The sequence below is a fragment of the uncultured Reyranella sp. genome (assembly GCF_945957355.1).
GTDB lineage: Bacteria > Pseudomonadota > Alphaproteobacteria > Reyranellales > Reyranellaceae > Reyranella.
Genome location: NZ_CAMFKM010000003.1, coordinates 382,095 through 436,845, shown reverse-complemented (window position 1 = coordinate 436,845; position 54,751 = coordinate 382,095). Strand labels below are relative to the sequence as shown.

General features: G+C 66.7%; 58 protein-coding genes and 1 tRNA gene (1 of these 59 running past the window's edge). 17 read left to right on the top strand and 42 right to left on the bottom strand.

Annotated elements, in window-relative coordinates; all coding sequences use genetic code 11:
• The first annotated feature begins 107 nt into the window (after positions 1-107).
• The 3 genes from Q0Q48_RS07850 (at position 108) to Q0Q48_RS07840 (ending at position 3,452) form a co-directional block, all read left to right on the top strand.
• Entirely contained in the window at positions 108-1,442 is a 1,335-nt protein-coding gene (locus tag Q0Q48_RS07850; RefSeq protein ID WP_295136325.1) for a Rieske 2Fe-2S domain-containing protein, read from the top strand.
• The gene (locus Q0Q48_RS07845; protein WP_295136348.1) at positions 1,442-2,776 is read left to right on the top strand and encodes a Rieske 2Fe-2S domain-containing protein; all 1,335 of its coding nucleotides are present in this window, start codon (positions 1,442-1,444) and stop codon (positions 2,774-2,776) included. The genes Q0Q48_RS07850 and Q0Q48_RS07845 overlap by 1 nt, the downstream gene beginning before the upstream one ends.
• A gap of 67 nt (positions 2,777-2,843) precedes the next feature.
• On the top strand, positions 2,844-3,452 hold the full coding sequence (locus Q0Q48_RS07840) for a glutathione S-transferase family protein (RefSeq protein WP_295136323.1): 609 nt from the start codon (positions 2,844-2,846) through the stop codon (positions 3,450-3,452).
• A gap of 6 nt (positions 3,453-3,458) precedes the next feature.
• Here Q0Q48_RS07840 and Q0Q48_RS07835 read toward each other — a convergent pair whose 3' ends face one another.
• On the bottom strand, positions 3,459-4,715 hold the full coding sequence (locus Q0Q48_RS07835) for an MFS transporter (protein WP_295136321.1): 1,257 nt from the start codon (positions 4,713-4,715) through the stop codon (positions 3,459-3,461).
• 108 nt (positions 4,716-4,823) lie between these two features.
• Between Q0Q48_RS07835 and Q0Q48_RS07830 the strand changes: the two genes are divergently transcribed.
• Positions 4,824-4,900, top strand: a tRNA-Pro gene (locus tag Q0Q48_RS07830).
• Between the two features lie 911 nt (positions 4,901-5,811).
• On the opposite strand, the gene Q0Q48_RS07825 is transcribed toward Q0Q48_RS07830, so the two are convergent.
• A complete protein-coding gene (locus Q0Q48_RS07825; RefSeq protein WP_295136319.1) occupies positions 5,812-7,683 on the bottom strand; it encodes a nitrilase-related carbon-nitrogen hydrolase in 1,872 nt (623 codons plus the stop codon).
• Between the two features lie 147 nt (positions 7,684-7,830).
• On the opposite strand from Q0Q48_RS07825, the gene Q0Q48_RS07820 reads away from it, so the two are divergent.
• A complete protein-coding gene (locus Q0Q48_RS07820; protein WP_295136317.1) occupies positions 7,831-9,042 on the top strand; it encodes a TCR/Tet family MFS transporter in 1,212 nt (403 codons plus the stop codon).
• Here Q0Q48_RS07820 and Q0Q48_RS07815 read toward each other — a convergent pair.
• From Q0Q48_RS07815 to Q0Q48_RS07780, 8 genes are all read right to left on the bottom strand, one after another.
• Entirely contained in the window at positions 9,002-9,316 is a 315-nt protein-coding gene (locus tag Q0Q48_RS07815) for a hypothetical protein (RefSeq protein WP_295136315.1), read from the bottom strand. The genes Q0Q48_RS07820 and Q0Q48_RS07815 overlap by 41 nt on opposite strands.
• 186 nt (positions 9,317-9,502) lie before the next feature.
• Positions 9,503-10,030: a MerR family transcriptional regulator gene (locus tag Q0Q48_RS07810; RefSeq protein ID WP_295136313.1), complete on the bottom strand. Its 528-nt coding sequence runs from the start codon at positions 10,028-10,030 to the stop codon at positions 9,503-9,505.
• A 23-nt stretch (positions 10,031-10,053) separates the two neighbouring features.
• On the bottom strand, positions 10,054-10,365 hold the full coding sequence (locus Q0Q48_RS07805) for an integration host factor subunit alpha (protein ID WP_295136311.1): 312 nt from the start codon (positions 10,363-10,365) through the stop codon (positions 10,054-10,056).
• A gap of 123 nt (positions 10,366-10,488) precedes the next feature.
• Positions 10,489-11,460 carry a beta-ketoacyl-ACP synthase III gene (locus Q0Q48_RS07800; RefSeq protein WP_295136309.1) on the bottom strand — a complete coding sequence of 324 codons (972 nt, stop codon included), beginning with the start codon at positions 11,458-11,460 and terminating at the stop codon, positions 10,489-10,491.
• Positions 11,457-12,533 (bottom strand): phosphate acyltransferase PlsX, encoded by a 1,077-nt coding sequence (gene plsX / locus Q0Q48_RS07795; RefSeq protein ID WP_295136307.1) that lies wholly within the window; start codon positions 12,531-12,533, stop codon positions 11,457-11,459. Before plsX ends, Q0Q48_RS07800 begins: the two co-directional genes overlap by 4 nt.
• Before the next feature lie 52 nt (positions 12,534-12,585).
• A complete protein-coding gene (rpmF, locus tag Q0Q48_RS07790; RefSeq protein ID WP_295136305.1) occupies positions 12,586-12,780 on the bottom strand; it encodes a 50S ribosomal protein L32 in 195 nt (64 codons plus the stop codon).
• Positions 12,781-12,908: 128 nt separating this feature from the next.
• On the bottom strand, positions 12,909-13,448 hold the full coding sequence (locus Q0Q48_RS07785) for a DUF177 domain-containing protein (protein WP_295136303.1): 540 nt from the start codon (positions 13,446-13,448) through the stop codon (positions 12,909-12,911).
• A gap of 54 nt (positions 13,449-13,502) precedes the next feature.
• Entirely contained in the window at positions 13,503-14,030 is a 528-nt protein-coding gene (locus tag Q0Q48_RS07780; protein WP_295136301.1) for a ubiquinol-cytochrome C chaperone family protein, read from the bottom strand.
• A gap of 68 nt (positions 14,031-14,098) precedes the next feature.
• Between Q0Q48_RS07780 and bamE the strand changes: the two genes are divergently transcribed.
• A complete protein-coding gene (bamE, locus tag Q0Q48_RS07775) occupies positions 14,099-14,587 on the top strand; it encodes an outer membrane protein assembly factor BamE (RefSeq protein WP_295136299.1) in 489 nt (162 codons plus the stop codon).
• A 99-nt stretch (positions 14,588-14,686) separates the two neighbouring features.
• On the opposite strand, the gene Q0Q48_RS07770 is transcribed toward bamE, so the two are convergent.
• From Q0Q48_RS07770 to Q0Q48_RS07710, 13 genes are all read right to left on the bottom strand, one after another.
• Positions 14,687-16,792 carry a sodium-translocating pyrophosphatase gene (locus Q0Q48_RS07770; RefSeq protein WP_295136298.1) on the bottom strand — a complete coding sequence of 702 codons (2,106 nt, stop codon included), beginning with the start codon at positions 16,790-16,792 and terminating at the stop codon, positions 14,687-14,689.
• 151 nt (positions 16,793-16,943) lie between these two features.
• A complete protein-coding gene (locus tag Q0Q48_RS07765) occupies positions 16,944-18,149 on the bottom strand; it encodes an MFS transporter (protein WP_295136296.1) in 1,206 nt (401 codons plus the stop codon).
• 104 nt (positions 18,150-18,253) lie between these two features.
• A complete protein-coding gene (thiL, locus tag Q0Q48_RS07760) occupies positions 18,254-19,240 on the bottom strand; it encodes a thiamine-phosphate kinase (protein ID WP_295136294.1) in 987 nt (328 codons plus the stop codon).
• Between the two features lie 6 nt (positions 19,241-19,246).
• The gene (gene nusB, locus Q0Q48_RS07755; protein ID WP_295136292.1) at positions 19,247-19,717 is read right to left on the bottom strand and encodes a transcription antitermination factor NusB; all 471 of its coding nucleotides are present in this window, start codon (positions 19,715-19,717) and stop codon (positions 19,247-19,249) included.
• Positions 19,714-20,202 (bottom strand): 6,7-dimethyl-8-ribityllumazine synthase, encoded by a 489-nt coding sequence (locus Q0Q48_RS07750; RefSeq protein WP_295136290.1) that lies wholly within the window; start codon positions 20,200-20,202, stop codon positions 19,714-19,716. Before Q0Q48_RS07750 ends, nusB begins: the two co-directional genes overlap by 4 nt.
• A gap of 2 nt (positions 20,203-20,204) precedes the next feature.
• Positions 20,205-21,356 (bottom strand): 3,4-dihydroxy-2-butanone-4-phosphate synthase, encoded by a 1,152-nt coding sequence (ribB, locus tag Q0Q48_RS07745; RefSeq protein WP_295136288.1) that lies wholly within the window; start codon positions 21,354-21,356, stop codon positions 20,205-20,207.
• Complete coding sequence (locus Q0Q48_RS07740; protein WP_295136286.1) at positions 21,353-21,955, bottom strand: riboflavin synthase; 603 nt, start codon at positions 21,953-21,955, stop codon at positions 21,353-21,355. The genes ribB and Q0Q48_RS07740 overlap by 4 nt, the downstream gene beginning before the upstream one ends.
• Positions 21,956-21,964: 9 nt before the next feature.
• Positions 21,965-23,056, bottom strand: coding sequence for a bifunctional diaminohydroxyphosphoribosylaminopyrimidine deaminase/5-amino-6-(5-phosphoribosylamino)uracil reductase RibD (gene ribD / locus Q0Q48_RS07735; protein ID WP_295136284.1), 1,092 nt, complete (start codon positions 23,054-23,056; stop codon positions 21,965-21,967).
• Positions 23,057-23,061: 5 nt separating this feature from the next.
• Entirely contained in the window at positions 23,062-23,529 is a 468-nt protein-coding gene (gene nrdR / locus Q0Q48_RS07730) for a transcriptional regulator NrdR (RefSeq protein WP_295136282.1), read from the bottom strand.
• Positions 23,530-23,563: 34 nt separating this feature from the next.
• On the bottom strand, positions 23,564-24,871 hold the full coding sequence (gene glyA / locus Q0Q48_RS07725; RefSeq protein ID WP_295136280.1) for a serine hydroxymethyltransferase: 1,308 nt from the start codon (positions 24,869-24,871) through the stop codon (positions 23,564-23,566).
• A gap of 5 nt (positions 24,872-24,876) precedes the next feature.
• Positions 24,877-25,317, bottom strand: a complete 441-nt coding sequence (rpiB, locus tag Q0Q48_RS07720) for a ribose 5-phosphate isomerase B (protein WP_295136278.1) — start codon at positions 25,315-25,317, stop codon at positions 24,877-24,879.
• 110 nt (positions 25,318-25,427) lie between these two features.
• Positions 25,428-26,597 (bottom strand): MFS transporter, encoded by a 1,170-nt coding sequence (locus Q0Q48_RS07715; protein WP_295136276.1) that lies wholly within the window; start codon positions 26,595-26,597, stop codon positions 25,428-25,430.
• Positions 26,594-27,331 carry a GNAT family N-acetyltransferase gene (locus Q0Q48_RS07710; RefSeq protein ID WP_295136274.1) on the bottom strand — a complete coding sequence of 246 codons (738 nt, stop codon included), beginning with the start codon at positions 27,329-27,331 and terminating at the stop codon, positions 26,594-26,596. The genes Q0Q48_RS07715 and Q0Q48_RS07710 overlap by 4 nt, the downstream gene beginning before the upstream one ends.
• On the opposite strand from Q0Q48_RS07710, the gene Q0Q48_RS07705 reads away from it, so the two are divergent.
• Positions 27,330-27,908 (top strand): Ada metal-binding domain-containing protein, encoded by a 579-nt coding sequence (locus Q0Q48_RS07705; protein WP_295136272.1) that lies wholly within the window; start codon positions 27,330-27,332, stop codon positions 27,906-27,908. The genes Q0Q48_RS07710 and Q0Q48_RS07705 overlap by 2 nt on opposite strands.
• Before the next feature lie 33 nt (positions 27,909-27,941).
• Here Q0Q48_RS07705 and Q0Q48_RS07700 read toward each other — a convergent pair whose 3' ends face one another.
• Genes Q0Q48_RS07700 through Q0Q48_RS07675 form a run of 6 tightly spaced genes read right to left on the bottom strand, consistent with a single transcriptional unit; the run spans position 27,942 to position 33,335 of the window.
• The gene (locus tag Q0Q48_RS07700) at positions 27,942-29,054 is read right to left on the bottom strand and encodes a branched-chain amino acid ABC transporter substrate-binding protein (RefSeq protein ID WP_295136270.1); all 1,113 of its coding nucleotides are present in this window, start codon (positions 29,052-29,054) and stop codon (positions 27,942-27,944) included.
• Between the two features lie 55 nt (positions 29,055-29,109).
• Positions 29,110-29,472 (bottom strand): DUF6867 family protein, encoded by a 363-nt coding sequence (locus Q0Q48_RS07695; protein WP_295136268.1) that lies wholly within the window; start codon positions 29,470-29,472, stop codon positions 29,110-29,112.
• Complete coding sequence (locus Q0Q48_RS07690; protein ID WP_295136266.1) at positions 29,469-30,197, bottom strand: ABC transporter ATP-binding protein; 729 nt, start codon at positions 30,195-30,197, stop codon at positions 29,469-29,471. Before Q0Q48_RS07690 ends, Q0Q48_RS07695 begins: the two co-directional genes overlap by 4 nt.
• Entirely contained in the window at positions 30,190-30,999 is an 810-nt protein-coding gene (locus Q0Q48_RS07685; protein WP_295136264.1) for an ATP-binding cassette domain-containing protein, read from the bottom strand. Before Q0Q48_RS07685 ends, Q0Q48_RS07690 begins: the two co-directional genes overlap by 8 nt.
• The gene (gene livM / locus Q0Q48_RS07680) at positions 30,996-32,417 is read right to left on the bottom strand and encodes a high-affinity branched-chain amino acid ABC transporter permease LivM (RefSeq protein ID WP_295136262.1); all 1,422 of its coding nucleotides are present in this window, start codon (positions 32,415-32,417) and stop codon (positions 30,996-30,998) included. The genes Q0Q48_RS07685 and livM overlap by 4 nt, the downstream gene beginning before the upstream one ends.
• A gap of 3 nt (positions 32,418-32,420) precedes the next feature.
• Complete coding sequence (locus Q0Q48_RS07675) at positions 32,421-33,335, bottom strand: branched-chain amino acid ABC transporter permease LivH (protein ID WP_295136260.1); 915 nt, start codon at positions 33,333-33,335, stop codon at positions 32,421-32,423.
• 187 nt (positions 33,336-33,522) lie between these two features.
• Between Q0Q48_RS07675 and Q0Q48_RS07670 the strand changes: the two genes are divergently transcribed.
• From Q0Q48_RS07670 to Q0Q48_RS07650, 5 genes are all read left to right on the top strand, one after another.
• Entirely contained in the window at positions 33,523-34,392 is an 870-nt protein-coding gene (locus Q0Q48_RS07670; protein ID WP_295136258.1) for an NAD(P)/FAD-dependent oxidoreductase, read from the top strand.
• Between the two features lie 17 nt (positions 34,393-34,409).
• Positions 34,410-34,691: a hypothetical protein gene (locus Q0Q48_RS07665; protein WP_295136256.1), complete on the top strand. Its 282-nt coding sequence runs from the start codon at positions 34,410-34,412 to the stop codon at positions 34,689-34,691.
• Between the two features lie 66 nt (positions 34,692-34,757).
• Positions 34,758-34,928 carry a hypothetical protein gene (locus Q0Q48_RS07660; protein ID WP_295136254.1) on the top strand — a complete coding sequence of 57 codons (171 nt, stop codon included), beginning with the start codon at positions 34,758-34,760 and terminating at the stop codon, positions 34,926-34,928.
• Positions 34,925-35,962 carry a hypothetical protein gene (locus Q0Q48_RS07655; protein ID WP_295136252.1) on the top strand — a complete coding sequence of 346 codons (1,038 nt, stop codon included), beginning with the start codon at positions 34,925-34,927 and terminating at the stop codon, positions 35,960-35,962. Before Q0Q48_RS07660 ends, Q0Q48_RS07655 begins: the two co-directional genes overlap by 4 nt.
• The gene (locus tag Q0Q48_RS07650; protein WP_295136250.1) at positions 35,959-36,930 is read left to right on the top strand and encodes a hypothetical protein; all 972 of its coding nucleotides are present in this window, start codon (positions 35,959-35,961) and stop codon (positions 36,928-36,930) included. Before Q0Q48_RS07655 ends, Q0Q48_RS07650 begins: the two co-directional genes overlap by 4 nt.
• Positions 36,931-36,948: 18 nt before the next feature.
• Here the strand turns inward: Q0Q48_RS07650 and Q0Q48_RS07645 are convergent, their stop codons facing one another.
• Genes Q0Q48_RS07645 through Q0Q48_RS07615 form a run of 7 tightly spaced genes read right to left on the bottom strand, consistent with a single transcriptional unit; the run spans position 36,949 to position 44,038 of the window.
• The gene (locus tag Q0Q48_RS07645) at positions 36,949-37,386 is read right to left on the bottom strand and encodes a hypothetical protein (protein ID WP_295136249.1); all 438 of its coding nucleotides are present in this window, start codon (positions 37,384-37,386) and stop codon (positions 36,949-36,951) included.
• A gap of 1 nt (position 37,387) precedes the next feature.
• Positions 37,388-38,806, bottom strand: coding sequence for an amidase (locus Q0Q48_RS07640; RefSeq protein WP_295136247.1), 1,419 nt, complete (start codon positions 38,804-38,806; stop codon positions 37,388-37,390).
• A 4-nt stretch (positions 38,807-38,810) separates the two neighbouring features.
• Positions 38,811-39,884, bottom strand: coding sequence for a dihydrodipicolinate synthase family protein (locus Q0Q48_RS07635; protein ID WP_295136245.1), 1,074 nt, complete (start codon positions 39,882-39,884; stop codon positions 38,811-38,813).
• A 9-nt stretch (positions 39,885-39,893) separates the two neighbouring features.
• Entirely contained in the window at positions 39,894-40,763 is an 870-nt protein-coding gene (locus Q0Q48_RS07630; RefSeq protein WP_295136243.1) for a GNAT family N-acetyltransferase, read from the bottom strand.
• Positions 40,750-41,781 (bottom strand): NAD(P)-dependent oxidoreductase, encoded by a 1,032-nt coding sequence (locus Q0Q48_RS07625; protein WP_295136241.1) that lies wholly within the window; start codon positions 41,779-41,781, stop codon positions 40,750-40,752. The genes Q0Q48_RS07630 and Q0Q48_RS07625 overlap by 14 nt, the downstream gene beginning before the upstream one ends.
• Positions 41,778-43,223 (bottom strand): mandelate racemase, encoded by a 1,446-nt coding sequence (locus tag Q0Q48_RS07620; protein WP_295136240.1) that lies wholly within the window; start codon positions 43,221-43,223, stop codon positions 41,778-41,780. The genes Q0Q48_RS07625 and Q0Q48_RS07620 overlap by 4 nt, the downstream gene beginning before the upstream one ends.
• Positions 43,220-44,038 (bottom strand): sugar phosphate isomerase/epimerase family protein, encoded by an 819-nt coding sequence (locus Q0Q48_RS07615; protein ID WP_295136238.1) that lies wholly within the window; start codon positions 44,036-44,038, stop codon positions 43,220-43,222. The genes Q0Q48_RS07620 and Q0Q48_RS07615 overlap by 4 nt, the downstream gene beginning before the upstream one ends.
• 108 nt (positions 44,039-44,146) lie before the next feature.
• Here Q0Q48_RS07615 and Q0Q48_RS07610 point away from each other — a divergent pair, with 108 nt between their 5' ends.
• Genes Q0Q48_RS07610 through Q0Q48_RS07590 form a run of 5 tightly spaced genes read left to right on the top strand, consistent with a single transcriptional unit; the run spans position 44,147 to position 48,795 of the window.
• On the top strand, positions 44,147-44,914 hold the full coding sequence (locus Q0Q48_RS07610) for an ABC transporter permease (RefSeq protein WP_295136236.1): 768 nt from the start codon (positions 44,147-44,149) through the stop codon (positions 44,912-44,914).
• A 28-nt stretch (positions 44,915-44,942) separates the two neighbouring features.
• Positions 44,943-45,929: an ABC transporter substrate-binding protein gene (locus Q0Q48_RS07605; RefSeq protein ID WP_295136234.1), complete on the top strand. Its 987-nt coding sequence runs from the start codon at positions 44,943-44,945 to the stop codon at positions 45,927-45,929.
• An 18-nt stretch (positions 45,930-45,947) separates the two neighbouring features.
• A complete protein-coding gene (locus Q0Q48_RS07600) occupies positions 45,948-46,748 on the top strand; it encodes an ABC transporter ATP-binding protein (RefSeq protein WP_295136232.1) in 801 nt (266 codons plus the stop codon).
• A gap of 57 nt (positions 46,749-46,805) precedes the next feature.
• A complete protein-coding gene (locus Q0Q48_RS07595; RefSeq protein ID WP_295136230.1) occupies positions 46,806-48,041 on the top strand; it encodes an acyl-CoA dehydrogenase in 1,236 nt (411 codons plus the stop codon).
• A 7-nt stretch (positions 48,042-48,048) separates the two neighbouring features.
• Positions 48,049-48,795: a sulfite exporter TauE/SafE family protein gene (locus Q0Q48_RS07590; RefSeq protein WP_295136228.1), complete on the top strand. Its 747-nt coding sequence runs from the start codon at positions 48,049-48,051 to the stop codon at positions 48,793-48,795.
• A gap of 16 nt (positions 48,796-48,811) precedes the next feature.
• Here the strand turns inward: Q0Q48_RS07590 and Q0Q48_RS07585 are convergent, their stop codons facing one another.
• The 6 genes in view from Q0Q48_RS07585 to Q0Q48_RS07560 are tightly spaced (at most 13 nt apart) and all read right to left on the bottom strand, a layout consistent with a single transcriptional unit that may run on beyond the window.
• Complete coding sequence (locus tag Q0Q48_RS07585) at positions 48,812-51,046, bottom strand: N,N-dimethylformamidase beta subunit family domain-containing protein (protein WP_295136226.1); 2,235 nt, start codon at positions 51,044-51,046, stop codon at positions 48,812-48,814.
• Positions 51,043-51,402, bottom strand: a complete 360-nt coding sequence (locus tag Q0Q48_RS07580) for a hypothetical protein (RefSeq protein ID WP_295136224.1) — start codon at positions 51,400-51,402, stop codon at positions 51,043-51,045. Before Q0Q48_RS07580 ends, Q0Q48_RS07585 begins: the two co-directional genes overlap by 4 nt.
• A 7-nt stretch (positions 51,403-51,409) precedes the next feature.
• Positions 51,410-52,456 (bottom strand): extracellular solute-binding protein, encoded by a 1,047-nt coding sequence (locus Q0Q48_RS07575; protein WP_295136222.1) that lies wholly within the window; start codon positions 52,454-52,456, stop codon positions 51,410-51,412.
• A gap of 13 nt (positions 52,457-52,469) precedes the next feature.
• Positions 52,470-53,300 carry an ABC transporter permease gene (locus tag Q0Q48_RS07570; RefSeq protein ID WP_295136220.1) on the bottom strand — a complete coding sequence of 277 codons (831 nt, stop codon included), beginning with the start codon at positions 53,298-53,300 and terminating at the stop codon, positions 52,470-52,472.
• The gene (locus tag Q0Q48_RS07565) at positions 53,297-54,166 is read right to left on the bottom strand and encodes an ABC transporter permease (RefSeq protein WP_295136218.1); all 870 of its coding nucleotides are present in this window, start codon (positions 54,164-54,166) and stop codon (positions 53,297-53,299) included. The genes Q0Q48_RS07570 and Q0Q48_RS07565 overlap by 4 nt, the downstream gene beginning before the upstream one ends.
• A protein-coding gene (locus Q0Q48_RS07560) for an ABC transporter ATP-binding protein (RefSeq protein ID WP_295136216.1) crosses the window boundary here: on the bottom strand, positions 54,163-54,751 show its 3' portion. Its footprint extends 497 nt past the window's final position; the window shows 589 of its 1,086 coding nt (coding positions 498-1,086); the start codon falls outside the window, past its right edge; its stop codon occupies positions 54,163-54,165. The genes Q0Q48_RS07565 and Q0Q48_RS07560 overlap by 4 nt, the downstream gene beginning before the upstream one ends.

The window sequence follows — 54,751 nt, the reverse complement described above, 5'->3', positions numbered from 1 at the left end:
TGCAGACATCATCGCCGATCTGGATCAGGCTCTGGCCAAGGCGACAAGCCAATGAGCCATCGCGCCGGGCAGTGCCCGGAGCGGCAGCCAAGAAGAAGAGGAAGGAAATGCTCAGCAAGGCGGACAACGAGTTCCTGACCCGTGCCGGCAAGGGCACGCCCATGGGCGAGATGCTGCGGCGCTTCTGGATGCCCGCGCTGCTTTCCGAGGAATTGGCCGAGCGCGACGGACCGCCGAAGAAGATTCGCATCCTGGGCGAGGATCTCCTCGCCTTCCGGCAGACCGACGGACGGGTCGGCATCGTCGAGCCGCACTGTCCGCATCGCGGCGCCAACCTCTATTACGGCCGCAACGAGAATTGCGGGCTGCGCTGCTCCTTCCACGGCTGGAAGTTCGACGTCGACGGCAACTGCGTCGACCTCCCGACCTCGCCGCCGGAATCCGCGTACAAGGACACGATCAAGCTCCTCGCCTATCCGACCCGCGAATGGGCCGACATGATCTGGGTCTACATGGGCCCGCGCGAGACGATGCCCGAACTGCCGCAGCTCGAGCTGGGGCTGGTCCCCGCCGCCTCTCGCTTCGTCACCAAGAAGTGGCAGGACTGCAACTGGGTCCAAAGTCTCGAAGGAGCGATCGACACATCGCACTTCTCTTTCCTGCACAAGGTCCTGGCGACCGACGACGAGGCGGCGCGCCGCGCCATGAGCCGCGCCGCCCTGGCCGACCAGGCCAAGCCGGACGATCGCGTGCGCTGGGTGCAGAACGATCCGCGGCCAAAGTTCAGCGTGTTGGGCCATGATACCGGCCTGGTGATCGCCGGCGGCCGCAAGACCGACGGGCCCGACCTCTACTGGCGCATCGCGCAGTTCCTGATGCCCAACCACGCCTACACGCCGGCCGCCTTCCCCGGCGAGATCTACTACGGGCAGTCGTGGGTGCCGGTCGATGACGTGAACTGCTGGATCTACACCTACTGCTGGCAGCCCGACCGGCCGCTCAGCAATTCCGAGCGGGCCAAGTTCCGCGGCGGCTTCAACGTCCATTCCGAAGTCGACGCCGACTACAAGCCGCTGCGCAACCGGGACAACGACTATCTGCGCGACCGCAGCGTCCAGCTCAGCGAGAACTTCACCGGCATCACCGGCGTCTCCGAACAGGACGCCGCCATCCAGGACAGCCAGGGCCCGATCCAGGATCGAACGAAGGAGCGTCTCGGGCCGACCGACATCGGCATCGTCGAGTTCCGCAAGCTTGTGATGGGCACGGCGCGACGCCTCGCCTCGGGCGAAGCGCCGGCCGCGGCCCACAAGGCGCATCGCTATGCCGTGCGCTCGGGTGGGTGGATCGCCGCGCCGGACAAGGACCTCGCCACGGTCATGGCCGAGCGCTTCGGCCACGATCGCGGTTATGTCGGCAACCTGTATGGATTGGGTGAGTGATGCTCGCTGCCGACAACGCGTTCCTGACGCAGAGCGGTCCTGGCACGCCAATGGGCGACCTGATGCGCCGCTTCTGGATGCCCGCCCTCCTCTCCGAGGAACTTCCCGAGCGCGACGGGCCGCCGAAGAAGATCCGCATCCTGGGGGAGGACCTGCTGGCCTTCCGACAGACCGACGGACGGGTCGGCATCGTCGAGCCGCACTGTCCGCATCGCGGCGCCAACCTCTATTACGGCCGCAACGAGGAGTGCGGCATCCGCTGCGCCTTCCACGGCTGGAAGTTCGACATCGACGGCAACTGCGTCGACCTGCCCACCTCGCCACCCGAGTCCACCTACAAGGACACGATCAAGCTCCTGTCCTACCCGGTACGCGAATGGGCCGACATGATCTGGGTCTACATGGGCCCGCGCGAGCACATGCCGGAACTGCCGCAGCTCGAGCTCGGCCTCGTGCCCGCCGGCCATCGCTTCGTCTCCAAGAAATGGCAGGACTGCAACTGGGTGCAGAGTCTCGAAGGCGCCATCGATACCGCGCACTTCTCCTTCCTGCACGCCATCCCGACCAAGGATGAAGCGACCCGCCTCGACATCCTGCGCAAGACCTCGGCGATCGGCCAGGAAGGCGGCCTCGCCGACCGCAGCCGCTGGGTGACCGACGATCCGCGGCCGAAATTCAGGGTCCAGGGCCACGATGCCGGGCTGGTCATCGCCGCCGGCCGCAAGACCGACACGACCGACCTCTACTGGCGCATTGCCCAGTACCTCGCGCCCAACCATGCGCTGGTGCCGGTCGCCTTCCCGGGCGAGGTCTATCACGGGCAGACCTGGGTGCCGGTCGATGACACGAGCTGCTGGATCTACACCTACAGCTGGGTGCCCGACCGGCCGCTCACCAATGCCGAGCGCGCCAAGTACGCCTCCGGCCTCAGCCTTCATGCCGAGATCGACGAGAATTACGTTCCGAAGCGCAACATGCGCAACGACTACATGATCGATCGCGAGCTGCAGAAGACGCTGAGCTACACCGGCATCAGCGGCGTGTCCGACCAGGATGCCGCCATCCAGGACAGCCAGGGTGCGATTCAGGACCGCACCCGCGAGCATCTCGGTCCCACGGATGTCGGCATCGCCGAGTTCCGCAAGCTGTTGATGGCGGCGGCCCGCGCGCTGCAGCAGGGCCAACCGCCGCGCGCGGCCGCCGCGTCGCGCCACTATGCCGTGCGTGCGGGCGGATGGATCGCCGCGGCGGACAAGGATCTCGTGACGGTGATGACCGAACGCTTCGGCCACCGCGATGGCTATGTCGGCCACGAATACGGGCTGGCGGAATAGAGCGTTAGACCGCCATGATGCGCTGGATTATCGTCGCCGCCGATATCGGGCTTGGGGAGACAGCTAGGTGACCATCAAGATTTACGGACCGACGGCCTCGCGCGCGGCGCGCGCCCTCTGGATCGCGCATGAACTCGGCATTCCGTACGAGCACATCGCCGTCGAGATGAAGGATCTCAAGAATCCCGACTATCTGAAGGTCAATCCGAACGGCAAGGTGCCGGCCCTCGTCGACGGCGACTTCAAGCTCTTCGAGTCGATGGCGATCAACCTCTACCTCGCCGCCAAGCACGGCAAGGACGGCTTCCTGCCGGCCAGCCTCGAGGATCAGGCCCTGTGCAACCAGTGGAGCTTCTGGGGCATGACCGAGCTCGAGAAGCCGCTGCTGACGATCCTGATCGACATGTTCATGACCGCCCCCGACAAGCGCAAGCCGGAGGCCGTCGCCGAGGCGCAGAAGGCGTTGCCGAAGCCGCTGGCAGTGCTCAACGGCGCGCTCGAGGGACGCGACTACCTGCTGGGCTCGACCTTCACCGTCGCCGACCTGAACCTGGCCTCGATCATGAGCTGGGCCAAGCCGATCAAGGTCGACTTCAGCCAGGTCCCCAACGTCAGTGCGTGGCTAGACCGCTGCCTGTCGCGCCCCTCCTACAAGGCGGCCCGCGGCGCGAAGTAGCCGCTCCTACTCCGCGGGCGCGACCTGGGGCGCCGGCAACGACGTATCGCGCTCGCTGCCGGGTAGCAGCAGCGCCACCAGGGTGATCACGACCGAGACGACGGCGAGGCCGAGGAACAGAAGTTCGAGGCCTCCGGTCGTCTCGCGCACCCAGGCGATCAGCAGGATCGCGAGCGGCCCGGCCCCGAAGGCCACGACGAACTTCGCACCGAAACCGAGACCGTGATAGCGGCTGGGCGTGTAGCGCGCGATCAGGATGTTCTCGATCGGGCCCGCCGCCGAGCTCAGCACCGCCGAGCCGATGGCACCCAGCAGCGCCACGTAGCCGTTGCCCATGGCCAGCGCCAGCATGGCGATCACCTGCAGCGCCGAGGCCACGACATAGGTCGCCTTTAGCGGATAGCGGTCGACGATGCGCCGGCCCATCGCATACTGGGCGACACCCGAAACCACGTAGATCATCGAGGTGGCCAGGCCGACCCACAGCACGATCTGCGTGGCGACGCCCCACGAAGCGAGCCCGTCGCGCAACGCCGAGATTTCGGGTGCCAGCTTCACCTCGAAGACCATCGCCGCGCCGAACATCACCGCCTGCCAGATGACGCCTTCCAGCGCCATGGTGACCGAGAGCACCGAGAAGACGCGCCAGAAGTCGCGGCGACCGACCTGCGTGCCCTTGGCCTGCGGCATCGGCCGGTCGCCGACCTTGCCCTGGCGGATCTGCGCCCACAGGACGGCGCCGACGGCGAGACAGACGATGCCGGGAACGATGAAGGCGGCGCGCCACGAGGCCAGCGTGATCAGCACGCCGGGCACGATGCCGTAGAGCGCCAGCCCGGCGCTGCCCCACAGCCCGTTCACGCCCATCGCGTGCCCCTGCTCCTTCGCCGTGCGGATCACCCAGCCGATGCCGACCGAATGGTAGAAGGCGCCGAAGGTGCCGATGCCGCAGAGGGCCAGCGACAGCGCCAGCGTGTCGCCGGTCGGCACCAGGCCACAGGCGATCGACGACAGGCCGAGGCCGAGGAACATTACGACCATCATCGCGGGCGCGCCGAACCGGTCGGAGGCCCAGCCGGCCGGCAGCGACACCACGCCCAGCAGGATGGTCGCCGGCGCGTAGAGCCGCAGCAGATCCTCGGCCGGCAGGTTCCAGGAAACCGCCAGGGTCAGCACGATCACGGCATAGAAGGCCGTCATCATGTGCATCAGCGCGTGGCCGATGGAGGAGAAGAGCAGGACGCGGTTGCCGGATTCGATCATGGCGCCTGTATCCTTTGCCGTCCGTTTCGGCGCAAGCGCAGCTTGCGGCAATGCTGCCATTCGCGCTAAAGCCCCCGTGCCGCGGGCCGACCGGCCGGCGGCACCGGTCGGGGCGTAGCGCAGCCTGGTAGCGCATCAGTCTGGGGGACTGGGGGTCGCAGGTTCAAATCCTGTCGCCCCGACCATTTAAAGCCTGAAAACGTTGGATTTTCGCAAGGTGGCCGGATCGGCGCTCCCCTCGCATTGCGGTGCCAAGGGCCCCGAAGTGCAGAGTTCGGCCCCGAAATCCCTGAAAAATCCCTGAAGTGCGTTCCCGTCCGGTTCACGGTGGAAGCGCCCCCTCTTTGAAGGCACCGCCAGCTAGGCGGCTCCCGCGCATTCGCTGGTCACAGGTCGTGGAAATGCGGAGCATCCGAGGCGGAAACACTACTGATCGGGCCTTAGGCAAGATTGAGTACTTCGGAGCAGCGAGAATAAAACGCGTCCGAGATAATCTTTATCAGGCAATCTGGATGTAAAGCCCTTCCGACAATTTGCTCAGGCCGAGCCCTGAAGCCGCCGTGTTTCGGACGTGCAAAACACTCACGCCCCATGCACCATGCACCATGCCTTTAGCCACTCCGATGTGGCGCGACCTTCGCGGGGAAGCTTCCATGTGCATCAAGTCGTTCTGCGCCGCGCTCGGTGGGTTGGCGTTCGTCGTCGTTTCCACATCACCGGCCTTGTCTCAAGGCGCCATGACGCCCGGCGGAGGAGCCGTTGCGCCTCAGCCTCGCTCGGCTCTGGCAGCACCCGCCGTCGCCCCAAGCGCGCCCGCGGCTATTCCGGTCGCACCAACGATCCCGTCGGCGGCGCCGGGGATGACCCATGGGCATTCAGGGCCCTTGGGCGGCAACGGTGGCGCCGCCGGTATGGACGACGCGAACGCGGCAATGGGCGCCGGTGGAAGATTGAAATGAACGTCCGGTGAGGACTCACTAGCCAGAACGAAGAAGCCCTACCTTCAGGATCGGGCTTCTGTGCCAGCCACCCGAAAGGCGGCGGGCGCGATACAGGCTGACGAGCCTCTCGCTTACCAGCAGAGCGTTCCCAATGCCTATCTGCAGGCCAGGAGGCCCGTGCCCTTCATGCGCCACTCCTTCACGCAGTCGCTGTCGTCCTTCATCACGATCGGGATGAAGTAGAGCGACTGCTGGCCGGTGATGAGCTGCTGCTGGTTGATCCAGGTGCCCGGCGCCGGCACGCGCGTGCGGTAGCGCACGGCGTCCTCGCCCGCCTGGGCCGTGAGCGTCGGGGTCTCGACGATCGGCTCCGGGCCGTAGATGGCCGCCGCGGTCGCCTCTCCGGCGCGACGGCCGCCGCTCACCAGCCAGAGCTGGTTCTGCTTGGCCGAGGCATAGGGGAAGAAGTCGGCGCGGCCGGTCGGCGGATGGCTCACGGCGAACAGCTTGGCGTCGATCTGGACCTTGAGCGGCTCCGGGCGTCCGGCCGGCGCCGCGAGGATGTCGGTGCGCAGGGCGCCGTAAAGGCCGCCCAGTTCCGGCACGCGCAGCTCCTCGGCGAGGGCGAGGCCCACGCGGCCGAGCGGCGTGTCGACCACGACCGGCGCATCGCCGGAGCTGGCCCACGCCGCGGTCGCGGCGGAGAGATGCGTTGCGCGATAGCGGCCCAGCACCGTGCCCTCGGGACCCGCGAGCACGACGGTGTGATAGACCTTGTCGCCGTCGCGCTCGGGATAGCTGCCGACGAGGTAGCCGGCGCCGGCCTTCGCGGCGGCGCCCAGCGCCTTCTCGAAATCCCCTCCCCGCGCCTCGGCGCGGTTCCTGACCTCGGTCGCGGCAATCCCCGAGGCGAGGCCCGACAGTTCGGGCAGGACGAGGAGTTCGCCCGCGCCCGGGCGGGCCGAGGACAGGAGCGACGGCCCCTCGGGCCATTGCGCCGCCGCCAGCGACACCGAGCGCGCGGCCACGGTGGCGTTGGCGTCGGTCGGGCTGCGATGCAGCGCCAGCACCGGCGAATAGAGTTCGGGCCGGCGGCGCGCCAGTTGGGCGCCGCGCTCGGCATCGGCGTCGGCCGGCGCGATCGTCGTCGCGTAGATGCCGGCGAGGCCGGGCGGCAGGTTCTCGGGCGGCACCACGGGCGCCTGCACGAGCTTCTCGCCCTTCGGCGACCAGATGCTCGAACCGCCATTGTAGTAGAGCTTGCCGCCGGTGATCGGGTTGGTCTCGACGCCGGTGCGTGTGGCGCCGACGACCCAGACGCCGTTCTGCGCGCTCATGTACTGCACGTTCGAGACCGTCGAATGATTGCCGGTCGCCTCGGCCGGCGGCGTCCCCGGCATGACCCGATCCGATACCGAATGCCAGCCGATGATCTGCGCGCCACGCAGCGCCGCGAGGCGGGCGTACTGCCAATAGGTGTCGTCGTAGCAGATCAGCAGCGCGATGCGGCCGAGCGGCGTGTCGAAGACCTCGACGCCGGTGGTGCCGGGCGCGAAGACCTTCTGGTCCTGCGGGTTGAGGCCGTTCTTGCGATACTTGCCGATGATGCCGCCGGGTCCCATCAGCACGGCGGTGTTGTAGACGAGGCCGGTCGCCGCGTCGCGCTCGGCGATGCCGACGCTCATGTGCAGGCCGGTGCGCTGCAGGATCGGCAGCAGAGCGGCGGTCGCCTTGCCGGGGATCGTGTCGACGAAGGGCGCGAGTTGCTGCGGCCCGCTGAACAGGTAGCCGCTGACCGCCGTCTCGGGGAACACGGCATATTCGACGCCCTGCTTCGCCACCTCTTCGGCCGCCTTGGCGAGACGGGAGACATTGCCGTCGAGATCGCCCCAGGCGGGCACGAAGTCGACGGCGGCAACCTTAACCTGCTTCCGGGCACCGGCGCTTTGCGCACCCGCGGGCACGATCGCCGCCAGCACGGAGAACGCACTGACGAGCCCGACCGCCAGAGTGGACTTGAATGACATGACGCCACCTCCCCGAGACACCGGCAGACATACTGCCTCAACGCTGCAAGTTCACAATCATCCTCTTGGTCCTGCGGGTGCATAACAGGATAAAGATCGGCGCATTCTTCCGCCCTGCAAGCAATCGATCCGGCAAACGGGAAAGCAATGAACACGCGTCGTGCCCTCGCCTTCATCTTCTGTACGGTGTCGCTCGACGTGCTGGCGCTCGGGGTCATGATCCCGGTCCTGCCGACGATCGTGCTGGGCTTCATGGGCGGCGACACGGCCGGCGCCGCCGAGATGTTCGGCGTGTTCGCGACGGTCTGGGCGCTGATGCAGTTCCTGTGCTCGCCGCTGCTCGGTGCCCTGTCGGACCGCTACGGCCGCAGGCCGGTCATCCTGATCTCCTGCCTGGGTCTCGGCCTCGACTACATCTTCATGGCGCTGGCGCCCTCGCTGCTGCCGCTGCTGGTCGGCCGCATCGTCTCGGGCATCACCTCGGCCACGATCGGCACCTCGGTCGCCTACATCGCCGACGTGACGAAGCCCGAGGAGCGCGCCAAGGCGTTCGGCCTGGTCGGCATGGCATTCGGGCTGGGCTTCGTGGTCGGTCCGGCCATCGGCGGCCTGCTGGGCAGCGTCGATTCGCGCCTGCCGTTCTGGGTGTCGGCCGCCGCCTGTCTCGCCAATGCGGCGTTCGGCTGGTTCGTCCTGCCGGAATCGCTGCCACCGGAAAGGCGCATGGAATTTTCGTGGAAGCGCGCCAACTCGGTCGGCTCGCTGAAGCTGCTGGCTTCGCACCGCCAGTTGCTCGGCCTTGCCGCCGTGGACTTTCTGGGAAACTTCGCCCACCAGGTCCTGCCCGCCGTGTTCGTTCTCTACGCCGGCCATCGCTACGGCTGGGGCGAGACCACGGTGGGGCTCACCCTCGCCTTCGTGGGCATCTGCACCGCCTTCGTGCAGGGAGGGTTGATCGGACCCATCGTCAGCCGGCTCGGGGCGCGGCGAGCCCTGATCGTCGGTCTGCTGGCCGGCGCGGCCGGCATGGCGATCTATGGGCTGGCCGCCACCGGACCCTGGTTCTGGGCCGGCGTGCCGGTGATGGCCTTCTGGGGGATCGCTGGTCCGGCGTTGCAGGACATGATGACCCGCAGGGTCAGCGGCTCCGAGCAGGGCCAGCTTCAGGGCGCCACCTCGGCATCGCGCAGCATTGCCGGCCTGGTTGCGCCCGGCGTTTTCGCCGTGCTGTTCGCTTCGACGATCGACAGCGTGCCCGGTGCGGCCTTTCTGCTGGCTGGTGCGCTGCTCGCGGCAGCGGCCGTCGTGACGTGGATCGTTACCGGGGGGCGGACGCGACCTGCCGCCCCAGTTCCGTGAGCTTGCAGACGAGCCAGTCGGGCTTCAGCGGATTCTTGAACCAAGGCTGCGCCCACCCTGCCTTCAGGCATTTCTTGACGACGGCAGGATCCACATCCTGACCGTCAAGATCGAACAAGGGCAGCTTTCCGCCCGGCTGGATCAGCCCGCGACGCAGGTAAAGTAACTCATGCAGAGTAGGAAGATCACCCTCCAACCCATTGTCATTTAATGAAATTAATTCAAATGAGCACGCGTGATGGCGCGCGAAATCGCGATTAATAAGCACGGTCACGTCCCCCTTTGACGATACCGCTAAAGGCCCCTCACCAGGCACGATACGCCTACCCGGCTAAAAACCAAATAAAATCAGAGACTTGATACACTTTCTTACAAAGGCCACCTGATTTGGTGGCCCGCCGACGCCGCACCTGCAAGCCCTTGAGCATCGCCCCCCGGCAATGCCCACGGATTGAAGGGGCTAGTTCTGCGTCTTCAGCGTGCTGCGCAATTGCGTCAGCGCCTGCTCGAGGTCTTCCAGCACGGATTCGATCTCACGCCGCTTGTGGAGGTCGAGGACCGCCGCCCGCGGAGTGGTGGTGGACGGCTGAGGGCCGGTGCGCGGCAGCGGCTGGCGAGTGCCTCCCGCCATAGCCTCAGCCCGCGCCGAGACGATGCGCAGGCTCTCCAGCGCACTTTCCGCCGCGAGATCGAGGCGCTGCGCCGGCAAGCGACCGCGGCCTTCCTTGAGTAGGCGCTGGACGCCCTTGATCGTGTACCCATCTTCGTAGAGCAGCGTGCGGATCCGGCGCAGGAGGTCGATGTCTTCCGGCCGGTAGTAGCGGCGGCCCCCGCCCCGCTTCAGCGGGCGAACCTGGGTGAACTTGCTTTCCCAGAACCGCAGCACGTGCTGCGGCACATCGAGCTCGGTCGCGACCTCGCTGATCGTACGGAACGCCTGCGCCGACTTCTCGACCCGTCTTTCGACGGTCTGAACGGAAACGGCCATCTAAGATCCCCTCGTGTTCCCAACTACCCCTTGTTCTCGCCGGGCGCCCCGTTGATCAGTGTTTTCAGGACATTCGACGCTCGAAAGACGAGGACTCGCCGCGGCAGGATGGGAACTTCCTGCCCGGTCTTCGGGTTGCGGCCGACCCTTTGCCCCTTGTCGCGAACCGTGAAACTCCCAAACGAGGAGATCTTCACCGATTCGCCGCGCGCCAACGCCTCCACCACCTCGGAGAGAATCGTCTCCACGAGATCGCTGGATTCATTGCGAGACAGGCCCACTTCCTGGAACACTGACTCGCTCAGATCGGCACGCGTGATTGTCCGGCCGTCCACTCCGGTACCTCTTCTTCCCCCACTTAATCCTTACTCTAAGGTGGGAAAGCGGTCAATATCAGTAGGATAGAGGGTGGACTTGAATCGCCGCCTGTTCACGTTCCGTTGGCTACGATTCTCGCATTACCAGCGAACGAGGCTTGCTCCCCAGGACAGGCCGCCGCCGATCCCCTCCAGCAGGAGCAGGTCGCCCTTCTTAATGCGGCCGTCCTTGACCGCGACGTCGAGTGCCAGCGGGATCGACGCCGCCGACGTGTTGGCGTGCTTGTCGACGGTCACCACGACGCGCTCCGGCGGCAGGCCGAGCTTGCGACCGGTACCGTCGATGATGCGCTTGTTGGCCTGATGCGGGACCAGCCAGTCGACGTCTTTGGCCTCGAGCCCAGCCTTCTCCAGCACCTCGCCCACGACGGTGGCCATGTTGACCACCGCATGCTTGAAGACCTCCTTGCCTTCCATGCGGAGGAAGCCGGTGGTCCGGGTCGAGGACGGTCCGCCGTCGACATAGAGAAGGTCGTGGTGCCGACCGTCGGAGTGCAGCGCGTTGGCGAGGATACCGCGGTCGGCCGGGGTGCCGGCACCCTGCTCGCCCCTGAGGACGATCGCACCGGCGCCGTCGCCGAACAGCACGCACGTCCCACGATCGTCCCAGTCGAGGATGCGGGAGAAGGTCTCCGCGCCGATCACGAGGGCGGTCGAGGCGAGACCGCTCTTGATGAGACTGTCGGCGACCGACACGCCGTAAACGAATCCCGCACACACCGCCTGGACGTCGAACGCCGCGCCCTTCGTCATGCCGAGCGCGGCCTGCACCCGCGTCGCCGTCGCCGGAAACGTCTGGTCCGGCGTCGCCGTCGCGAGCACGATCAGGTCGAGGTCAGAGGCGTTGAGGCCCGCGTGGTCGAGCGCGCGCTGGGAGGCCTTGATTGCAAGGTGGGACGTGAACTCGCCCTCGGCTGCGATATGGCGTTGGCAGATGCCGCTGCGCTGGCGGATCCACTCGTCGGTGGTGTCCACGGTCCTGGACAGTTCTTCGTTGGTGACGACGCGCTCGGGCAGATACGAACCGCAACCCTGGACGACAGAACGAATCACGCAGTTCCTCCGGTGGCCTGCAGCGAGGTGGCAGGCGTTTCGGCGGCCGAGGTGACCTCGCGCAGCCGGGCCAGACCCTCGACAAGCTTGCTCTTGTATTCGTAGCGGACCAGGTCGACCGCCACGCCTATGGCGTAGGCGAAGCCCAGCGCGTCCGTGCCGCCGTGGCTCTTCACGCAGACCCCATCGAGGCCCAGGAACACGCCGCCATTGTAACGGCGCGGATCGACCCTCTTGCGCAGTTTCCGCCAGGCGCCAGCCGCGAACAGGTAGCCGATCTTGGCGAAGGTCGAGGTGCGGAAGGCGTCGCCCACGAACTGGAAGGTGAGCTTGGCGGTACCCTCGATCGCCTTCAGGGCGACATTGCCGGTGAAGCCGTCGGTGACGACGACGTCGGTCACGCCGGCACCGATGTCATTGCCTTCGACGAAGCCATGGAAATTGACCGGCGAGCCCTCGCGGCGCAGCCACGCCGCCGCCTGCCGCAGCTCCTCGTGCCCCTTGAGCTCCTCCGAGCCGACATTCAGCAAGCCGACTTTCGGGGAGTCGAGGCCGAGCAGCGCCTGGGCGAACACGCTGCCCATCACGGCGAACTGCGCGAGGTTTTCGGCATCGCATTCGAGATTGGCGCCGAGATCCAGCATCACGGTCTCGCCCCGCGAGGTCGGCATGAACGAAGCCAATGCCGGCCGGTCGGCACCCTCGAGCATGCGCATCGCGAACATCGAGATGGCGAGAAGCGCACCGGTATTGCCGGCCGACACGACCGTGTCGGCGCGTCCCTGGGCTGCCGCCTCGACAGCCATCCACATACTGGACTTACGGCGCCGACGCAGCGCGAAGGACGGCTTGTCCTCGGCCAGCACGGCATCTTCCGACGGCACGATTTCGAGCACCTGCGCGAGGCCCTTGCGCTTGTCGACCAGGGCCTTCAGGCGCGGCTCGTCACCGAACAACAGAAAGGACGTACCGGGATAGCGCTCGCGGGCGATATCCGCGCCGTTCACCACGACATCGGGCGCGTGATCGCCCCCCATGCCGTCGAGTGCGAGGACGATCTTGTTCGCACCCACCGTCACGCTCCGCCTGTCGAATGCCAGCGCATTGCCGGCGGCGTGCTTCGGACTACTTCTCGGCCGACGCGGCGTCGGCCAGGACGGGCATGTCCTCGCGGTAGTAGCCGCAATGCGAGCACACCATATGGGGGCGCTTCAGCTCGCCACAGTTCTTGCACTCCATGAATGCCATGGTCGGCAGCGCGTGATGCGAGCGACGCATGTTGCGGCGGGACTTCGAAACCTTTTTCTTGGGAACTGCCATGACGATCTCCACGACGAGGGCCGCACCCGCCCATCTGAGCAGGGCATGCCCCCAAAAAAGCTGCAGCCGCGCTCTGTAGGCGCGGCGGGCGGCCTTCTCTAGCCAAAACGTCTTACCGCCGCAACAATTTACCGGCCGCGGCGGGGCTTGTCCTTCAGGGCCGCCAGGCCGGCAAAGGGATGCCGCCGCTGCTCGGGCGCCGAACGGCGGGCGCCGCCTTTCGGTTTGGGCAGCACGTCCTCGAGCTTGATTCCCGGCCGCCTCGGATAGGGGTCCGCCGTCAGGGACAGTTGCTCGGCCACGATTTCACCGACATCCAGCATATTCCCGCTCAGCGGCTCCGGCGCGTCGCCCTGTGAATTCAACAGCGCTTCGCCGCTCTCGGGGTCGTGCTCCTCCGCGACATTCTCGGCAAAGACGAGCCGGAAGGCGTCGTCCAGTTCCTGGGCTACAGGCTCAAGGCTCAGGATGCAGGCTTGGACGATCCGGCCCTTGAGGCGCCCCTCGACGACGACCTGCCCCCCTGGCCGCCTGTCCACGGTCACCCTCGCCGAAAAGGCCGGCAGACCCAGGAAGCCGAACCTCTTGGCCAGCGCCGCCCGCTCACTTTCCGTTGTGGAAATCTCGAGCGCCGCGCCATTGTTGCCGAGCTTGTCGAGATCAACCAAGCGTTCAATCTCAGATTTTACTGTTTTATCAGTATCTTGGGACATTTTGTTAATTCACTTTATCAGGTCGTTACGGGCCGTGGCACCAAGGAGGCGCACATAATCTCGCACATAAGCTTCAAGCCGGGCGACGACTTCGGAATTCTGGGGCGACCTACCGCCATAGGCATTGCGGCGCAAGACCTCGGCCAGCGGTGTCGGCCCGTCATTCAGCGCCTCGCGATAGGCCAGCGCACGGCCATGCAGCCCCTCGGCCATGATCTTGATGCGCCGGCCGACCCCCAGGTCCTGAATGCCGATCTCGCGCAGCGTGAGGTCCAGATGGCGGAACATGGCGTCGAAGAACGCCTGGGACAGGGGCTCGCCGTCCGGCTCACGGCGCAATCGGTCGATCATCAGCGCCGCGTGGAGCGCCAGCGAATCGAAGCGGCCATCGAGCGTGTCGGGAATGCCGCAGGATTCGAACAGCTCCGCCGTGCGCGCCTGCTCGGCCACACGATTATAGATGGTGGCGGCGAAATCATCCTCTGGCTTGCGACGGCGGAACACGAACGACTCCCTCCCCAACTGGTCGCGGTACAACAGGTTGACCCGGACCCTTCATCGCGACATCTTGCGATCCCTCTTCCCGCAAAGCCAAGAAGCAGTCCATGCGTCGCACCGCCCCGCTCGCCCTCGCCGGCGCACTCGCCCTTACCGCCATTGCGCTGACCGGCTGCGAGAACACTGTCGACCTGCGTGGCTTCGCGGCAACGCCGGGCTCGGTCGAAAAGCTCGAAGTCGGCGCCCAGAGCCGTGAGGACGTGGTCCGCCTGATCGGATCGCCCTCGGCCGTGGCGACCTTCAATCCGAACATCTGGTACTACATCAGCGAGACCCAGGAGTACTGGGCCTACACCAAGCCTAGGATCACTTCCCAGAAGGTGATCCAGGTCACGTTCAACGAATCGGGCCGTATCGAAGCCATCAAGAACTACGACCTCAAGGATGCGCAGGACATCCAGATGGTCCAGCGCATCACGCCGACCTCGGGCAAGGAACTCACGATCCTCGAGCAGGTGCTGGGCAACGTCGGCCGCTTCACCGGTCCGAAGCAGACGAGCAACCCCGGCGCTCCGACCGGCGGTGGCGGAATCTAACGCCCCGAGATCGTCCGGCCCGGAGCCGGGCCAGATCCTCAACGAAAAAGCCCCGGCCTCTCGGCCGGGGCTTTTCCGTATCAGGTGTTCCGCGTGCGCTCAGTGCGCCAGAACGGCGAGGAGCAGCAGCGCCACGATGTTGGTGATCTTGATCATCGGATTGACGGCCGGACCCGACGTATCCTTGTACGGGTCGCCGACGGTATCACCGGTCACCGCCGCCTTGTGGGCGTCGGATCCCTTGCCGCCGAAATGGCCTTCCTCGATGTACTTCTTGGCGTTGTCCCAGGCACCGCCGCCGGCCGTCATCGAAATGGCGACGAAGATGCCGGTGACGATCACGCCGAGCAGCATCGCACCGACCGCCGCGAAGGCATCCGAGCGTCCCGCAATCCACGAGATCACGAAGAACAGCACGACCGGGGACAGCACCGGCAGCAGCGACGGGATCATCATCTCCTTGATCGCCGCCTTGGTGAGCATGTCCACGGCGCGGCCATAGTCCGGCCGGTCCGTCCCCGCCATGATGCCGGGCTTCTCCTTGAACTGGCGACGGACTTCCTCGACCACCGCCTGGGCGGCACGGCCGACGGCCAGCATCGACATGCCACCGAACAGGTACGGCAGGAGGCCGCCGACCAGCAGACCGACGACGACGTACGGATTCTTGAGGGAGAAATCGACCGCCTTTACGCCGAGCTTGCCCGCGGCGATGAAGTAGTCGAGGTCCGAGGTGTAGGCAGCGAACAGCACCAGCGCGCCAAGGCCAGCCGAAGCGATGGCGTAACCCTTGGTGACGGCCTTGGTGGTGTTGCCGACCGCATCGAGCGCGTCGGTGTTCTTGCGCACTTCCTTCGGCAGGCCGGCCATTTCGGCGATGCCGCCGGCATTGTCGGTGACCGGGCCGTAGGCGTCGAGCGCCACGACCATGCCCGCGAGCGCCAGCATGGCGGTGGTGGCGATGGCGATACCGAACAGGCCGGCCAGCACGTAGCAGATCACGATGCCGCCGCAGATCAGCAGCGCCGGGCCCGCCGTGGCTTCCATCGACATCGCGAGACCGGCGATGACGTTGGTGCCGTGACCGGTGACCGAAGCCTGCGCCACGGCCTTCACCGGGCGATAGTCGGTGCCGGTGTAGTATTCGGTGATCCAGACGATCACGCCGGTGATGACCAGACCGACCAGCGAGCACCAGAACAGTGACATGCCGGTGAACGAACGATCGCCCACCGTCATCACCGTGCCCATGCCGATCAGGCGGTCGGTGGCAATGTAGATGGCCGGGATCGACAGCACGGCGGCCGCGATCACGCCCTTGTACATCGCCCACATGATGTTGCCGTCGGAGCCGAGGCGGACGAAGTAGGTGCCGATGATCGAGGTGATGATGCAGGCGCCGCCGATGACCAGCGGAAACGCCATCAACTTTGCCACGAGGACCGGATCGGCCGCGAAGAAGATCGATGCCAGGACCATCGTGGCGACGGTCGTCACCGCGTAGGTCTCGAACAGATCGGCGGCCATGCCGGCGCAGTCGCCGACGTTGTCGCCCACGTTGTCGGCGATCGTCGCCGGGTTACGGGGGTCATCCTCCGGGATGCCCGCCTCGACCTTGCCGACCATGTCGCCGCCGACGTCCGCACCCTTGGTGAAGATGCCACCGCCGAGACGGGCGAAGATCGAGATCAGCGAGGCGCCGAAGCCCAGCGCAACAAGCGCGTCGATCATGTCGCGGCTGCCGCCGGCGACGCCCATGTTCAGCAGAACGGCGTAGTAGCCGCCGACGCCGATCAGGGCGAGGCCGGCCACCAGCATGCCGGTCACCGCGCCCGCCTTGAAGGCAAGGTCGAGGCCCGAGGCCAGGCTCTTCTGGGCCGCGACGGCCGTGCGCACGTTGGCACGGACCGACACGTTCATGCCGATGAAGCCCGTCACGCCCGACAAGATGGCACCGATCAGGAAGCCGATGGCGGCGAACTTGCCGAGCAGGATGGCGAGGAGGACGAGGACGATGACGCCCACGATGCCGATGGTCGTGTACTGGCGGCGCAGGTAGGCAGCCGCACCTTCCTGGATGGCCTGCGCAATTTCTTGCATGCGCGGCGTGCCGGCGTCGGCCGCCATGACCCGCGATGCGGTAATGACGCCATACAGCACGGCGATTAAGCCGCAGCCTATGACACCCCAAAGAACGGTGGACATATTTCCTAACCCATTGTTTTTTAAAGCGCTTCTAGCGCATCGCGGCCTGAAGCGATTACTCCCCCGGCGCGAGGCGCGCGAAAAATGACATGATGCCCGTGTCGGCGCAACTCGCCGATGGGAAAAGCGCCGTCACCTCAAGGGCTTGGCGTCAGGCGCGTGACGGATTCCGCAACCGGAAGATGCCGATGACCAGCAGGGCGACCAGCACCAGGGCGAGCGCCACGTAATTGAGGGCAGCCCAGCCCTTCAGCTCCAGCACGACGCTGGCCATCAGGCTGGCCACGGTGGTGACGCCAAACACCATGAAGTCGTTGAATGCCTGCGCCTTTCCCCGCTCCGATGGCCGGTAGGTCGTGGTGAGCAGGGTCGTCGCCCCGACGAACAGGAAGTTCCAGCCCACGCCGTTCAGGCTGAGGGCGCCGCGGAAGTGCCATTCGGTGACCCCCATCAGCGCCACGACCACCCCCGCCACCAGCAGCACGATGCCCGCGATCATGATGTTGAAGATGCCGAAGCGCGCAATCAGGTGGCCGGTGAAGAAGGACGGGATGAACATGCCCATAACGTGCACGAAGATCGTCACCGGCGCTTCAGTCGCCTTGAGACCGCATTGCACGATGGCCAGCGGCGAGGCCGCCATCACGAAGGACATCACACCGAAGGCGATCATCGCCCCCGCGCAGGCCACCATGTAGGCCGGCTGGGTAACGATCTGGGAGAGCGGCCGCTGCGGCCCGGATGTGTCCTCGACCCTGACCTGCGGGAATTCGATGAAGCCCAGCACGATGAAGACGAGGATGTGAATGACGATGACGGCGCAGAAGCTCGCCTGGAAGAGCGGCTGCCAGAGATCGGGCGTGAAACGGGCCAGGCTCGGGCCGAGGATGCCCGCCAGCACGCCGCCCGCCGTGACGTAGGAGATCGCCTGTGCGCGATAAGGCGCCGGGGCCAACTCGACGGCGGCGAAGCGATAGAGTTGCATGTTGGCGATGCCGTAGCCCAGGAACAGGCCGCCAAGGCACATGACCGGAAAACTGCCGAGGCCCAGCCCGATGGCGGCCAGCGACGAGCCGATCATCCCCATTACCGAGCCGCTGCGGAAACCGAACTTGCGGCCGCGCCGCATCATCAGCAGCGAGGCCGGGAACACCGACAGCATCACGCCGAGATGCTGCATGGTGACCGGCAGGTTGGCCCACATGCGCATGTCCGGCGAAACGATGGTGAGAACCGCCAGCGCCGACGAAGCGAACATCAGCGTATTACTGCTCTGCGTCAGCGCCTGGCACATTGCCAGCAAGGCGATGTTTCGCATCGACCGGCGCGGTATGCGCCCGTCGGAGGCCGCGGGCATTTCCTGCACCCTAGAAGATCCGTCCATTGGGCCGGCACTCTAGTGGCGCGCCCTGCCCGCGCCATGGCGCGGCACGCAGTGCAGCTATGAGGAGGTGTGATTCACTAGAAGTGAACGTACCCCTTGCGCGGGGCCGCGGCGGCCCTGCCCGCCGCCGTCAAGGTGACGCCGCTGCCATCGGTAAAACGGCCAATACGCGTGACGGCGATGCCGGCGGCACGTGCGGCGCCCAAGAGCGCCGACCGCTTGCGGGGCGGGACCGCCAATACGAGCTCGTAGTCGTCGCCACCCCCCAGGACATTCGCCCACAGGCGGGGGTCGGCCGTCACCGCCGCACGGCCCGCCGCTGACAGAGGCACGTCATCGCGCTCGACGGTCACGGCCAGGCGAGAGGCGTCAGCGATGTGCCCGGCATCGGCCAGGAGCCCGTCGGAGACATCAGCCATCGCCGTCGCGATGCCCACGAGGTGATGGCCGAGCGCGGTGCGTGGCTGCGGCAGGCGATAGCGATCGTCGAGAAAGGCGCGCTGCCGCGGCGTCAGCTCCGGCAAGCGGCCTTTCGCCGCCAGCAGGCCGAGCGCGCCGTCGCCAACCGTGCCACTCACCCAGAGTTCGTCCCCGGCCCTCGCGCCACCGCGACCGATGCCCTTGCCGCGCGCCACGCGGCCGAAGGCGGTGATCGTGACGGTGAGTGGCCCGGGGGTCACCACCGTGTCGCCGCCGCACAGGACGATAGCGTAGCGCCGCTGGTCGGCCGCGAGGCCTTTAGCGAAGCCCGCGAGCCACTTCTCGGTCCACCGCGCCGGCAGTGCGAGAGAGAGTTGATAGACGAACGGCATCGCGCCGCCGGCCGCAAGATCGGAGAGGCAGACGCGCAGGGCCTTGGCCGCGACACGCTGAGGCGACTCATCGGCCAGGAAATGGACGCCCGCGACGACCGTGTCCGTCTTGACGACGAGGTCGTGGCGCGGATCGGCCGCGAGAAAGGCGTTGTCGCTCTGGAGATTGCCCGCCCCCTTGAAGGTCCGGGCAAGCGGCGCAAAGTAGCGGGCGATCAGTTCGAACTCGCCGATCCGCCCGCGCCGCGCCATGGCGGCCTACTTCCGGTCGGTCGGCCGCGCCTGACGTGCCACGCGGTCGAGGACGGAGTTGATGAAGCTCGGCTCGCCCTTGTCATAGAAGGCGTGCGCGATTTCGACATACTCGTTGATGACGACCCGCAGCGGTACGTCCCCCCGATGCACGAGTTCATAGGCGCCCGCGAGCAGAATGGCACGCACCAGGCGGTCGACCCTCGCCCAAGTCCAGTCCTGCGCCAGCGACGCCGTCACGATCGCCTCCAGCGCGTCGCGGTTGGTCGTGGTGCCCTCGACCACGTCCTTGAACAGCGGACGGTCGGCATCTCGGCGCATGCCGCCCTCGCCCGCCTCCCCGGTCCGCACCTTCAGGAACTGCTCGATGATCTCGGCCGGGGCATCCTGCCCCTCCTGCCACTGGTAGAGCGCCTGGACCGCCGCCAGCCGTGCTGCCTGGCGACGGCTGGGGCCGGCCGGCTTGGTGTCGCTCACGATTTCTTCCAGCGACGGCCGAGTGCCACCATCGCGAGGCAGGCATGGGCGGCGTCGCCGCCCTTGTCGCCGCGATCTGTGAAGGCGCGCGCCCGGGCCTGCTCGATGGTCTCGACCGTGACGATGCCGTAGCCGATGGCCAGCTTCTTCTGGACCGCGAGATCCATCAGCCCGCGCGCACTCTCACCGCAGACATAGTCGTAGTGGGTCGTCTCACCGCGGATGACGCAGCCCAGCGCGACATAGCCATCGTAGCGCTTACCCTTCTTGTCTGCCGCCATCGCGATCGCGCCCGGAATCTCGAAGGCGCCGGGCACGACAACGCGCTCGGACTTCGCGCCATTCCTGGCGATCTCCTGCTCAGCGCCCAGGATCAGCGCATCGGCGATGTCTGCGTAGTAGCGCGATTCGACGATCAGGATGCGCGCGCCCTTGACCCCATCGACCGCCGGCCTGGCCGTCGGGTTTTCCGTCCGTGTCGACATGTTCAGACCTTTGCGCGACCGGGGACCGGCTTCTGGGCGACGATCTTCAGCCCGAATCCCTCGAGGGCGACGACGCTCTTCTGGGAATTGCTGAGCAGCACCATTTCCTTCACTCCGAGGTCGATCAGGATCTGGGCGCCGACGCCGTAGTCGCGCAGCTCCTGGCCCGACGGCTCGATCGGCTCGCCGGCGCGGCGGCGCTGCTCGGCCAGAACGACGGTGAGCGGCTCCCGGATGAGCACGATGACACCGCGTCCCTCGTGGGCGATCTCCCGCATCGAAGCCTCGATCTCTCCGCCGCGACCGCCACTGCGCTGGCCCAGCGTGTCGGTGAAGAGGTTGACGGCATGCATACGCACCATGACGGGCCCGCCGGCTGCAGGATCGCCCTTCACCAGGGCAACGTGCTGCGCCATTGTCACCTTGTTCACGTAGACGACGCAGCGGAAGTCACCACCCCAGGTGCTGTCCAGCGAGGTCTCGCTGATGCGCTTCACGATCGAGTCGTAGCGGCGGCGATAGGCGATCAGATCGGCGATGGTGCCGATCTTCAGCGCATGGCGCTGCGCGAAGGTGATGAGGTCGTTGCGACGGGCCATCGTGCCGTCGTCGTTCATGATCTCGCAGATCACGCCGGCCGGATTGAGACCGGCCAGACGGGCGATATCGACGGCAGCCTCGGTGTGGCCTGTGCGCTCCAGCGTGCCGCCGTCGCGGGCGACCAGCGGGAAGACATGCCCCGGCGTCACGATGTCCTGCGGACCACACGAGGGATCGATCGCCACCGATACCGTGCGCGCACGGTCGGCGGCGGAGATTCCGGTCGTCACGCCCTCGCGGGCTTCGATCGAGACGGTGAACGCGGTCGAGTGTCGGGTGCGGTTGTTCTGGGACATCAACGGCAGGCCGAGCTGCTCCACCCGTTCGCGCGTCAGCGCGAGGCAGATCAGGCCGCGCGCATGCCGGGCCATGAAATTGATCGCTTCGGCCGTCGCCCACTGGGCCGGGATCACCAGGTCGCCCTCGTTCTCGCGATCCTCGTCGTCGACGAGGATGAACATCCGGCCCTTGCGAGCCTCCTCGATGATGTCCTCGGCGGCGGCCTTCACCTCGCTGAAGGTGACCCGCCAGGCGTCCTTTTCGAGCGCACTCATGTTTTCTGATGCTCCAACAGTCGCGCAACGTAACGCGCGAGCATATCCACCTCAAGGTTGACCCTCTGGCCGACCCGGGCCTGCCCCAGCGTGGTGACCGCCTGCGTGTGTGAAATCACGTTCACGCCGAAGCGATTGCCCTCCACTTCATTGACGGTGAGCGAGATGCCGTCGATCGCGATGGAGCCCTTGGCCGCAACGAAGCGCGCCAGCTCCGGAGGCGCCTCGAACACGAAACGCACGCTGCCGCCCTCCGGGGTCATGGCGGCGATCCTGCCCACACCGTCGACGTGGCCGTAGACGAGATGTCCACCCAGCTCGTCGCCGAGCTTCAGCGACAATTCGAGGTTGAGCCGGCTGCCGACCTGCCAGTCACCCAGATGCGTCTTGGCGAGACTCTCGGCCGAGACCTCGACGGCGAACCAGCCGGTCCCCTTCTCGATCACCGTCAGGCAGCAGCCCGAGCAGGCGATCGAAGCACCGATGGCGATCGGAGCCATGTCGTGTTTCGTGGCGATCACGAAACGGCGGTCGCCTTCCTTGCCGCCGGGGTCGACCGAGACGATCTCGCCGATGTCGGTCACGATGCCTGTGAACATGGCCGCTACTTAGTCCTCCCGGCGCCAGGTTTCCAGCGTGTCGCCCTGCAGTTGCCGCGCCGAAAGGAGTCTGAACCGGGGCGCGGAACCGAGGCGTGCAAATTCCAGTCCCCCAACCGCAGAGCGGCCGTCGGCCCCCAGGACCAACCCGGCCCGGTAGCTCGAGATCCGGTCGACAAGCCCTGCCTTGAGGAAGGAGGCGGCGACCTGGCCGCCGCCTTCCACAAGCACCCGGGTCACCCCGCGCGAGCCGAGCGCCTGCGCCGCCGCCGCAACATCGATCCGACCGTCGTCGCGGCCGCCGACCTCGACGATCTCGACACCGAGCGCGCTCAGCGCATCCCGGCGGTCTGCCGACGCCGCCTTCGTACAAACCAGCCACACTGGAGTCACCCGCGCCGACGTTGCGAGTTTTGACAGGGCCGACAGGCGCGCCTGCGAATCCAGGACGATCCGGACGGGCGAGCGGACACCCAGACCCGGCAGGCGGCAGGTGAGCTCCGGATCGTCGGCGGCCGCCGTCGCGGCCCCGACCAGGATTGCGTCGTGGGTCGCGCGCAGCCGGTGGCCGTCGCGTCGCGCGCCCTCGCCGGTGATCCACTTGCTCTCGCCGGACGCGGTCGCGATACGCCCGTCGAGCGATCCCGCCAACTTGAGATGGAAGAGCGGCCGGCCTTCACGAACCCGCAACAGGAAGCCGGCATTGATCTCGGCCGCCTCGGCGCGCCCTTCCCCGATCTCGACCGAGAGTCCGGCAGCCTTGAGTCGCGCATGCCCCTCGCCGCTGACGCGCGGATCCGGATCCTCGAGCGCGGAGACGACCCGTGAGATTCCGGCCGCCACGAGGGCGTCCGCACAGGGCGGTGTTCGACCGTGATGCGAGCAGGGTTCAAGCGTGACGTAGGCCGTGGCACCCGTCAGCGACAGGCCGGCCTCGGCCGCCTGCGCGATCGCATCGGCCTCGGCGTGAGGCCGGCCCCCTTCCCTGGTGCGACCGCGCACCAGTATCCGGCCGTCCCGCACGATCACGCAGCCCACGGCGGGATTGGGCCAGGTGCAGCCGAGTGACCTCCGCGCCAGCGCGAGCGCCGCGCGCATCATCGGCGTCAGTCCTTGAAGTGGGCGGTATCGGCGAGATCGGAGATGAACTCCTCGAAATCCCGGGCCTCGCGGAAGTTGCGATAAACCGAGGCGAATCGCACATAGGCCACCGGATCGAGCGCGCGCAGCGCATCCATCACCAGCTCGCCGATCTGCGTCGAGGGGATCTCACTTTCGCCGGAGCTTTCGAGGCGGCGCACGATCCCGTTCACCACGCGCTCCGTACGCTCCGGATCGACCGGCCGCTTGCGGCAGGCGACCTGTATGGAACGCGCCAGCTTATCGCGATCGAATTGCACGCGCTGCCCGTTCTTCTTCACCACCGTCAATTCGCGCAGCTGCACGCGCTCGAAGGTCGTGAAGCGCGATCCACAGGACGGGCAGTAACGCCGCCGGCGGATCGCCGAATTGTCGTCGGTCGGCCGCGAGTCCTTAACTTGTGTGTCCTCGTGACCGCAGAATGGGCAGCGCATCTAGTTCCCCTGTTCGTTCCGGCTTTGCGCCTTGTCAGTCACGGTAGATCGGGAAGCGCGCGCAGAGGGCATGGACCTTGGCGCGAACCTGGGCTTCGACCTGGGCGTCGCCGTCCGGACCGTTCTTGGCGATGCCGTCGAGCACGTCGGCAATCAGATGACCGATCTGCTGGAACTCCGCGACGCCGAAGCCGCGCGAGGTTCCCGCCGGCGAGCCGAGCCGCACGCCCGACGTCACCGTGTACTTCTCCGGATCGCCCGGGATGCTGTTCTTGTTCGTCGTGATGCCCGCGCGGTCGAGCACCTTCTCAGCCGACACGCCGGTCGCCTTCTTCGGGCGCAGGTCGACCAGCATGACGTGGCTGTCGGTGCCGCCGGACACGATCTTCAGACCGCGCTCGGTCAGGGTCGCTGCGAGCGCGCGCGCGTTGTCGACGACCTGCTGGGCATAGACCTTGAACTCGGGCTTCAGCGCTTCGCCGAACGCCACCGCCTTCGCGGCGATGATGTGCATCAGCGGGCCGCCCTGCAGGCCGGGGAACACCGCCGAGTTGATCTTCTTCCCGAGCTCGGCGTCGTTCGACAGGATCATGCCGCCACGCGGTCCGCGCAGCGTCTTGTGGGTCGTCGTCGTCACGACATGGGCGTGCGGCAGCGGGCTCGGATAGACGCCGGCCGCAACCAGGCCGGCATAGTGCGCCATATCGACCATGAAGTAGGCGCCGATCTCGTCAGCCACCTTCCGGAAGCGCGCCCAGTCGATGTGGCGCGAGTAGGCCGACGCGCCGGCGATGATCAGCTTCGGCTTCTCGCGGCGGGCCGCCTCCTCCATCTGCTCGTAGTCGATCAGATGCGTGTCTGGCTTCAGCCCGTAGGACACGACCTTGAACCACTTGCCCGACTGGTTGGCCGGCGAGCCGTGCGTCAGGTGCCCGCCCTGGTCGAGCGCCATGCCGAGGAACGTGTCGCCCGGCTGCAACAGCGCCATGAACACGGCCTGGTTGGCCTGCGCGCCCGAGTGCGGCTGTACGTTGGCGAAGCTGCAATTGAACAGCTTCTTGGCGCGCTCGATCGCGAGATCCTCGGCCTTGTCGACCTCCTCGCAGCCGCCATAGTAGCGGCGGCGCGGATAGCCCTCGGCATACTTGTTGGTCAGGACCGAGCCCGCGACCTCGAGCACGGCCCGCGAGACGATGTTCTCCGAGGCGATCAGCTCGATCTGCTCTTGTTGCCGGTGCAGTTCGCCCTTGAGGACGGCATCGATCGCCGGATCGGCTTCGGCGACCCCCCTGGTGAACAACGGCAGCGGCGAATCGCTCATCTTGGCAGCGGCTTGGCTCATGACACTCAACCCTTCGAAAGCTTGTCGACGCGGCCGCTGTGACGGCCGCCTTCGAACTTGGTCGCGAGGAAGACCTTCAGGGCTTCGCGCGCGACCTCGATACCGGTCAGACGCTGGCCGAAGGCAATGACATTGGCGTCGTTGTGCTCGCGCGAGAGCCGCGCCGAGGTCACATCGTGCGCGAGCACTGCGCGAACTTTGGGATTGCGGTTGGCGGCGATGGAGATGCCGATGCCGCTGCCGCAGACGAGGACGCCGCGGTTGGCCCTGCCCGAGGCGATGGCGTCGCCCATGGCTTTCCCGAAGTCGGGATAGTCGACGGAAGCGGTCGAATTCGTGCCGAGATCCAGCACTTCGTGACCTGCTTCCTGCAGGTCACGCTTCAGCGTTTCCTTAAGGTCGAAGCCGGCATGATCCGACGCGACCGCGATGGCGCCCCCCGGCATATCGACGATCGACCCCCTCTAGCTATTGAGCCCCCCGATACCATATCCGGGGCCGTGATGTCACCGTTCCGCAAAATCGTGGAGGGTGACCCACAAGACACTGAATTGGCTCAGGAAAATCGCCGGCCCAGGAAGATGATCGCAGCCGCGAGGGTCTGGACGCCCCCCGCCACCAGGAATGGCACAACATAGCTGCCGGTCGAATCGCGCAAGGCGCCGAATATGGCTGGCGCAAAGGCAAAGACCGCCTGGTTAATGGCTGTCACGAGAGCGACCACGGTCCCGACGTCGGCCAGCCGGAATTCGCGCTGGGCGATCAGCGGCGGCAGCGAGAGCAGGTTACCGACTCCCAATCCGAACAGGATGCAACCCGCCGTCAGCGGGACGCTGCCCTCCCCGAGCGCCAGCAGCAACACGCCGACGGCCTGCATCAGCAGGTTGGCCGCGGCAGCGAGCCTACGGTCATGCTCGCCCAGGAGCCTTGCCAGCAAGGTGCGCCCCACCACAGCGCAAACCGTGATCAGACTGATCGCCCCCGCCGCCAGGCTTGGCCCGAGCACGGGTTCGAGCCTCGCGATCAAATGCGCGAAGAGCCCGATCTGTGCGAACAGGCCGAGGGCAAAGGCCAGTGAGATCGTCAGGAAGCGCGGCTGCCGCAGAAGGGCAAGACGCGGCAACGGCCGCGTCTTCGATACCGCGACTGCGGGCCGACGCTGCAGGGTGCGGAATGCCAGGGGGCAGACGATCGCAACCATGGCGATGCTCATGAGGAACGCCGCAGGCGCCAGGCCGAAACCGCCTGCGAGCGCCATCCAGAGCGGCACCAACACGATGCCGCCGACGCTCGCGCCATTGAACGCCATGCTGAGGGCCTTGGGCCGATCGCGCTCGAACCAGGGTGACACCATCGCGTTGAGTGCTGCCCCGCTCATTGCGGCCCATCCCGCGCCGCTCAGCAGCAGAGCGGGCACGAGCTGCCATGTCTGCTGCGCATTGGCCCACGCAATCGCACCTGCGGCACCAAGCAGTGTACCGCCCTGCGTGACGCGGGCCACGCCAAAGCGCCGGTAGGCATCTGGCAAAGCGATGATCAGGACGGCGCTCACGAGGTAGTGCGCCGTGATCGCCGCGGAGAGGATCGAGAGCGACCAGCCATGCGTCCGATGTAGCACCGGGAGATAAACCGCAGGTCCGTAGAAGCCTACGCCCCAGCCGAATACGGCCACCACGAAGGCGGTCCAGACGACCCGCGTGCCGTGGCGGTCGGCCGCATCGATCATCTGGGCCGGCGCCACAGGACCATGAGTTCGCGCCGGACCTCGAAGCCCAGGTGGCGATAAAGCTCGATCGCCGGCTTGTTGTCGGGCCGTACGTGCAGGAACGGCACTTCGCCGTTCTCGAAGGCCAGCCGCATCAGCCGACGCACGAGTCTGCCTGCGTGTCCCTGCCCTCGCGCCTCGGGGTGGACGCAGATCGCGCTCAGCTCGACATGGCCCGCTACGCGCAGCCGCTCGCCTGCCATCGCAATGAGACGATTTCCGCTCCAAGCGCCGAGGTAACGCCCCAACAATGGTGTACGCGCCCCAAATGGACCGGGCTGGGCAAGCGCCACGAGATCGAGCATTGCCCCAGCGTCGTCGGACGAGAGTGGCGAAACCGCGTCGTCATCTTCCTCCGGAGTTCGCGTCGCCACCATCTGCAGCATGGGGAAGCGACCGACATCGTCCCAGCCGGGCGGCAGCGGCTCCTCTGTCGGACGGAACAGGCGTGCTTCGGCGCCAGCCGGAAGATCGGCCGCAAGGTCGGCATAGGCCTGATCGGTGGGTTCGAGGATCGCGGAGAACGGCGCGATATCGCGCGGATAATGACGGGCGGCTCCACGGCCGGTCGCGTGATGTCGATGCCGCCCCACAAGAGCGTGCCATACCGAATTGTCGAGAACGTTGATCGTCATGCCGCGCGAAGTAACATGAGTGGTGAAAGTCGACTCGCCGGAATCGGACTCCATCGTCATGCTCGACCCCGAGGTCTGCGAACGCGCCCGCATCGGTCGCGACCGTCGCTACGATGGCCGCTTCTTCTCCGGCGTGCGCACCACCCGCATCTACTGTCGTCCGGTCTGTCCGGTGCGCCCCGCCCAGGGCAGGAACGTCCAGTTCTATCCGACGGCCGCCGCAGCGGAGGTTGCTGGCTTCCGCCCGTGCCTGCGCTGTCGTCCCGAGACGGCCCCCTTCTCGCCGGCGTGGCTGGGCTCACGCACGACGGTGCAGCGCGCCCTGCGGCTGATCCGTGACGGCGCGCTCGACCGCGGAGGCGTCGACGATCTAGCTGAACGACTGGGCGTCGGCACGCGCCATCTCGACCGGCTGTTCCAACGCCACATCGGCGCAAGCCCGCTGCAGGTCGCGCGAACACAGCGCGTCCAACGCGCCAAGCGCCTGCTCGATCAGACCAGGGTGCCGATGATCGAGGTCGCAGCGCGCGCTGGCTTCGCAAGCCTGCGCCGCTTCAACGCCGTCTTCGCCGAAGTCTACAAGCGCACGCCTAGCGACATACGCCGGCTCGCCGCCAAAAAGAAAAGGCCCGGCTGAAGCCGGGCCCCTCCATCGCAGAGCTCGTCTGCCCTACTTCTTCATCGGAGCCGACTTGCCGTCCTTCCAGACGTAGATGTCGTAGACCGCGTCCTTGATGTCGCCCTTGGCGTCGAATTCGAGCACGCCGACGGCCGAGTCGTACTTGCCCGAGCGCAGCGCCGCGGCGACCTTGGCTGCCTCGACCGACTTCGCCTTGTTGGCGGCATCGGCCCAGGCCTTCACGGCGGCGTAGCTGAACAGCGTGTAGCCTTCCGGGTTGTACTTGGCGTCACGGAATTTCTTAACGAGGGCGGCATTCTTGGGGTCGTCCTCGGCCTTCGGCGGGAACGACATCATCACGCCGTTGGTCGCCGCGCCGCCCAGTTGGGCGAACTCAGCGGTCTCGAGCGCGTCGAAGCCCATCATGTTCGCGGCCAGGCCCTGCTCGCGCGCCTGTTTGATGATCAGCGCACCCGCGGTGTGGTAGCCGCCCAGCACGATGATGTCGATCTTCGCCTGCTTCATCTTGTTGATCAGCGCGGCGAAGTCCTTGTCGGTGTCGTTGTAGGCCTCGTACATGGCCTCGCGCAGACCACCCTTGTTCAGGGCCTTCTTGGTCTCGTCGGCCACGCCTTTGCCGTACGGCGACTTGTCGTGAAGGATCGCGACCTTGGCGGTCTTGTTGTTCTTCAGGATGTAGTTGCCGACCGTCGTGCCCTGCACGTCGTCACGGCCGCAGGTGCGGAACACCGTGGTGTTGCCCTTGGAAGCGGCGTCGTCCGTCAGCTTCGGATTGGTCGAGGCCGGCGTGATCTGCAGGATCTTGCCTTCCTTGTAGATGTCCGAGGCCGGGATCGACGAACCCGAACAGAAGTGGCCGGCCACGAACACGACCTTGTCCGAAACCATCTTGTTGGCGACCGCGGTCGCCTGCTTGGGATCGCAGGCATCGTCGCCGATCACCAGTTCGAGCTTCTGGCCGTTGACGCCGCCGGCGGCATTGATGTCCGCGACCGCCATCTCGGCGCCGCGACGGAGCTGCTCGCCGAACGCCGCGTTGGAACCGGTCATCGGACCGGCCGAGCCGATCTTGATCTGGGCGAACGCGGGCGTCGCCATCAGTGCGACGGCTGCGACGGCCAGTGTGCCGTACATCTTCTTCATCCGGGTCTCCCTTGTCGTTGAGCCTCCTCCGCACTGGCGGAGCATGGCTGTTACATTAGGGCCGCTCGTCCCAGCCCAGCAAGCCTTTGCGCCGGTAAAGCCATGGATATTGGCGCACCATCTGGCGCGCGCGCGTGAGCCTGAAGGCGAAGGCCGCGATCGCCAGTTGCACGGCCCAGCCCAGTACAAATCCCGCCAACGACCATAACTCGCCATTGGCCAGCGCATAGTCGAGGAAGCGCAGGGTCGCCGACAGGAGCGCCGTGTAGAATACGATCTGCGGCCAGGGTCGCCAGGTGAGAGCCACGGCGTGCCCGGCGGCGAACGACGCCGGCCCGATCAGCACGATGTTGAACAGCACCACGTTGAACAGCGTGTCGCCGAACCAGTCGAACATGAAGGTGTCGAGCGGGCTCATGCGTGCCCACCTTCCAGATAGGCCGCGCGGACTTCCTGGTTGGCCAGGAGCTCCTTGCCGCTGCCGCTGAGGCGCACCCGTCCGTTGGCCAGAACGTAGCCGCGGTCGGCCAGGCGCAGCGCGTGGAAGGCGTTCTGCTCGACCAGGAAGATCGTGACACCTTCCTCCCGCGCGATGCGGCCGATCGAGTCGAATATCTGGCGCACGATCAGCGGCGCGAGCCCCAGCGACGGCTCGTCGAGCAGGAGGATGCGCGGCCGGCTCATCAGGGCGCGGCCAATCGCCAGCATCTGCTGCTCGCCGCCCGACAGGGTGCCGCCGCGCTGGTCGCGCCGCTCGGCCAGCCGCGGGAACATCGCGAAGACACGGTCGAGGTCCGACTTGAAGTTCGCCGGATCGGCGAGGATCGCGCCCATCTGCAAATTCTCATAGACGCTCATGCGCGCGAAGATGCGACGTCCCTCCGGCACCTGCGCCACGCCACGCCGCACGATTTGAAAGGTCGGCAGCGCGGTGATGTCCTCGCCGTCGAGCAGAATCTTTCCTCCGCGCGCCCGGGGATTGCCGCAGATCGTCATCAGCAGCGTCGACTTGCCTGCCCCGTTGGCGCCGATGAGGGTCACGATCTCGCCGCGTGCCACCTCGAGGTCGACGCCATGCAGTGCCTGGATGGCGCCATAGAACGTCTCGACGCCCCTGACCGAGAGAATCGAGGGCTCAGCCATCGATCGCCTCCTCGTCGGTGCCGAGATAGGCGCGAATCACCGCCGGGTTGCCGCGCACCGCCAGCGGATCCCCCTCGGCGATCTTGCGGCCATAGTCGAGGACGACGATGTGGTCGGAAATGTTCATCACGACGCTCATGTCGTGCTCGATCAGCAGCACGCCGATCCCGTCCCGGTCTCTGATCGAAACCAGCAGCTGGTTGAGTTCGGCCGATTCGCGCGGGTTGAGACCGGCCGCCGGCTCGTCCAGGCAGAGCAGCACCGGCTCGGTGCACATGGCCCGGGCGATCTCGAGGCGCCGCTGGGCGCCATAGGGCAGCTCGCCGGCCGGACGGTCGGCATCCGCCACCAGACCGATGCGCTCCAGCCAGAGCCGCGCCAGGTCGACCGCGGCCGCCTCGGCCCGCCGGAAGCTCGCCACGCCAACAAGACCCAGCAGGCTCCAGCCCGAGGCGCGCATCAGCTTGTTGTGCTGCGCCACCATCAGGTTCTCCAGCACGGTCATGCCGGGAAACAGACGGATATTCTGGAAGGTACGAGCCACCCGGGCCTTCTGACCGATCTCGTGGCCGCGCATCCGTTCGAGCAGGAATTCGCCGCCAGCGCCACGCAGGGTCAGCCGGCCGATCGTCGGCTTGTAGAAGCCGGTGATGCAGTTGAAGACCGTCGTCTTGCCGGCGCCGTTGGGACCGATGACTGCGGTAATCTCCTGCGATCGCGCCGAGAACGAGACGTCGTCTATCGCGACCAGCCCGCCGAAGCGCATGGTGAGGTGCTCGATCTCGATCAGCGATGAGGTCATCCCCCGCCTCCCGAGCCGGCGGGATGCAACCGTATCGACGGCTCGCGATGGGAAATGAGCCCGCGCGGCTTGAACACCATGATCAGGACCATGGCGAGGCCGAAGGCCAGCATGCGGTAATTGCCGAGGTCCCGGAACCATTCTGGCAGGCCGATCAACAGCACGGCCGCCAGCACCACGCCGATCTGGCTGCCCATGCCGCCCAGGACGACGATGGCCAGGATGATCGCCGACTCGATGAACACGAAGCTCTCGGGGCTGATGAAGCGCTGCTTGGCGGCAAAGAAGGAACCGGCAAAGCCCGCGAACATGGCGCCGATGGCGAAGGCCGTGAGCTTGGTGTTGGTCGGATTGATGCCGAGCGCCTGGCAAGCGGTCTCGTCCTCGCGCAACGCCTCCCAGGCGCGACCGACCGGCAGGCGCCGCATGCGCTGGGTGAAGAGGTTGGTGATCAGGGCCAGGCCGAGGATGATGTAATAGAGGAAGATCAGCCGGTGATTGCCGTCGAAGGCGATTCCCAGCATCTCCGAGACAGTCTGCTTGCCGGGCGGCGGCGTCTCGGCGAACACGGCGCCGAACAGGGTCGGTCCCGGGATCGAGCCGATGCCGGCCGGCCCGTTGGTGAGGTCGAACCAGTTCAGCAGCACGAGACGGATGATCTCGCCGAAGCCGAGGGTCACGATGGCGAGGTAGTCGCCGCGCAGGCGCAGGACCGGGAAACCCAGCATGATGCCGAACAGCGCCGCCATCATCCCGGCGAGCGGCAAGACAGTCCAGAAGCCCAGTCCATACTGCGTGCTGAGCAGCGCATAGGCGTAGGCGCCGACCGCGTAGAATGCGACGTAGCCCAGGTCGAGCAGGCCGGCGAGGCCGACCACGATGTTGAGCCCCCAGCCAAGCATCACGTAGGTCAGGATCAGGACGCCGAGATCCATCGTCTTCTGGTCGGCGAACGGCGTGAACGGCATCAGCACCGCTGCGGCCAGCAACAGCCAGCCAAACCATTTGGACCCGGCCTTGCCCAGCGCCACACCCGACGGGGTCCGCGCCGCAGCGCCCATGGCGTCATTGGCCCATGGCCAGATCGCGCGGATCACCAGCAGTACGCCGCCCAGCGCCACGAACCAGTGCAGGAAGCCGGACGGCAGCTTCATGGGCGAGGCGCCGGCCGCGACCATCGCCACACCCAGCGCAATGGCCGGCCAGCGCAGACCATTGGCCGCCATCGAGAGGCCGAGCCGGCCGATGAAGATGACGACCACGGCCACCGCGAGATCGACGAGGTGATAGTCGAAGCCCAGCCCCTTGCCGCCCCCCAGGTCGACGGTGCGGAAGCCCACGATGAAGATGCCGAGGGCCGCGGCGACGAAGGCGGTAAGGCCCGCATCCTTCAGCATGAGAGGGAGACGCGGGCCCATCCGTCAGACCTTCTCGATCTCCGGCTTGCCGAGCAGTCCGCTCGGCCGGAAGATCAGCACCAGGACCAGGATCGCGAAGGCCGCGACATCCTTGTACTCGCTCGAGAAGTAGCCGGCCCAGAAGACCTCGATCAATCCGATCAGCAGCCCGCCGAGCATGGCGCCCGGCAGCGAGCCGATGCCGCCGAGCACCGCCGCAGTGAAGGCCTTGATGCCGGCCAGGAAGCCGATGAAGAAGTCGATGACGCCGTAGTACATCAGGAACAGCATGCCGGCGACGGCAGCGAGCGCCGCCCCCAGCACGAAGGTGAGCGAGATGGTGCGGTCGACATTGACGCCCAGCAACGCCGCCATCTTCATGTCCTGTTCGCAGGCGCGTTGCTGGCGCCCCAGCGAGGTTTTCGCGATCACCCAGGTGAATGCGGCCATCAGCACGACCGTCACCAGCACGATGATGATCTGAAGCCAGGTGACGCGGACGTCGAAGCCGTCGGCGCTGAACAGGTTGAATCCGCCCGACACGATCTGCCCGCCGGGTTTGGGCCGCGCGCCCTGGGCCAGCTGCACATAGTTCTGGAGGGCGATCGACACGCCGATGGCGGAGATCAGCGGCGCCAGCCGGAACGAGCCCCTGAGCGGTCGATAGGCCGTTCGTTCTATCGCCCAGCCGTAGACAGCCGAAAAGCACATGGCCAGCAGCAGCACCAGGACGATGGCGATCGGCGCCGAGCTGATGCCGAGGCTGCCGCAGATGATGAAGCCGATCAACGAGATGAAGGCACCGATCATGAACACTTCGCCATGCGCGAAGTTGATCATGCCGATGATCCCGTAGACCATCGTGTACCCGATGGCGATCAGCCCGTAGATGGCGCCCAGCGTGATTGCGTTGATCAGCTGTTGCGTGAAGTACGCCATGCCTTGTTTCTGTCTCCCTGCCTTTGCGACCTACGATGCTTTCTCGGGGACTGGCAAGCTCAAGATGCACGGCCTGCAAATCGCGGACCACAATGGGGCGCGGGAGGATGCTCAGGCTTGACCAGCTCCGTCCGGTCCCGGAATTGTCCCTTGCACTCCCCGGTACAAGTGCCGATTAAAGACGACCATGGACACCCCTTCCTACGACGTGATCGTCATTGGCGCCGGTCCTGCCGGACTGACCGCCGCCACCGAAGCCGCCCGCGCGGGCCTGAAGGCGCTCTGCCTCGACAAGCTCGCGCCCGGCGGCGAAATCATCAACCTGGGCCAGTTGCACGATTTCGAGGAGATCTTCGACGGCACGACTATGGCCGCGCGCCTGACCGACGACGCCGTCGTCGCCGGCGTCGAGATCGGCTTCGGCGAAGTGACGGCGATTTCCGGCAACGGGCCCTTCGAGATCGAGACCGCCGACGGCGAGCACCACACGGCGCGATCCCTCGTCGTTGCGACCGGCATGAGCAAGGGCAAGCTCGGTCTCCCCGGCGAGGAGGAATATGAAGGACGTGGCCTTTCCCACTGCGCGAACTGCGACGGGCCGCTCTATGCCGGCCAGCCCGTGATCATCGCCGGCGCGACCGGCTGGGCGCCCTACGAGGCCGCCGTCCTGGTCGGCATCGCCAGCGACATCACCATGCTCGGCACGCCGAATGGCCCGCTCCCCGAAGGCGTCACGGCCATGCCGGGACGCATCGTCGGTCTCGAAGGCAGCAACGGTCTCGAGGCCGTCACGGTCGAAGATAGCGGCCAGCGAAACCGAATTCCGACCAATGCGGTGTTCGTTTATGAGGGGCGGTCTCCCGCTGCGGAATTCCTGCCGGATTCGCTTGCACGCGACGCCACGGGGCATATCGTTGTTGACGAAGCGGGCCAGACTGCCCAGCCGCTGGTGTTTGCCGCCGGCGACGTAAGGTCCGGTTCGAAGGAATATCTGGCCAACGCCATCGCGGACGGCCAACGCGCCGCCAAGTCGGTTATCGCGGCGTTGAACAAGTAGCGTGGAGGAAAGCGAACATGCGTATCTTCAATCCAAGCTTCGGAATGGCCGCCGCCGGCCCCGCCAAGGTGACGTTGCAGCCGGTCAACTGGGCGACGGACGCCATTGCGCTGATCTCCAATTCCAAGCCGAACGCTCGTGAGTTGCTGGAAGGCGTACGCGCCATGCTGGGCGCCCATCGTCCGGTCGACAACATCCATTTCCACGCCAAGAACAGCGCCAGCCAGCCGGCGCCGAAGGAACTGATCGAGAAGGTCGCCAAGAACTACAAGGCGGCACTCCTCGCCTTAGGGGATTGAGGAAGCTGTTCATCGTGGAGTTTCCACGACAGCCTCGAACTCGAGAAGCTCGGCATCACCGCCTACGTGATCGCCACTGAGACATTCAAGCCGCTGGTCCTCGCCCAGGCGAAGGCCCGCAAGGTCGAACCGCGCCTGATCGTGGTCAAGCATCCCGTCGGCGGCCTCAATGCCGAAGAACTGCGGGAACGTATCGAAGCAGCGACCAAGGGATTGACCGAGGCCACGGGCAAATGAAGGACATCGCCGACCAGGAAGTGATCGACATCGGCGACATGGATGTCGAGGCCTTCAACGAGTACGCCAACGAACAGGGCTGGAGCGACGGCATGCCGCTCTTCGTGCCCACCGAGGCCAAAGTGGCGAAGTTCGTCGAGACGGTCCGGGGCGACAATCGCCCCTACCCGCCCGTCCCGCCGCGCCAGATCGTGCCGACGCTGCAGGCGCTTGCCGCGAACGCCGTCATGGCCGGGTGCAAGCCCGAATACTTCCCCGTCGTGACCGCCGCCCTGCGCGGCGTGCTCGATCCGGACTACAATCTGCACGGCACGCTTGCGACCACTCACTCCTGCGCCCCGATGGTCATGGTGAGCGGCCCGATCCGCCACGAACTCAACATCAACTGCGGCACCAACTGCTTCGGCCAGGGCCGCCAGGCCAATGCCACGATCGGCCGCGCGCTCGGCCTGATGTTGCTGAACGTAGCCGGCGCCAAGCCCGGTGAGATGGACCGCTCGACCCAGGGCAATCCCGCCAAGTTCACCTTCTGCTTCGGCGAGAACGAGGAGGAGAATCCCTGGACGCCCTATCACGTGCAGCGCGGCTTCGCGCCCACCGACTCGGTCGTTACGGTGATGTCGGGCGAAGGTCCGCATAATCTCAACGATCACGGTTCGACCACGGGCGACGGCCTGCTCACCACCTTCGCCGGCGGCATGTCCAATCCGGGTGCCAACACCGTGTACGGCAAGGGCCCGATGTTCCTCATCATCGGCCCCGAACATGCGGCGACCCTGAAGCGTGATGGCTTCACGATCGAGAGCATCCGGGAGGAACTCTGGAAGCGCTCGCGCATCCACCTGTCGCGCATCTCCCGCGAGAACCTCGCCACCTACGAGAGCACCGGCCACAAGCCCGACGGGGACTGGCTGGCGATCGGCCGTGATCCGAACGACATCCACATCACTGTGGCGGGCGGTCCAGGCAAGCATTCGGCCTTCATACCGTCATTCGGCGGCACCACCGTCGCCTGCACGCGCATCGCCCGATGAACGAGTGGTGCGGCTGGCCGGTCGTCGACGAGCAGACGGCTTGGGAGAGCGCACAACAGATCCTGACGGAGGCCGAACTCTCGGATGGCCTCCCCCTGGTGCCGCCGACCCGGCGGCGCCTGGAAGCGATGGTCGCCGGCATCGGCGGCCGCTCGGAGTCGCAAGGCATGATGCCGCCGATGTTCGGCGACATCACCCCCGAGAGCGTAGCCTATCAATGCGTGATCGCGGGCTGCGTACCGGCCGAGGTGCCGGTGGTTCTGGCGGCGGCGCAGGCGGTGCTCGAACCCGACTTCAATCTCCTCGGCATCGCCACGACCACCGGCAGCGCCGCGGTCGCGCTCTGCCTCCACGGCCCGATCGTGCAGCAGCTCGGCGTCAACGCCCTGACGAACACCATCGGTCCCGGCAACCGCACCAATGCCTGCATCGGCCGCGCCCTCCAGCTCTGCCTGCGCAACATCGGCGGTGCGCGCTCTGACACGGGCGACATGGCGACAATGGGCCAGCCTGCCAAGTTCACCCTGTGCTTCGCCGAGAGGAGTGAAGGTCCCTTCCCGACATTCACGGAACGCCACGGGCTTGCGAAGAACGAGAGCGCCCTCACGGTGATGGGCATTTCTGGCACGGCCGAGGTGCTGCCCGGCGACGGCGAGGGCGCGACACCGCAAGCGATCCTCGACCCGGTCGTCGCCGGCATGCGTGCCGAGATCGTGATGTCGGGCCAGAGCCGCAAGAGCGCGCGAGGCGAACAGGTGCTTCTGCTGCCGCTCGAACTCGCCGAGAAAATCGCCCGCCACGAGGGCTGGGACATCAAGCGGGTCCAGCAGTATCTGTTCGATGAGGGCAAGGACGTCGCCTCCTCTTCCGAGGCGATCCATCCGATCGTGACCGGCGGCGCCGGCTACAAGATGGCCTATCTCCCGATCTGGGGCGGCGGCTCGCAGATCGTTATGCGCAGGCTCTGACGAGGGGCATCAAGCCGGCTACCTGAGCAGCCGGCGGATGAGACCGTAGAACAGCCACATCCCGAAGCCCCAGAGTGCGTAGACGATGGGCACCACGACCACGCCCGGCAGGCGCCAGCCGCCGCCCACCGGCGCGCCCTTGATCGGCAGGACGACGAACCAGTTCACCGCCAGCACCAGCGTGATCGCGAAGAGGATCCAGCCCAGCGCCCCGCTCAGGATCCCGGGCAGGCGCCCGACCACGAACGCGCCGAGCATCCCCCACAGCCCGCCCCAGAAGGCGAGCGAGACGATGGCGGGAGCGCCCCACGGCGGGACCGGCCGCATGCTGTAGAGATTGGGTCGCCCGAAGCCGAGTTCAGCGGCGACGTAGAATCCCCACTGATGGAACACCAGCACGCTGAGCGCGCCGGCGACGAAGCCCGCGACCGCGATGCGCCAGAAATTGCCCGTCACGTCAGTTCACTCCGGGAGGCCGCCGATCGCGCCACGGATGCGCCTGTTCGAGCTGCGCAGCCAGTGACAACAGCGTGGCCTCTGCGCCGTAGCGGGCGACGAAGTGCATGCCGATGGGCAGACCGTCGTCCGTCCATTCCAGCGGCACCGACATGGCCGGCACGCCTGCGGCATTGCAGACAGAGGTGAAGGCCACCATCGGCGCGAGCCCCCCCTCGTACTGCTCAAGGCTGCCATCCATGCGCACGGTGCCCAGCGGCAACGACGGCCGCGCGATGGTCGGCGAGAGGAGGATGTCGAACCTCTCGAAGAAGGCGCCGAGCTGCCGTCCCGTGCGATGGAAAGTCTGGACGGCGCGGATATAGTCGTGGGCGCTCACCTTGCCGCCCTGCTCCGCGTAGAGCCGCGTCACCGGTTCCAGATCGCCGGGCCCGGGCACGCGGCCGTTGGCGCGGACCTGGATGTTGGTGAAGGTGTTGGCGCACATCACCGTGCCGAAGGCCATGCCGGTCGCCACGGGATCATAATCCGGCGTCGCCTCCTCGACGTGATGACCGAGCGCTTCCAGCCGCTTCGCCGTACGCTCGACGGCCGCGACCAGCGCCGGGTCCATCGACTCCCAGCCGACGGGCTTGCGGACGAAGGCGACGCGAAGCTTGCCCGGGGTACGCTTGGTCGCGTCGAGGAACGACCCTTCGGCCTCGGGCGCGCGATAGGGATCTCCGGGTTCGCCGCCCGCCAGTACGTCGAGCAGTGCCGCGCTGTCGCGCACGGAGATCGAGACGCTGAGCTGTGCCCCAGCCCCGGCGAGGGTCTCTCCGATCGGCGCGAGGCTGATGCGGCCGCGCGAGGGCTTCAGGCCGAACAGCCCGCACAGGGAGGCCGGAATGCGGATCGAGCCGCCGCCGTCGGTCGCATGCGCCATCGGCAGCAGCCGGGCCGCCACCACCGCAGCCGAACCGCCGGACGAGCCGCCCGGCGACAGGTCAGCACGCCACGGATTGACCGTCGCGCCGCCAAAGGCGGGCTCGGTCGTCGGCGCCAGGCCGAACTCGCTGGTGTTGCTGCGGCCGACAATCACCAGGCCGGCGCGGCGCATGCGGGCTACCGCAGCACTGTCATTTGCCGCCACCGGTTCCCTGGCAAAGAAGCGCGAGCCGACCGTGGTCGGCGTACCGGCGCAATCGGCCATCAGCTGCTTCACGACGAAGGGAATGCCGCGGAACGGCCCCTCGCCCGCCGCCGAGACGGACCGTTCGAGCAGGTTGCCCTCGTAGAAATCCGTGATCGCGTTCAGATGGCCGTTGGCTTTGCGCAGCCGCGCGAGAGTGACGTCGAGCAGTTCCCGAGCGCCGATCTGCCGGCTGCGGACCAGCTCCGCGACGGCCAGTGCGTCATGGGAAGCGAACAGATCGTCCAACGGCTCAGTTCCGCCAGCGCTCGAGGTTCGCCGCCACGAAGGCATCGTCGTGCAGCTCGGGGTAGGTCGCGTAGAGCCGGTCGATTCCCTCGCTCTGGCCGGGGCTCAGCTTTTCGTGAGGGTCCAGGCATTCGATCGATTGCAGAAGCCCCTGCCGCCGCAGGATCTCGTGGCACCCCGGAATGCAGCCCGCGAAATCGTGGTCGACGTCGAAAACCACGCTGTTGCAATCCGTAACGAAGGAATCGAGCGCCAGCACCTCGGGCGCGATGGCACCGTTCGAGACCGAGAGCTTCAGCCTTTCGAGCATCTTCACCGCGCCGCGTGTCCAGACGCTCCAGTGACCGAGGAGTCCGCCCTGGAACCGCAGCGTCACCTCGCGGTTGCCGGTGCGAACGACCATCGGCGTCACAAGGTCGGCCACGATATGGTCGTCGTTGCCGGTATAGAGCGTGATGCGATCCTCGGCATGGGCGGCGGCGATACCGAAGCAGACGTCGAGCGTGCGATAGCGGTTGAACGGCGCCACCTTGATGGCCACGACATTGTCGATCGCCGCGAAGCGCGTCCAGAATTCGCGCGACAGCTTGATGCCTCCCACGGCGGTCTGCAGATAGAAGCCGATTAGCGGCATCTCCTTCGCGACCGCCGCGCAATGCTCGATCAGCTCGTCCTCGCTCGCGCCCTTCAGCGCCGCCAGCGACAGCAACACTGCATGATAGCCGAGCGACCGCGCCGTGCGCGCTTCCTCGACCGCCTGCGCCGTCCTGCCGACCGCGCCCGCGATCATGACCAGCGGCCGGTCGGTCCAGTCGCGCGCCGTCCCGATGGCAAGCTCGAGCACGGGACGATAGAGCCCGACTTCGCGAATGGCGAACTGGGTGGAATGCACCCCTACGGCCAGCCCGCCGGAACCGGCGTCGAGGTAGTAGCGGCTGAGCGCGCGCTGCGACTGCTTGTCGAAGATTCGGTCGGTGTCGAGCGCCAGCGGATGCGCGGGGATGACGGTACCCTGCCGCAGCAGGGACAGGACCGGCGCCGGAAGATCGCGCCAGTGGAGGGCCTTGTCGGTGCTCATGCCTGTATCCTATCCCAATTCAGGACCCGCGAGGGCGAAGACATACGAGGGATCGTCCAGTCCCTTCGCTGTGCCCAACGTCATCCGCATGTAGCCGCGGGGCGAAGTCGCGCCCTGCTCCTCGAGCCAGGCGCGGACGGCCTGGTGCGCCTCCGGCACGTCGGTGATGAACGGCCCCGGAGCGGCAGCCGCCGCGCGCGAGATCAGTGACAGGGCGATGGACTCGCGATCGGCGACCACGGGCCCGAGCGACGTCGCCGTGCGGCCTTCACGGCCCAGCACGAAGCCCACGATCTTGCCGCCCGCGTCTTCGGCCAGCCAGGCGCGGCCGGGCTGACGCAAGGCGAGATGCATCAGGATCGACGGTCGCTCCATCCCGGTCAGCGGCCGGTCGTAGATCGCGAGCCGCGGCAGATCGGCCGGGGTGATTGGCCGGACCGTGATGCCGGCCGGCGGCGCAACGGCCTCGCCTTTCACGGCGTCGAAGTGCCAACGCGCGATCGGGTAGAGGTCGCGGAATCCCAGAGACAGGTAGATCGGCCGCCCCTGCTCCGTCGCATCGAGGCCCGCTACCGCATCGGCGGCTCGCACCTCATCGATGCAGCGCTTCAGCAGGCCGGTCCCGACGCCGCCGCGGCGGCGCTCCTTCGTCACCAGCACCATGCTGATCCAGGCCAGCTTCTGGCCGAGCGGCAGGATCAGGGAACTCGCCTGCCACGTCCCGTCCGGCGCCGCACAGCCAAAGCCGCGTCCGGCGCCCAGCATGAAGCGCCAGTCGGCGACGTTCTGGTTCCAGCCCGCCTCGATCGACAGCGGCCACACCGCGTCGCTCTGTTCGGGATCGATCGGCCGGACGTCGAGCGCTTCAGTACTTGCCATCGCGCACCTCGTAGTGCGTGGGCTTGTTCAGCGTGGCCATGTCCCTCTGCAGCCAGTCGGTGGTCCACTCGATCATCTTGGAGAGCGGCACGCTGGGCGGACCGAATTCCTTCTCCATGCGGCTGGCATTGTTCAGCCAGCCGGTCGGCGCTTCCTTGCCGGTGAGCGTCGGCGTCCTGCCCAGCAGCTTGCCGAACTCGGCGGCGAGTTTCCGGATCTCGATCGTCTCCAGTCCCGTAACGTTGATCGGTGTCGTGGGCGTCGTCGCGCGCGCCAGGCAGCGCAGCGCGACCGAGTTGGCGTCGCCCTGCCAGATGACGTTCACGTGGCCCATTGACAGGTCGATCGGCTCGCCGTCCCTCACCTTGCGGCCGACGTCGTGCAGCACGCCGTAGCGCATGTCGATCGCGTAGTTGAGTCGGAACAGGCGGCCGGGCGTGCCGTGGCGCGCCGAAAAATACTCGAACATGCGCTCGCGCCCGACGCAGGAATTCGCATAGTCGCCGGAGGGCGGCACCGGCGGGACGTCTTCCGTGGCGCCGCCGCTGTCGACCGGCACGAACGGATAGACGCATCCTGTCGAGAAAGCGACGATGCGCGACTCCTTGAAGACTTCGGCGACCATCGCCGGCACCTGCACGTTCATCGCCCAAGTGAGTGGAACGTCGCCCGTGGCGCCGAACTTGCGCCCCGCCATGAACACGACGTTGGCGGCTTTCGGAAGGCTTTCCAGTGCAGCCCGATCCAGCAGGTCCGCGGAGATCGGCTCGACACCGGCCTTCTCCAGAGCGCCCTTCACACCCGGCTCGCTGAAGCGCGCCACGCCCATCACGCGTTTGGACGGCGCCGCGCGCTTGGCCATGCGCGCCAGGGTCGGGCCCATCTTGCCCCCGACACCCAGCACCAGGATGTCGCCTGGCGTCGCAGCAAGGTCCGCCACCAGCTCGGCGGACGGGGCGGTCATGAAGTCCTCGACCGCTTCGACACTCTCGAAGCGGGCTGGAAGATTGGCGCTCATTTCTTGCCTCCAGGATGGGCCGGGACCAGGCGTTCTCGCGGCGCGGCGGGCATCGACCGCAGGGCAGCGAAGTCGAGATCGACGCCGACCGCAAAGCCCGGGCAATCCAGCGAGCCCAGCGACAGCGCGCCGTCGCGGACTTTCAGGCGCGCCGGCTTGCCCGGCTGCCGCTCGTAGAGATCGGGATGCGCGGCCACGAAGGCGTTCTGTTCGGCATCGGAGGCCGACGACATGCCATCGATGAAATGGTGGGCGTTGCGCTCGACATGGGTGAGGCCCAGCAGCGAGACCAGGGCCAGGTCCTGCTGGACGCTGACGCCGGGCTGCGTGGTCAGATCCTCGGCGGACATGAAGTACCCCGGCCCGAGCCTGGCGACGCGCGCGGCATTCAGGATCGACTTGTAGAAGCCCTTGCAGTTCTTGCTCGAGACACCAGCATAGCCGAGCTTCAGCGCCTCAGGGAAGGTCGAGAGCTCGCCGTCGGACTCGTCAATGATGACCGGACGGTATTTGGCCAGCGCCGTCACCGGCCGACTGAGCGCCGCCTGGCGCTTGATCGGCTGCTCGATGAACAGTGTCGCCGCGACCATCTTGGCGAGCGCCGGCGTCTCCTCGACCTTGCGCCAGAGTTCGACGATGCCGTCGACATCGTCATACTGCTCGTTGCCGTCGAACGTGACCTTGTAATCGCCGGCGCCGGAATCGAGCACCGAGGCGATGCGCGTCAGCCGGTCGAGGTCGGCCTTGATGTCGCCGCCCACCTTCAGCTTGTAGTAACGGCCGCGATAATAGGAGACGACCTCTTCGAGCGTTTCCGGCAACCCGTCGTTCACCCGCTCCGACTCCGGCCGGTCGGCCTTCGTCAGCGGATCGACGAGGCCCACCGTGTGACGCAGATCGATCGAGGGTCGCGGCTTTAATCCCGGGAGGAATCCCGCCAAATGCCCCGCGTCGATGTCGGGAGTCAGATCGGTCGCGGCGATGCCGGGCACATTGGCCGCGATCATCTCCGCAAAGGACTGGCCGGTCGCCTTGCCGAGCGCATCGATGATCGCGCGGTCGAGCAGGGCCGGCCCGTACGAGGCGACCAGCGGATTGAGGCCGAGTTCGGCGCCGCGCGCGATCTGCTGGCGATAGCTGCCGGCGTAGAGCCCGAACGGCGTATCGAAGCCGCGCGCCGAATAGTGGTCGACGGCCAGCTGCAGCGCCTGACGCAGCTGGTCGAGATTCTGCGCGTCGGAAAATTCCGGGCTCTTCTCGAACCACTTCGCCCCCAACGCCTCGGCGGCGACGCCTTCGCTGGTGCGGCCATCCTCCAGCGCGATGCGCACGCGGATGATCGCCTGGATGCCCTGCGTCACCGTGATGACACCGAAGCGGAACGGCAGGCGCAGGCGATGGTCGCGCTCGAAGCGGTCGACCGCCTCAACCTTCACTTTCATGCAGTTTGCTCCAGCAGACCTTGGACATAGCCGATCATGCGCGCCGCGCAGGTCGGGCCATCGGGCTCGTACACGAAGGGCTCCATGGCGACCCAGCCATCATAGCCGGTGTCGTGCAGCGCCTCGACCACGGGCTCGAACTTGTCCGTGCCCTCGCCCGGTCCGCGCTTGTTGCGGTCGTTGAACTGGATATGGGCCATCAATCCGGTCGGCATCCAGCGGCGGATGACGTTGGCGACCGGTTCTTGCTCTTCCAGGCTCGATGCCAGCGTGTCGACCATCAGCCGGAAGGCCGGACTGCCGATCCGGCGGACGATGGCTTCCGCCTCGCCGAGCGTATTGACGAAGTTGCAATCCGGCCGGGCGAGCGGCTCCAGACAATAGACCACGCCGGCCTTTTCCGCGGCAGCCGCGGCAGCCGCCCAGGCTGCTTCGACCCGCTTGGCGTCATCCGGACCGGCGATGCGCCGCTGACCCGGCGAGCCATGTACGAGATAGGCACCGCCCAGCTCGGCGCACAGTTCGATGGATGACAACATCACGTCGAGGCTGCGTTGCCACACGGCCCGATCGTCAGTCGCAATCGAAAGCCCGGCCGGCGCCGCCAGCAGCCAGTGAAGACCGCTCACCTCGACGCCGGCGTCGGCACAGGTCCGACGGACGGCAGCACGCTTGGTGGCTGGCATGCGCCACGCGTCGTCGCCCAAGGTGAAAGGCGCGACTTCCAGCCCCTGATAGCCGAGCGCCGCGGCCAGTGCGCATTGACGCTCGAACGGCAGCTCGCGGATGACTTCGTTGCACAGGGAAAGCTTCACAGACGAACCTCGCCTTGACGGGCAAATGCGCGTTCGCCAGTCTCATCTCATGGGGGCCCATGATATCAGTGAGACGAAAGCGATGAACAGTTTCATCGCTGCGCGCGCATGACGAAATTCGGCACCCTGGCCAACCGTTACTGGCCCACGCTCGCCCTCTTCGCCTTCCTGCTGGCGAGTTGGCAGGCCGCCGTCACCTTCGGCAACATCCGCGAATATTTGCTTCCCGCCCCGCTCTCGGTCTGGAACGCACTCTGGCACGGCGACACGGCCTGGGCGGGCCATCTCTGGACGACCACCCTCGAGATCATCGGCGCCTTCCTGATGGCCGCCGTGGTCGGCGTGGCGCTGGGCGTGGCCATCGCCTGGTCGCCCGTGCTCGCCAACGCACTCGTTCCCTTCCTCGTGTTCGTGAACACGCTGCCCAAGGTCGCGATCGCGCCGTTGTTCCTGATCTGGATGGGCTACGGCATCTTCCCCAACATGCTGATGGGCGCGCTCATCGGCTTCTTCCCGGTGGTGATCAACACCGCCGTCGGCCTGTCCCAGGTCGAGCCGGACATGCTCGACCTCGGGCGTGTCTTCAACGCGCCGAAATGGAAGATCTTCGTCAAGATCCGCATCCCCAACGCGCTCCCCTACATCCTGAGCGCGCTGAAGATCACGGCGACCGCCGCCGTGGTGGGCGCGATCGTCGGCGAGTTCGTCGCCTCCCAGCGCGGCCTGGGATACGTCATCGTCACCACCCAGAGCAGCATGAACACCTCCGTGGCGTTCGCAGCCCTGGTCTGGATTTCCGTCGTGGGCCTCGTGCTTTACGGCGCCGTCGTGTTGCTGGCGCATCTCTGGGCCCCCTGGGCCGAGGGCGTCGACTGAAATCGGGGAAGGGAAAAGGGAGACCGTCATGACTCGCACACTGTCGCTTGCGCTGGCTGCGCTGCTGGCCGCCTCCGGCGCCGCCTCGGCGCAGGAGAAGTTCACCTTTGCACTGAACTGGTTTGCGGTCGGCGACCACGCCGCCTACTGGGTCGCCCTCGACAAGGGCTACTACAAGGCCAAGGGCCTCGACGTGACACTCGAGAACTCCAAGGGATCGGGCGACTCGATCGCCAAGGTCGACACCGGCCGCGCCGATGCCGGACTCGCCGACGCCGCCGTCGTCATCGCCTCGGTGGGCCGTGGCACGACGGTGAAGACGGTCGGCATGGTGTTCGACAAGACGCCGCTCAACATCTTCAGCCTGAAAGAAAAGCCGCTCGCCAAGCCCAAGGACCTCGAGGGCAAGACGCTCGCCGCCCCTCCGGGCGATTCGCAGCGCCAGATGTTCCCGGCCTTCGCCAAGGTGAACGGCATCGATCCGGCCAAGGTCTCCTGGGTGAACATCGAGCCTGCCGCCAAGATCGCGGCGCTGGCCGAGAAGCGTGTCGACGGCGTCGGCGACTACAGCACCGGCCTGCCGCTCTACGAGAAGGCCGCCGGCAAGGGTAGCGTCGTCATGATGCCGTGGGCCGATTTCGGCTTCGACATGTACTCCATGTCGATCATCGCCAGCGCCAAGACGATGAAGGACAGGCCCAAGGCCCTGAAGGACTTCCTCGAAGCCTCCTACATGGGCTGGCGTGACGTCATGGCCGATCCGAAGGCCGCCATGGAAATCCTGAAGAAGCGCGTGCCCGAGGTCGACGTCGAGGTGATGACGCCGAACATGATGATCGGCCTCGGCCTGATGAAGACCGACCGCTACGCCAAGAACGGCATCGGCTGGATCGACGAGAAGAAGATGTGCGACTCGGTCGACCTGGTGAACACCTATATGGGCCTGCCGAAGAAGGTCGAGTGCAAGGACGTCTACTCGACCGCGTTCTTCACCAAGGTCGCGATGCCGAACTGATCCAGGCAGTCGCGTCGCGTGACAAAGGGACTGATCGACCTCGACCGGGTCGGCATGACGTATCAGGCGGCGAGCGGCCCGGTTGAAGCCCTCGCCGGGATTTCCGCGTCGATCGGGGGCGGCGAGTTCGTCTCGCTGGTCGGCCCGAGCGGCTGCGGGAAGTCGACCCTGCTGCGCATTGTGGCCGGGCTGCGTCCGGCCACGACCGGCGCCATCACGGTAGCCGGCCGCACTGTGAACCAGCCGATCCCCGACATCGGCATGGTCTTCCAGGCGCCGATCCTGCTGAAATGGCGGTCAATCCTGGAGAACGTACTGCTGCCAGCCGAGCTCGCCGGCAAGGATCCGCGCTTACTGCGGAAACGAGCTGAGCAGCTTCTCGAAATGGCCGGCCTTGGCGGATTCGGCACCAAGCTGCCGCGCGAACTCTCAGGCGGCATGCAGCAGCGGGCCGCGCTCTGCCGAGCCCTGCTCCTCGACCCGCCGCTCCTCCTCATGGACGAGCCGTTCGGCGCGCTCGACGCCATGACGCGGGACGACATGGCCCTGGAACTCCTGCGTATCTGGGGCGAGAAGGACGTCGCGCGCGAGGCCCGCAAGACCGTCCTGTTCGTCACCCACTCGATCCCGGAGGCCGTTTTCCTCTCCGACCGCGTGATCGTCATGTCGGCCCGCCCGGGCCGCATCGCAGCGGACTTCCGCATCGACCTGCCGCGCCCTCGCACCGTGGAACTGCGGGCATCCGAGGCTTTCGGCAAGCTCAACCTCGAGATTTTCCGCGCCCTGACAGGCAAGACCATCGTGGGCACGGCCCTTTAGGGCGTTGGCGCAGCCCGCCCTGCCTGATAAGACGCGGGCGAAATAGCAGGAGCAGACATGGCCAACGCCGCCACCCCCCTCAAGAGCGCCGCCAAGGGCATCAGCGCCGATGCCAGGCCCTTCGACTGGGAAGACCCGTTCTTCCTCGACGACCAGCTGACCGAGGACGAGATCGCGATCCGCGACGTCGCGCGCGACTATTGCCAGGACAAGCTGATGTCGCGCGTCCTGCTGGCAAACCGCAACGAGAAGTTCGATCGCGAGATCATGAACGAATTCGGCGCACTGGGCCTGCTGGGCTCGACGCTTCCCGAGAAGTACGGCTGCGCCGGCGCCAACTACACGAGCTACGGCCTGGTCGCCCGCGAAGTCGAGCGTGTCGACTCCGGCTACCGCTCGGCGATGAGCGTCCAGTCCTCTCTGGTCATGCATCCGATCTACGCCTACGGCAGCGAAGAGCAGCGCATGAAGTACCTGCCCAAGCTCGCCACCGGCGAATGGGTCGGCTGCTTCGGCTTGACCGAGCCCGACCATGGCTCCGATCCCGGCGGCATGAAGACCCGCGCCGTCACGGTTCCCGGTGGCTTCAAGCTCTCCGGCTCGAAGATGTGGATCACCAACTCGCCGATCGCCGACGTGCTGGTCATCTGGGCCAAGCTCGACGGCGGCGCCATTCGCGGCTTCATCCTCGAGCGCGGCTGGAAGGGCATCGAGACGCCGAAGATCGAGGGCAAGTTCAGTCTTCGCGCCTCGGTGACCGGCGCCATCATGCTCGAAGACGTCTTCGTGCCGGTCGAGAACCTGATGCCCAACGTCGCCGGCCTCGGCGGCCCGTTCGGCTGCCTCAACAACGCCCGCTACGGCATCGCCTGGGGCGCCATGGGCGCCGCCGAGTTCTGCTGGAAGCAGGCGCGCAACTACACGATGGAGCGCAAGCAGTTCGGCCGCCCGCTGGCCGCCACCCAGCTCATCCAGAAGAAGCTCGCCGACATGCAGACCGAGATCGCGCTCGGCCTCCAGGCCTGCCTGCGGGTCGGCCGCCTCAAGGACAAGGGCCATGCCCAACCGGAGATGATCTCGCTGATCAAGCGCAACAACTGCGGCAAGGCGCTCGACATTGCCCGCGTCGCCCGCGACATGCACGGCGGCAACGGCGTCTCGGACGAATATCACGTGATCCGTCACGCGATGAACCTCGAGGCCGTGAACACCTATGAGGGCACGCACGACGTCCATGCGCTGATCCTCGGCCGTGCCATCACCGGCATGCAGGCGTTCAGCGCCGGGGCCTGATTCGGCCGTGCCCCTGCCACCCCCCGGCGACATCGCGATCGTCGTCGCCGGGGCGCTGGCGGCAGGCTTCGTCAACGGATTGAGCGGCACCGGCTACGCGCTGGTGGCGCTGGGCTTCTGGCTGCAGGCCATGTCGCCCCTCACGGCTGCACCCCTCACCGCCCTGTGCGGCGTGGCAGGGCACGTCCAGTCCCTACCGCGCATCTGGAGCGGCGTGCGCTGGTCGCGCCTGTGGCCAATGCTGTCGGCGGGTATCGTCGGCGTGCCGTTGGGCACGCTCCTGCTCAACCACCTGGAACCTCGCCCCCTCAAGGCCGGCGTCGGCATCCTGCTGATCGTCTACAGCGCCTGGATGGCCATGGTGCGCCGGCCGCCCATCGTTACCGGCGGCGGCCGTCTGGCCGACGCGGCGGTGGGCCTGATCGGCGGTGCGATGGGTGGCATGGCGAGCCTCAGCGGCCCGGCGCCGGCGATCTGGGCGCAACTGCGCGGCTTCGGCAAGGACGAACAGCGCGGCGTCAACCAGCCCTTCAACATGAGCGTGTTGTCCCTGGCCCTGGTGTCGGCAGGGATCGCGGGCTTCCTCGACCGGACCTTCCTGATCTGGGCAGCGATCACCGTGCCGACGACCCTGGTCGGTGCGCGCATCGGCCTGGCCCTCTACGGCCGCATCAACGATGCCCAGTTCCGCACCATCCTGCTCAGCCTGCTCTGCCTGTCGGGCCTGACATTGATCCTGACGTCGCTGCGTTAGCCGGGCTCTCCCAGGCTCACAGCGGTGTCGGGTCGAGGAAGCGCCTCAGGACATTTCCGGTGAGCTGGCTCACGTTGTTCCTGTAGCCCGCGTGCGACAGGGCACAGACCCAGGCGATCGATCCGGTCGAGAAGACCGCACCGCCGTTGGCGGTTGGGAAATAGACCAGATCGGCCCTCACCTGCGCGTTCTGGTCCCCCATCACGCCGCGATGCAGCGTACGGATCTCCTCCGGTGCGGGCGTCCCGCCATAGCCGAGCCGGTCCGCCGTCGCGAGCCAGACGGTGCCGGGCGGCGACCCAAGCGACCAGTCCACGCGATCGATCTCGACCCCAGCGGCGCCGTTGCCACGCAGGCCGAAGTCGCCCAGCGGGGCGGCAAGGTCGATCCCTTCGGTCAGCCATGACAGGGCCGGATCCTTGGCACCGTCGAGCCAGCGGTACGGCGAGGAATGGGTGAAGACCTGACCGTCGAAGCCGACACCGAGCAGTCGCTGGGGAGGACGCCCGTTGCTGCGCCAGGTCGAGGACGGCTCGCCGGTGAAGGCCAGCGCGGTCTCACCCGCCTCTCCTTCCCAGGTGCGCAGCCCGGTCATGCCGCGGCGCATCTCGATCGTGTGCGGCACCGTCGGATGATAGGCGATGCGCCAGTAGAAGCCGTTGCCTCCGAGATACATGTGACGTCCGCCGCCCCGCTGATAGGCGTCGAACGCCTCCCAGACCTCGCGGCTGATGTACTCCGGATGCGACCCCGTGACGACGCAGGTGTAGGGCGCCAGAACCTGGACGCCGTGGCGGTGGATGTCGTCGTCGGTGATGACGTCGTAATCCTGCCCCGTCTCCTCGAGCCAGTCGATGAAGTGCGTATCGTTGCCGTAGTTGAAGACGTTGCCGCGCGGCCGCATGTTGAGAATGGGGCGTCGCGCGCTGCTGATGCTCCAGCCGCTGCCGTCGGCATGCGTGTCGTAGGTCGAGAGGCCGACCTCGCGATGCTCCTGGATGTAGACATCGTCGCGTGACAGCGTCAGCACCCCTTCGAGCATCGCCTCGGCATGGACCTGGTCGAGGCGAAGGGCGCTGTTGGCATAGGCGAGAAAGGTGCCGGTGCTGGCCACGAAGGCGAGCTTCGAACGGGGCTTGCCCAGTTCGGCGCGAACGAAGAACGCGACGAAGCTCTCGACCGGCTCGTCACCCCCGCCTGCACGCAAACGCAGCGCATAGAAACCGCTGCGCCACTCCGCCGGGACGGTGAAGCGCACGGTCGGCTCCCACTCCGCGTCGGCCATGTCGTCGCTGTGAAAATGGATGGCGCCATACTGCTCGGGGCAATCCGTCCAACGGTCCGTGCTGCCGTCCCAGTTGGCGCCGGTCATGCCTCGCGTGGGCATCTGGCGCAGCCTGCCATGGAGGTGGTGGGCCGAAAGGTCGGTGACACTCTCGCCGGCGATCTCCCGCGAAAAATCCCACGCAGCGATCAGTCGCGCGTCAGCCACCGGAAAGCGCACGCTCTCGCAAAGCCGGTGCAACCCGTCGATCGGCTGCACGCTGGCATGGAGCCGGGGCCGGTCTATCTTGCCGTCGTAGAAACCGTCGAACAGCAGGTTGCCACCGTCCCTGGCATGGGCTGCGATCACCAGCGGAACGGCGGCTGGCCATTCCAGGAGTGTCGGCCCGTCCGCCTCGACTCTCTCGGAGCGATCCCGGCCGGCCTGTGGGTCGGCGCTGCGGACCACCACCGCAAGGCGGCCGGCGTCGGCATCCCAACTCGCCCCCGCCAGCACCCACTCGCGCGACAACAGGGCCGCGCTGGTCGCAGCCCGCCACGTCCGGCCACCGGCCGCCACGACGAACTCCAGGTGGCCCTCTGCGTCGAGGCCGAGCCGCCAGCCCTCCTGCGTATCCGCTCTCCAGCGCGACAGGATGGTCTGCGCGCGGTCTCCGGGCATCGTCGGCCACAGGAACGCACCGACGGTGAACGACCGGAAGGACGTGAGTGCCGGCGCGTCGGCCACGATGGCGCACGAGCCGGGCCGGATGGGCTGATTTACGAGCGACACCGTGCGCTCGAACGGGGCGTCCATCTCCTGCACGCGGATTCCGGGGCCCGCAGGGTCCGGATCGCCACAGCGCACGCGCACCAGGGCGGCATCGGCCTTCGGTACGGAAGGGCTGGAAAGATGGAAGGCCACTTCTTCGCCGGGCGAGACCACCATCGGCCACGCATATCCCAGAACGGACGTTGTATCGGTCATGCCAGTTTTTCACTCAGGTGCGGTGGCAGGGTCCGGCCGGTGGCGGCCTCCCAGCGCAACTTGAAGACCTCCCATTCCGCCTCGGCGATGGAGGTGAAGACGTGATTGCGCATGAGCTCGATCGGCCTGCCCCGCTGGCGCGGCAGGCGGCCCAGCATCCATTCCTTGCCCGGCTGCGTGACGATCAGCACATAACGGCCGGGCTGGTCGGGATCGCCCGCCCAGCGCAGCCGATGCAGCAGCTTCTGAAGTTCATCTCCGTGCGGTCCGCGCGGTTGCCGCCTGAATTCCTCGACCAGGTCGAGCCGGTCGGGGTCGATCGGCCAGTGCGCGGCCTCGGGATAGGTGACGAGCACGGGCGGCCTACTTGGTGAGCCAGCTGATCCAGCGCTCGCGCAGCTTGGCGCGATCGGCGGCGATCCACGCATAGTCGGCGATGACCAGCTTGTCGTAGTTCTCGGGATAGCTCGGCCGGAAGCGCCGCTCCTCGGCCGGCACCTTGGCGGCGGCTTCCTTGTTGTTCGAATCGAAGCTCACCTCGTTGCTGAACGGCAGGTGCTCCGACGGGTCCTGTACGAAGAAATCGAGGAACTTGATGGCGTTCGCGGTATTCGGCCCGCCCTTCAGCACCGCCCAGTTGCCGGTGTCGCGGATGGCGCCGTTCCAGGTGAAATCGAACTCGCCGCTCTTGGCGAGGGGAACGGCACGGCTCGAATAGAGCATGCTCATGACCGCGTCGCCGCCGCGCAGGATCTGCATGGAATTGTCGCCGCTCTTCCACCAGGCCGCGACGTGCTTCTTGATCGTGTCGAGCTTGCGGTAGGCCCGATCCACATCCATCGGGAACAGCTTGTCGCGCGGCACGCCGTCGGCCATCAGGGCGGCCAGCGGCACCCACCAGTCACGATCCCCGGTGTCGGGGAGCGAGCGCGGGCCGGGAAACTTGGCCACGTCGAAAAAATCGGCCCAGGATTGCGGCCCGCCCGCCGGGAAGGCTTTCTTGCTCCAGGTCAGGGCCATGCCGCCCACCGTCCGGATGATTCCGCTCGGCATGCAACTGCCCGGCAGGGCATTGGCAACGATGCCGGGCATGGCGGCGCAATCGAGCGGCTGCAGCAGGCTCGCATGCTGGATCAGGTCGGGCGGCGTGGCGGTCACCACATCGAACGGCACGTTGCCGCTGCGCGCCCCTGCGATCGCCCGCGCCCACTGGTCCGGAAGCTCGATGGCGATGGCGCGAACCTTGATGCCGGTCTGGGCCTCGAAGCGCTTGTAGAAATGGGCCTGCAGGCTGTTCGTCATCAGCCCGCCGGTGGTCGCGATGATCACCTCGCCGCCGGCGGCCCGGGCCGTCGAGATGAAGGGAAAGGACGCGGTGGCCCCGAGGATCGTGCGGCGTGTCAATTTCATGCTGCTCTCCTGTTCAATTCCCGGAAGTCGGCCTGCGCGCACCGGGCGAGGCCTGCCGGCCGCGGCCGGCAAAATGACCGGCCACCAGGGCCAGTACGGTGAGCCCGGTCAGGACCGTGGCCACCGCGGCCAGGGTCGGCGAAACATTGTAGTCGATGTCCTCGAACATCTTGCGCGGCAGCGACCGGTGATCGAGGTCCGAAATGAAGAACGAGATCACCGGCTCGTCGAAGGAAATGATGAAGGCGAAAAGCGCCGCCGAGACGATGCCGGGCAGTATCTGAGGCAGCGTGACCCAGGTGAAGGCCTGCAGTGGACTGGCGCCGCACGACAGCGCCGCGCGCTCAAGATCGGCATCGAAGCGATGCAGCGACGCCAGGATCGTGAACACGACGAACGGCATCGCGAGCGCGGTATGGGCGGCAACGAAGCCCAGCGTGGTGCCGGTGAGCTTCAGCCCGTCGAACACCAGGTAGGTGGCGATGGCGATCGCTATGTTGGGCACGATCACCGGTCCCACCACAAGCAACTCGAACACGGGCTTGCCGGGAAGCCGGCCGCGCACCAGGGCCAGGGAAACGAGCGCGCCGACGACTGTGGCGACGATCGATGTCAGCACCGCGATGCGCAGGCTGAAGAAAGTCGAATCGAGCCAGTCCCGATCGGAGAAATAGGCCGCGTACCATTCGAGCGTGAAGCCCGAGGGCGGGAATTTGAGGAAGCGATCGGGGCCGAACGACATCGGCACGATCAGCGCCGTCGGCACGAGCAGGAAGATCGCGACACCGTAGGCAAAGGCGTTTGCCGCCAGCCGTCCCGCCGTCAGGTCCGACCGCCGCTTCACGCCTGCCCCACGAACCGGTCCAGCCGGATGACGCGATGGAAGACGATCATCAGCCCAAGCACCGCGAGCAGCAGAACACCGATGATGGCGCCGGCGAAGGGCCAGTTCAGCAGTTCGGTGACCTGCTGCTGGACCAACGTGGCCAGCATCATCTGCTGCGGCCCGCCGATCAGCGCTGGCGTGACGAAGAAGCCCAGCGCCAGCAGGAACACCATCACGCATCCGGACGTGATGCCGGGCATCGACAGCGGCAGGGTGACGTGGCGGAACACCGCGAAGCCGTTGGCGCCCAGCATCCTGGCGGCCCGCGCATAGTCGTCCGGTATGGCGCGCAACGTGGCATAGAGTGGCAACACCACGAACGGCAGAAGTACATGGCTCATCGCCAGCACGACCGCACCCTCGGTGCGCAGGAGCTGCATGGGCGCGTCCACGACGCCGAGGCCGGTCAGCAGGTCGTTGACCACGCCGTTGCGCTGCAGCAACACGAGCCAGGCATAGGTGCGCACCAGCACTGACGTCCAAAGCGGCAGCAGAACAGCGACCAGCAGCAGGTTGAGCATCAGCCCGCGCGTTCGCGCCATCATGGCCGCCAGAGGATAGCCGAGCAGCAGGCTGATCAGTGTCACGAGCGCCGATATCCTGATCGTGCGGTACATCACCCGGAGATAGACCGGCTCGTCGAACACGCGGCGATAGTGCTCCACCGTGAAGGACGGCACGAAAAGACTCTCGCGCAGGAGCATGCCCAGCGGCAGCAGGAACGCGAGCAGCAGGACCAGCAGGAACGGCGTCGCGAGCAACAGGCTTGCGGCAGGACTATAGGTCCGGCCCCCCAGCATGAAGCGCGACGGCCGGGCTGTCATGCGGCGTAGGCGCGGGCGTGGCGCGTCTGCCAGCCCAAGGTGAAGGGAGTGCCCGGCATCGGCTCGCGCAGCGCACCGTCGGGGCCGACCCGGACGCGCAGCGTCGGCCCCTTGCTGCGCAGCAGAAGCGTCGTAACGCTGCCGGCATAGATGGCTTCTTCGACCGTGGCCTGCACGCCGGCACCGTCGCCGGACAGGCGGATATTCTCGGGGCGGATCGCCACCCTGACCTTCTGCCCGCCCCGGATGGCGTCCGCGGCGGTGACGGTTGCCCACTCTCCTCCGTCGAGGGTGACGCCGACCTCGCTTCCGGCCGCGGCGTCGCCCGACGCGACGGCCGGCCAGAAATTGGTCTCGCCGATGAATCCCGCGACGAAGGCTGAGGTGGGCTGTTCGTAGAGTGCCTTGGGCGTGTCGAGCTGCTGCAGCTTGCCGAGATCGAGCACGGCGATGCGGTCGGCCATGGTGAGAGCCTCGGTCTGGTCGTGGGTAACGAAGATCACCGTCACGCCCAGCTCTCGCTGCAGATGCTTGATCTCGATCTGCATCTCCTCTCGCAGATTCTTGTCGAGCGCGGACAGCGGT

What these genes read in the sequence shown, in the direction of transcription:
- livM (WP_295136262.1), bottom strand. Translation starts at nt 32,417, where the DNA reads ATGGGCCCGCGTCTCCCTCTCATGCTGAAGGATGCGGGCCTTACCGCC.
- thiL (WP_295136294.1), bottom strand. Translation starts at nt 19,240, where the DNA reads ATGGCGCGGCGCGGGCGGATCGGCGAGTTCGAACTGATCGCCCGCTAC.
- Q0Q48_RS07630 (WP_295136243.1), bottom strand. Translation starts at nt 40,763, where the DNA reads ATGGCAAGTACTGAAGCGCTCGACGTCCGGCCGATCGATCCCGAACAG.
- Q0Q48_RS07620 (WP_295136240.1), bottom strand. Translation starts at nt 43,223, where the DNA reads ATGAAAGTGAAGGTTGAGGCGGTCGACCGCTTCGAGCGCGACCATCGC.
- Q0Q48_RS07675 (WP_295136260.1), bottom strand. Translation starts at nt 33,335, where the DNA reads ATGGCGTACTTCACGCAACAGCTGATCAACGCAATCACGCTGGGCGCC.
- Q0Q48_RS07565 (WP_295136218.1), bottom strand. Translation starts at nt 54,166, where the DNA reads ATGACAGCCCGGCCGTCGCGCTTCATGCTGGGGGGCCGGACCTATAGT.
- Q0Q48_RS07820 (WP_295136317.1), top strand. Translation starts at nt 7,831, where the DNA reads ATGAACACGCGTCGTGCCCTCGCCTTCATCTTCTGTACGGTGTCGCTC.
- rpmF (WP_295136305.1), bottom strand. Translation starts at nt 12,780, where the DNA reads ATGGCAGTTCCCAAGAAAAAGGTTTCGAAGTCCCGCCGCAACATGCGT.
- ribB (WP_295136288.1), bottom strand. Translation starts at nt 21,356, where the DNA reads ATGAGTGCGCTCGAAAAGGACGCCTGGCGGGTCACCTTCAGCGAGGTG.
- Q0Q48_RS07650 (WP_295136250.1), top strand. Translation starts at nt 35,959, where the DNA reads ATGAACGAGTGGTGCGGCTGGCCGGTCGTCGACGAGCAGACGGCTTGG.
- Q0Q48_RS07595 (WP_295136230.1), top strand. Translation starts at nt 46,806, where the DNA reads ATGGCCAACGCCGCCACCCCCCTCAAGAGCGCCGCCAAGGGCATCAGC.
- Q0Q48_RS07585 (WP_295136226.1), bottom strand. Translation starts at nt 51,046, where the DNA reads ATGACCGATACAACGTCCGTTCTGGGATATGCGTGGCCGATGGTGGTC.
- Q0Q48_RS07700 (WP_295136270.1), bottom strand. Translation starts at nt 29,054, where the DNA reads ATGAAGAAGATGTACGGCACACTGGCCGTCGCAGCCGTCGCACTGATG.
- Q0Q48_RS07710 (WP_295136274.1), bottom strand. Translation starts at nt 27,331, where the DNA reads ATGACGATGGAGTCCGATTCCGGCGAGTCGACTTTCACCACTCATGTT.
- Q0Q48_RS07770 (WP_295136298.1), bottom strand. Translation starts at nt 16,792, where the DNA reads ATGTCCACCGTTCTTTGGGGTGTCATAGGCTGCGGCTTAATCGCCGTG.
- Q0Q48_RS07705 (WP_295136272.1), top strand. Translation starts at nt 27,330, where the DNA reads ATGCTCGACCCCGAGGTCTGCGAACGCGCCCGCATCGGTCGCGACCGT.
- glyA (WP_295136280.1), bottom strand. Translation starts at nt 24,871, where the DNA reads ATGAGCCAAGCCGCTGCCAAGATGAGCGATTCGCCGCTGCCGTTGTTC.
- nrdR (WP_295136282.1), bottom strand. Translation starts at nt 23,529, where the DNA reads ATGCGCTGCCCATTCTGCGGTCACGAGGACACACAAGTTAAGGACTCG.
- Q0Q48_RS07575 (WP_295136222.1), bottom strand. Translation starts at nt 52,456, where the DNA reads ATGAAATTGACACGCCGCACGATCCTCGGGGCCACCGCGTCCTTTCCC.
- Q0Q48_RS07685 (WP_295136264.1), bottom strand. Translation starts at nt 30,999, where the DNA reads ATGACCTCATCGCTGATCGAGATCGAGCACCTCACCATGCGCTTCGGC.
- Q0Q48_RS07625 (WP_295136241.1), bottom strand. Translation starts at nt 41,781, where the DNA reads ATGAGCGCCAATCTTCCAGCCCGCTTCGAGAGTGTCGAAGCGGTCGAG.
- Q0Q48_RS07695 (WP_295136268.1), bottom strand. Translation starts at nt 29,472, where the DNA reads ATGAGCCCGCTCGACACCTTCATGTTCGACTGGTTCGGCGACACGCTG.
- ribD (WP_295136284.1), bottom strand. Translation starts at nt 23,056, where the DNA reads ATGATGCGCGCGGCGCTCGCGCTGGCGCGGAGGTCACTCGGCTGCACC.
- Q0Q48_RS07605 (WP_295136234.1), top strand. Translation starts at nt 44,943, where the DNA reads ATGACTCGCACACTGTCGCTTGCGCTGGCTGCGCTGCTGGCCGCCTCC.
- Q0Q48_RS07835 (WP_295136321.1), bottom strand. Translation starts at nt 4,715, where the DNA reads ATGATCGAATCCGGCAACCGCGTCCTGCTCTTCTCCTCCATCGGCCAC.
- Q0Q48_RS07850 (WP_295136325.1), top strand. Translation starts at nt 108, where the DNA reads ATGCTCAGCAAGGCGGACAACGAGTTCCTGACCCGTGCCGGCAAGGGC.
- Q0Q48_RS07690 (WP_295136266.1), bottom strand. Translation starts at nt 30,197, where the DNA reads ATGGCTGAGCCCTCGATTCTCTCGGTCAGGGGCGTCGAGACGTTCTAT.
- rpiB (WP_295136278.1), bottom strand. Translation starts at nt 25,317, where the DNA reads ATGCCGGGGGGCGCCATCGCGGTCGCGTCGGATCATGCCGGCTTCGAC.
- Q0Q48_RS07610 (WP_295136236.1), top strand. Translation starts at nt 44,147, where the DNA reads ATGACGAAATTCGGCACCCTGGCCAACCGTTACTGGCCCACGCTCGCC.
- Q0Q48_RS07845 (WP_295136348.1), top strand. Translation starts at nt 1,442, where the DNA reads ATGCTCGCTGCCGACAACGCGTTCCTGACGCAGAGCGGTCCTGGCACG.
- Q0Q48_RS07825 (WP_295136319.1), bottom strand. Translation starts at nt 7,683, where the DNA reads ATGTCATTCAAGTCCACTCTGGCGGTCGGGCTCGTCAGTGCGTTCTCC.
- Q0Q48_RS07635 (WP_295136245.1), bottom strand. Translation starts at nt 39,884, where the DNA reads ATGAGCACCGACAAGGCCCTCCACTGGCGCGATCTTCCGGCGCCGGTC.
- Q0Q48_RS07765 (WP_295136296.1), bottom strand. Translation starts at nt 18,149, where the DNA reads ATGCCCGCGGCCTCCGACGGGCGCATACCGCGCCGGTCGATGCGAAAC.
- Q0Q48_RS07810 (WP_295136313.1), bottom strand. Translation starts at nt 10,030, where the DNA reads ATGGCCGTTTCCGTTCAGACCGTCGAAAGACGGGTCGAGAAGTCGGCG.
- Q0Q48_RS07715 (WP_295136276.1), bottom strand. Translation starts at nt 26,597, where the DNA reads ATGATCGATGCGGCCGACCGCCACGGCACGCGGGTCGTCTGGACCGCC.
- Q0Q48_RS07670 (WP_295136258.1), top strand. Translation starts at nt 33,523, where the DNA reads ATGGACACCCCTTCCTACGACGTGATCGTCATTGGCGCCGGTCCTGCC.
- Q0Q48_RS07655 (WP_295136252.1), top strand. Translation starts at nt 34,925, where the DNA reads ATGAAGGACATCGCCGACCAGGAAGTGATCGACATCGGCGACATGGAT.
- Q0Q48_RS07665 (WP_295136256.1), top strand. Translation starts at nt 34,410, where the DNA reads ATGCGTATCTTCAATCCAAGCTTCGGAATGGCCGCCGCCGGCCCCGCC.
- Q0Q48_RS07740 (WP_295136286.1), bottom strand. Translation starts at nt 21,955, where the DNA reads ATGTTCACAGGCATCGTGACCGACATCGGCGAGATCGTCTCGGTCGAC.
- Q0Q48_RS07750 (WP_295136290.1), bottom strand. Translation starts at nt 20,202, where the DNA reads ATGTCGACACGGACGGAAAACCCGACGGCCAGGCCGGCGGTCGATGGG.
- bamE (WP_295136299.1), top strand. Translation starts at nt 14,099, where the DNA reads ATGCGTCGCACCGCCCCGCTCGCCCTCGCCGGCGCACTCGCCCTTACC.